This window comes from Streptomyces thermoalcalitolerans (assembly GCF_039525155.1).
Taxonomy (GTDB): domain Bacteria; phylum Actinomycetota; class Actinomycetes; order Streptomycetales; family Streptomycetaceae; genus Streptomyces; species Streptomyces thermovulgaris.
In genome coordinates this window covers 1-54,294 of record NZ_BAAAHG010000044.1, presented here as the reverse complement: position 1 = coordinate 54,294, position 54,294 = coordinate 1, and the positions used below count along the sequence as shown (strand labels likewise).

General features: G+C 71.6%; 48 protein-coding genes, 7 tRNA genes and 1 pseudogene. 14 read left to right on the top strand and 42 right to left on the bottom strand.

Features of this window, described 5'->3' with window-relative positions; translation table 11 throughout:
* Positions 1–315 precede the first annotated feature (315 nt).
* The 11 genes from ABD224_RS22295 to ABD224_RS22245 form a co-directional block, all read right to left on the bottom strand.
* Positions 316–1,155 carry a shikimate dehydrogenase gene (locus tag ABD224_RS22295; RefSeq protein ID WP_344052644.1) on the bottom strand — a complete coding sequence of 280 codons (840 nt, stop codon included), beginning with the start codon at positions 1,153–1,155 and terminating at the stop codon, positions 316–318.
* Entirely contained in the window at positions 1,136–2,875 is a 1,740-nt protein-coding gene (mltG, locus tag ABD224_RS22290) for an endolytic transglycosylase MltG (RefSeq protein WP_344052642.1), read from the bottom strand. The genes ABD224_RS22295 and mltG overlap by 20 nt, the downstream gene beginning before the upstream one ends.
* A gap of 120 nt (positions 2,876–2,995) precedes the next feature.
* Entirely contained in the window at positions 2,996–3,460 is a 465-nt protein-coding gene (ruvX, locus tag ABD224_RS22285) for a Holliday junction resolvase RuvX (RefSeq protein ID WP_344052640.1), read from the bottom strand.
* Between the two features lie 13 nt (positions 3,461–3,473).
* Positions 3,474–6,146 carry an alanine--tRNA ligase gene (gene alaS / locus ABD224_RS22280; protein ID WP_344052638.1) on the bottom strand — a complete coding sequence of 891 codons (2,673 nt, stop codon included), beginning with the start codon at positions 6,144–6,146 and terminating at the stop codon, positions 3,474–3,476.
* Positions 6,146–6,544 carry a hypothetical protein gene (locus ABD224_RS22275; protein ID WP_344052636.1) on the bottom strand — a complete coding sequence of 133 codons (399 nt, stop codon included), beginning with the start codon at positions 6,542–6,544 and terminating at the stop codon, positions 6,146–6,148. Before ABD224_RS22275 ends, alaS begins: the two co-directional genes overlap by 1 nt.
* Before the next feature lie 9 nt (positions 6,545–6,553).
* Complete coding sequence (locus ABD224_RS22270; RefSeq protein ID WP_344052633.1) at positions 6,554–7,003, bottom strand: DUF948 domain-containing protein; 450 nt, start codon at positions 7,001–7,003, stop codon at positions 6,554–6,556.
* A 357-nt stretch (positions 7,004–7,360) separates the two neighbouring features.
* Positions 7,361–7,975, bottom strand: coding sequence for a 30S ribosomal protein S4 (rpsD, locus tag ABD224_RS22265; protein WP_344052631.1), 615 nt, complete (start codon positions 7,973–7,975; stop codon positions 7,361–7,363).
* Positions 7,976–8,348: 373 nt separating this feature from the next.
* Positions 8,349–9,704 (bottom strand): replication-associated recombination protein A, encoded by a 1,356-nt coding sequence (locus tag ABD224_RS22260; protein ID WP_344052628.1) that lies wholly within the window; start codon positions 9,702–9,704, stop codon positions 8,349–8,351.
* A gap of 67 nt (positions 9,705–9,771) precedes the next feature.
* Positions 9,772–10,428, bottom strand: coding sequence for a vitamin K epoxide reductase family protein (locus ABD224_RS22255; protein WP_344052626.1), 657 nt, complete (start codon positions 10,426–10,428; stop codon positions 9,772–9,774).
* Positions 10,429–10,608: 180 nt separating this feature from the next.
* Positions 10,609–11,871, bottom strand: a complete 1,263-nt coding sequence (hisS, locus tag ABD224_RS22250) for a histidine--tRNA ligase (RefSeq protein WP_344052624.1) — start codon at positions 11,869–11,871, stop codon at positions 10,609–10,611.
* Between the two features lie 14 nt (positions 11,872–11,885).
* The gene (locus tag ABD224_RS22245) at positions 11,886–12,599 is read right to left on the bottom strand and encodes an MBL fold metallo-hydrolase (RefSeq protein WP_344052622.1); all 714 of its coding nucleotides are present in this window, start codon (positions 12,597–12,599) and stop codon (positions 11,886–11,888) included.
* A 166-nt stretch (positions 12,600–12,765) separates the two neighbouring features.
* Here ABD224_RS22245 and ABD224_RS22240 point away from each other — a divergent pair, with 166 nt between their 5' ends.
* Both ABD224_RS22240 and ABD224_RS22235 read left to right on the top strand, forming a co-directional pair.
* On the top strand, positions 12,766–13,590 hold the full coding sequence (locus tag ABD224_RS22240) for a peptidylprolyl isomerase (RefSeq protein ID WP_344052620.1): 825 nt from the start codon (positions 12,766–12,768) through the stop codon (positions 13,588–13,590).
* 137 nt (positions 13,591–13,727) lie between these two features.
* Positions 13,728–14,957 carry a DUF349 domain-containing protein gene (locus tag ABD224_RS22235; RefSeq protein WP_344052618.1) on the top strand — a complete coding sequence of 410 codons (1,230 nt, stop codon included), beginning with the start codon at positions 13,728–13,730 and terminating at the stop codon, positions 14,955–14,957.
* Between the two features lie 129 nt (positions 14,958–15,086).
* Here ABD224_RS22235 and ABD224_RS22230 read toward each other — a convergent pair whose 3' ends face one another.
* The 13 genes and pseudogenes from ABD224_RS22230 to pgsA all read right to left on the bottom strand — a co-directional run bounded on the left by ABD224_RS22230 (position 15,087) and on the right by pgsA (position 27,919).
* The gene (locus tag ABD224_RS22230) at positions 15,087–17,618 is read right to left on the bottom strand and encodes a RelA/SpoT family protein (RefSeq protein WP_344052616.1); all 2,532 of its coding nucleotides are present in this window, start codon (positions 17,616–17,618) and stop codon (positions 15,087–15,089) included.
* 261 nt (positions 17,619–17,879) lie between these two features.
* Positions 17,880–18,419, bottom strand: coding sequence for an adenine phosphoribosyltransferase (locus ABD224_RS22225; protein ID WP_344052614.1), 540 nt, complete (start codon positions 18,417–18,419; stop codon positions 17,880–17,882).
* Between the two features lie 394 nt (positions 18,420–18,813).
* On the bottom strand, positions 18,814–19,320 hold the full coding sequence (yajC, locus tag ABD224_RS22220; protein ID WP_344052612.1) for a preprotein translocase subunit YajC: 507 nt from the start codon (positions 19,318–19,320) through the stop codon (positions 18,814–18,816).
* Positions 19,321–19,482: 162 nt separating this feature from the next.
* On the bottom strand, positions 19,483–20,553 hold the full coding sequence (gene ruvB / locus ABD224_RS22215) for a Holliday junction branch migration DNA helicase RuvB (protein ID WP_344052610.1): 1,071 nt from the start codon (positions 20,551–20,553) through the stop codon (positions 19,483–19,485).
* 25 nt (positions 20,554–20,578) lie between these two features.
* The gene (gene ruvA, locus ABD224_RS22210) at positions 20,579–21,184 is read right to left on the bottom strand and encodes a Holliday junction branch migration protein RuvA (RefSeq protein WP_344052608.1); all 606 of its coding nucleotides are present in this window, start codon (positions 21,182–21,184) and stop codon (positions 20,579–20,581) included.
* A complete protein-coding gene (gene ruvC / locus ABD224_RS22205; RefSeq protein WP_344052606.1) occupies positions 21,181–21,729 on the bottom strand; it encodes a crossover junction endodeoxyribonuclease RuvC in 549 nt (182 codons plus the stop codon). The genes ruvA and ruvC overlap by 4 nt, the downstream gene beginning before the upstream one ends.
* A 127-nt stretch (positions 21,730–21,856) precedes the next feature.
* A complete protein-coding gene (locus ABD224_RS22200; protein ID WP_344052604.1) occupies positions 21,857–22,609 on the bottom strand; it encodes a YebC/PmpR family DNA-binding transcriptional regulator in 753 nt (250 codons plus the stop codon).
* A gap of 47 nt (positions 22,610–22,656) precedes the next feature.
* Positions 22,657–23,268 (bottom strand): pyridoxal 5'-phosphate synthase glutaminase subunit PdxT, encoded by a 612-nt coding sequence (gene pdxT / locus ABD224_RS22195; RefSeq protein ID WP_344052602.1) that lies wholly within the window; start codon positions 23,266–23,268, stop codon positions 22,657–22,659.
* 5 nt (positions 23,269–23,273) lie between these two features.
* Complete coding sequence (gene pdxS, locus ABD224_RS22190) at positions 23,274–24,122, bottom strand: pyridoxal 5'-phosphate synthase lyase subunit PdxS (RefSeq protein ID WP_425581033.1); 849 nt, start codon at positions 24,120–24,122, stop codon at positions 23,274–23,276.
* A 405-nt stretch (positions 24,123–24,527) separates the two neighbouring features.
* Positions 24,528–25,070: a LemA family protein gene (locus tag ABD224_RS22185; protein ID WP_344052598.1), complete on the bottom strand. Its 543-nt coding sequence runs from the start codon at positions 25,068–25,070 to the stop codon at positions 24,528–24,530.
* Positions 25,071–25,115: 45 nt separating this feature from the next.
* Positions 25,116–26,279 (bottom strand): glycosyltransferase family 4 protein, encoded by a 1,164-nt coding sequence (locus ABD224_RS22180; RefSeq protein WP_067399092.1) that lies wholly within the window; start codon positions 26,277–26,279, stop codon positions 25,116–25,118.
* The gene (locus ABD224_RS22175) at positions 26,276–27,193 is read right to left on the bottom strand and encodes a phosphatidylinositol mannoside acyltransferase (protein WP_344052595.1); all 918 of its coding nucleotides are present in this window, start codon (positions 27,191–27,193) and stop codon (positions 26,276–26,278) included. Before ABD224_RS22175 ends, ABD224_RS22180 begins: the two co-directional genes overlap by 4 nt.
* Positions 27,190–27,919, bottom strand: a pseudogene (gene pgsA / locus ABD224_RS22170) (phosphatidylinositol phosphate synthase). The gene ABD224_RS22175 and the pseudogene pgsA overlap by 4 nt, the downstream one beginning before the upstream one ends.
* Before the next feature lie 373 nt (positions 27,920–28,292).
* On the opposite strand from pgsA, the gene ABD224_RS22165 reads away from it, so the two are divergent.
* Both ABD224_RS22165 and ABD224_RS22160 read left to right on the top strand, forming a co-directional pair.
* Positions 28,293–30,491 carry an elongation factor G-like protein EF-G2 gene (locus ABD224_RS22165; protein WP_344052593.1) on the top strand — a complete coding sequence of 733 codons (2,199 nt, stop codon included), beginning with the start codon at positions 28,293–28,295 and terminating at the stop codon, positions 30,489–30,491.
* 192 nt (positions 30,492–30,683) lie between these two features.
* Positions 30,684–32,339 (top strand): hypothetical protein, encoded by a 1,656-nt coding sequence (locus ABD224_RS22160; RefSeq protein WP_344052590.1) that lies wholly within the window; start codon positions 30,684–30,686, stop codon positions 32,337–32,339.
* A gap of 70 nt (positions 32,340–32,409) precedes the next feature.
* Here the strand turns inward: ABD224_RS22160 and ABD224_RS22155 are convergent, their stop codons facing one another.
* The 4 genes from ABD224_RS22155 to ABD224_RS22140 form a co-directional block, all read right to left on the bottom strand.
* Complete coding sequence (locus ABD224_RS22155; RefSeq protein WP_344052588.1) at positions 32,410–32,955, bottom strand: HIT family protein; 546 nt, start codon at positions 32,953–32,955, stop codon at positions 32,410–32,412.
* 89 nt (positions 32,956–33,044) lie between these two features.
* Positions 33,045–35,021, bottom strand: coding sequence for a threonine--tRNA ligase (gene thrS / locus ABD224_RS22150; RefSeq protein WP_344052586.1), 1,977 nt, complete (start codon positions 35,019–35,021; stop codon positions 33,045–33,047).
* Positions 35,022–35,134: 113 nt separating this feature from the next.
* Positions 35,135–36,424: a hypothetical protein gene (locus ABD224_RS22145; RefSeq protein WP_344052583.1), complete on the bottom strand. Its 1,290-nt coding sequence runs from the start codon at positions 36,422–36,424 to the stop codon at positions 35,135–35,137.
* A complete protein-coding gene (locus tag ABD224_RS22140; protein WP_344052581.1) occupies positions 36,421–36,987 on the bottom strand; it encodes a DUF4365 domain-containing protein in 567 nt (188 codons plus the stop codon). Before ABD224_RS22140 ends, ABD224_RS22145 begins: the two co-directional genes overlap by 4 nt.
* Before the next feature lie 165 nt (positions 36,988–37,152).
* On the opposite strand from ABD224_RS22140, the gene ABD224_RS22135 reads away from it, so the two are divergent.
* The gene (locus tag ABD224_RS22135; RefSeq protein WP_344052578.1) at positions 37,153–37,881 is read left to right on the top strand and encodes a 3'-5' exonuclease; all 729 of its coding nucleotides are present in this window, start codon (positions 37,153–37,155) and stop codon (positions 37,879–37,881) included.
* Between the two features lie 61 nt (positions 37,882–37,942).
* Here the strand turns inward: ABD224_RS22135 and ABD224_RS22130 are convergent.
* The 3 genes from ABD224_RS22130 to ABD224_RS22120 form a co-directional block, all read right to left on the bottom strand.
* Positions 37,943–38,014 (bottom strand) — tRNA-Val (locus tag ABD224_RS22130).
* 1,157 nt (positions 38,015–39,171) lie between these two features.
* Positions 39,172–39,243, bottom strand: a tRNA-Val gene (locus ABD224_RS22125).
* A gap of 93 nt (positions 39,244–39,336) precedes the next feature.
* Complete coding sequence (locus ABD224_RS22120) at positions 39,337–39,801, bottom strand: TIGR02611 family protein (RefSeq protein WP_344052576.1); 465 nt, start codon at positions 39,799–39,801, stop codon at positions 39,337–39,339.
* A gap of 191 nt (positions 39,802–39,992) precedes the next feature.
* On the opposite strand from ABD224_RS22120, the gene ABD224_RS22115 reads away from it, so the two are divergent.
* Together ABD224_RS22115 and ABD224_RS22110 are read left to right on the top strand one after the other, a co-directional pair.
* Entirely contained in the window at positions 39,993–40,406 is a 414-nt protein-coding gene (locus ABD224_RS22115; RefSeq protein ID WP_344052574.1) for an SsgA family sporulation/cell division regulator, read from the top strand.
* 232 nt (positions 40,407–40,638) lie between these two features.
* On the top strand, positions 40,639–41,202 hold the full coding sequence (locus ABD224_RS22110) for a CGNR zinc finger domain-containing protein (protein ID WP_344052572.1): 564 nt from the start codon (positions 40,639–40,641) through the stop codon (positions 41,200–41,202).
* A gap of 101 nt (positions 41,203–41,303) precedes the next feature.
* On the opposite strand, the gene ABD224_RS22105 is transcribed toward ABD224_RS22110, so the two are convergent.
* Positions 41,304–41,507, bottom strand: coding sequence for a hypothetical protein (locus tag ABD224_RS22105; protein WP_344052646.1), 204 nt, complete (start codon positions 41,505–41,507; stop codon positions 41,304–41,306).
* A 100-nt stretch (positions 41,508–41,607) separates the two neighbouring features.
* Positions 41,608–42,042: a hypothetical protein gene (locus ABD224_RS22100; protein WP_344052570.1), complete on the bottom strand. Its 435-nt coding sequence runs from the start codon at positions 42,040–42,042 to the stop codon at positions 41,608–41,610.
* A gap of 164 nt (positions 42,043–42,206) precedes the next feature.
* Here ABD224_RS22100 and ABD224_RS22095 point away from each other — a divergent pair, with 164 nt between their 5' ends.
* Positions 42,207–42,731 (top strand): DsbA family protein, encoded by a 525-nt coding sequence (locus ABD224_RS22095; protein ID WP_344052568.1) that lies wholly within the window; start codon positions 42,207–42,209, stop codon positions 42,729–42,731.
* A 7-nt stretch (positions 42,732–42,738) separates the two neighbouring features.
* Here the strand turns inward: ABD224_RS22095 and ABD224_RS22090 are convergent, their stop codons facing one another.
* The 3 genes from ABD224_RS22090 to ABD224_RS22080 are packed head-to-tail and all read right to left on the bottom strand — an operon-like array spanning position 42,739 to position 45,580.
* Positions 42,739–43,563, bottom strand: coding sequence for a GNAT family N-acetyltransferase (locus ABD224_RS22090; RefSeq protein WP_344052566.1), 825 nt, complete (start codon positions 43,561–43,563; stop codon positions 42,739–42,741).
* A gap of 54 nt (positions 43,564–43,617) precedes the next feature.
* The gene (locus ABD224_RS22085) at positions 43,618–44,439 is read right to left on the bottom strand and encodes an aminotransferase class IV (protein WP_344052564.1); all 822 of its coding nucleotides are present in this window, start codon (positions 44,437–44,439) and stop codon (positions 43,618–43,620) included.
* Between the two features lie 22 nt (positions 44,440–44,461).
* Positions 44,462–45,580, bottom strand: a complete 1,119-nt coding sequence (locus ABD224_RS22080; RefSeq protein ID WP_344052562.1) for a chorismate-binding protein — start codon at positions 45,578–45,580, stop codon at positions 44,462–44,464.
* Positions 45,581–45,827: 247 nt separating this feature from the next.
* Here ABD224_RS22080 and ABD224_RS22075 point away from each other — a divergent pair.
* From ABD224_RS22075 to ABD224_RS22055, 5 genes are all read left to right on the top strand, one after another.
* Positions 45,828–45,900 (top strand) — tRNA-Gly (locus tag ABD224_RS22075).
* A gap of 37 nt (positions 45,901–45,937) precedes the next feature.
* Positions 45,938–46,011: transfer RNA gene (locus tag ABD224_RS22070), tRNA-Cys, on the top strand.
* Between the two features lies 1 nt (position 46,012).
* Positions 46,013–46,084, top strand: a tRNA-Val gene (locus ABD224_RS22065).
* A gap of 23 nt (positions 46,085–46,107) precedes the next feature.
* Positions 46,108–46,179: transfer RNA gene (locus ABD224_RS22060), tRNA-Val, on the top strand.
* Positions 46,180–46,222: 43 nt separating this feature from the next.
* Positions 46,223–46,294 (top strand) — tRNA-Val (locus ABD224_RS22055).
* 52 nt (positions 46,295–46,346) lie between these two features.
* Here the strand turns inward: ABD224_RS22055 and ABD224_RS22050 are convergent.
* The 3 genes from ABD224_RS22050 to ABD224_RS22040 form a co-directional block, all read right to left on the bottom strand.
* On the bottom strand, positions 46,347–46,628 hold the full coding sequence (locus ABD224_RS22050; protein WP_344052560.1) for a TFIIB-type zinc ribbon-containing protein: 282 nt from the start codon (positions 46,626–46,628) through the stop codon (positions 46,347–46,349).
* A 79-nt stretch (positions 46,629–46,707) separates the two neighbouring features.
* Complete coding sequence (locus tag ABD224_RS22045) at positions 46,708–47,661, bottom strand: phosphotransferase family protein (protein WP_344052558.1); 954 nt, start codon at positions 47,659–47,661, stop codon at positions 46,708–46,710.
* Between the two features lie 288 nt (positions 47,662–47,949).
* Entirely contained in the window at positions 47,950–48,144 is a 195-nt protein-coding gene (locus tag ABD224_RS22040; protein WP_344052556.1) for a hypothetical protein, read from the bottom strand.
* Between the two features lie 538 nt (positions 48,145–48,682).
* Here ABD224_RS22040 and ABD224_RS22035 point away from each other — a divergent pair.
* Complete coding sequence (locus tag ABD224_RS22035; protein WP_344052553.1) at positions 48,683–50,020, top strand: serine/threonine-protein kinase; 1,338 nt, start codon at positions 48,683–48,685, stop codon at positions 50,018–50,020.
* On the opposite strand, the gene ABD224_RS22030 is transcribed toward ABD224_RS22035, so the two are convergent.
* From ABD224_RS22030 to cobT, 3 genes are all read right to left on the bottom strand, one after another.
* Positions 50,011–50,829, bottom strand: coding sequence for a TrmH family RNA methyltransferase (locus tag ABD224_RS22030; RefSeq protein WP_344052550.1), 819 nt, complete (start codon positions 50,827–50,829; stop codon positions 50,011–50,013). The genes ABD224_RS22035 and ABD224_RS22030 overlap by 10 nt on opposite strands.
* Positions 50,830–50,855: 26 nt before the next feature.
* On the bottom strand, positions 50,856–52,082 hold the full coding sequence (cobA, locus tag ABD224_RS22025; protein ID WP_344052548.1) for a uroporphyrinogen-III C-methyltransferase: 1,227 nt from the start codon (positions 52,080–52,082) through the stop codon (positions 50,856–50,858).
* 157 nt (positions 52,083–52,239) lie between these two features.
* A partial coding sequence (gene cobT, locus ABD224_RS22020) for a nicotinate-nucleotide--dimethylbenzimidazole phosphoribosyltransferase (RefSeq protein WP_344052546.1) occupies positions 52,240–54,294 on the bottom strand: 2,055 nt, incomplete at its 5' end.

The window sequence follows — 54,294 nt, the reverse complement described above, 5'->3', positions numbered from 1 at the left end:
ACCCCGGCCGGAAGCCCCTCCAGCGTGGCCACGAGTGCCGGTCCGTGGGACTCCCCCGCGGTCAACCAACGCAACCTGCTCACCCAAACTCCTCAGTGCTCGCGCGCGCCCTGTGCACTGCCCTGTGTACGCGCGCCCTCGTGCGTGATCACGGTCCGGCCGGGTGCGCGATCCCGGCCCGCCATCTCCGATCCTCCCATGTCCGGGCCCGGAGCCCGGCGGCCGGTCCATCAGGCGGACGGGAACCGGCCCGCCCGCACGACGCCGTCCCGGGGGTGCCCGGCGGTCCGGCGGAGTCGGGGCGGCATGTACCCCCTAACGGGCCGCGAGGGCGCGCTCCCCCGCCTTGCGCATGGCGTCGAGCGGGGCCGGTGAGCGGCCCGTCATCTGCTCCACCTGGAGGACCGCCTGGTGCACCAGCAGGTCGAGGCCGCCGACGACGGCGCCGCCGGCCATGGACCAGCGGGCCGCGAGGGCGGTGGGCCAGGGGTCGTAGAGGACGTCGAACAGGGCGGCGGGCCGCTCGGGTACGGCGTCGGCCAGCGCGTCCGTGGTGCCGGCCGGGGTGGTGGCGATCACCAGCGGGGCCCGCAGGGCCTCGGCCGCGTCGGCCCAGTCGGCCGTACGGACCTCGATGTCCAGCCGCTCGCCCCACTGCCGCATCTCGGCGGCGCGGGTCTCGCTGCGGACGCAGGCGACGACCTCGCCGGTGCAGATGCGGGCGAGGGCGGCCAGCGCGGAGGAGGCGGTGGCGCCGGCGCCGAGGACGGCTGCCGAGTCGACCTGCTCGATGCCGTGCTCGCGCAGGGCGGCGACCATGCCGGGTACATCGGTGTTGTCCCCGATCCGGCGGCCGTCCTCGGTGAACACCACCGTGTTGACCGCCTCGACGGAGGCGGCCGTGTCGCTGATCGAGTCGAGCAGCGGGATGACCGCCCGCTTCAGCGGCATGGTCAGGGACAGCCCCGCCCACTCCGGTCCCAGGCCCTCGATGAACCCGGGCAGGCCCGCCTCGTCGACCTCGAACCGCTCGTACGACCAGTGGGTGAGCCCCAGTTCCTCGTACGCCGCCCGGTGCAGCACCGGGGAGAGCGAGTGGGCGATCGGCGAGCCGAGCACGGCGGCCCGGCGGACGTCAGTTGCCCGCGTTGGCATTGAACTTGTCCTTGAGCTTCTGGAATTCCTCGTAGGTCTTGGCGAACTCGGTCTTGTTCATGCCGTCGGTCGCCACGAAGTAGATCCAGCCGTCGTCGGTCGGATTCAGCGCCGCCTTCAGGGCGTCGTCGCCGGGGTTTCCGATCGGCCCGGGCGGCAGACCCTTGTTGGTGTAGGTGTTGTACGGGTCCCTGTTGCTGTTGATCTCTCTTTCGCTGATGTGGATGTTGCTCTCGCCCCTCAGGTAGTTGAAGGTCGAGTCGAACTGGAGCAACTGGTTGGTCTCGGTGTTGGTCGGCTTGAGACGGTTGTAGATGACTTCCGACATCTTGCGGAAGTCGTCGTGCGTCTTGCCCTCGGCCTGGACCAGGCTCGCGACCGTGACGAGCTCGAGCGGGTCCTTCAGGTTCAGCTCCCTCGCCTTCGCGGCGAGGTTGTACTTGCTGTAGTTCTCGTTGGCCCGCTTGACCATTTCCTTCAGGACCGCCTCGGGCTTCATGCCCTTGGCCGCGGGATAGGTGCCCGGGCGGAGGAAGCCCTCCAGCGGATCCTTGATCTGGCTGTGGCTGTTGGCCCAGCTCGGCAGGCCCAGGTTCTTGTACTGCTCCGCGGCGACCTTCCGCGTGGTGCCGGGGGACAGCTCCAGCCGCTTGTCGATGTCGGCGTAGACCTGGACGTTGCGCTGGCCCGGCTTCACCAGGACGTTGCTCTGGCTCTTGGGGTCGAGCATCATCGCGACCGCGCTGGCCGCGGACATCTTCTTCCTCAGCAGATAGGCGCCCGCCTGGATCTGCTTCCCCTTGGGGTTGCGGGTCTGCGCGGCGACGAAGGCGTCGACGCTCTTGACGACGCCCGCCGCCTTCAGCGCACGGCCGATGTCGTAGCCGCCCGCGCCCTTGGGAATCTCCACGGTCACCATCTCGTCGATGCCGTTGCCCGCGTAGTCCGGCGCCGGACCGAAACGATTCTGGTAGATCGTGTAGCCGTAGTACGTGGTGCCGACCGCGCCGCCGCCGAGCACCATGACGACAACCAGGCAGGCGCAGCCGTTGCGGCGCTTCTTCCCTTTTTCCTTGCTCTTTCCGTTCCTGCCGTTCTTGCCGTTCCTGCCGTTCCTGCCCCTGCCGCGTCCCTTGCGGTCGCCGCGCCCCCGGTCCTCGTTCCCCGGGTCGTCGGCGTCGGCCTCGTCCCCGCCGCCCGAGAAGAAGGGGTGGTCGTCCTGGTCGGGCCCGGGGCCGGGGTCCCAGTCGGGCCGCGGTTCCGGTTCGGTGCGCCGGTGGTCCGGCGCCTGGGGCTGCGGGCCCGCGTCGGGGATGCCGTGGAAGCCGGGCCGCTCGGCACCGTGGGCCGCGGCCTGCCCGCCGTACGGGTCGGCCGGGTACACCGGCTGCTGCCCGCCGGCGGTGCCGTCCCAGCCGCCCTGCTGGTACTGCTGCTGGTCCTGGAGGTGACCCGCGTACTGCTGGTGCCCCTGCTGGCCGTAGTGCGGAGCCTGAAGGGGGTTCTGCTCGCCGTACTGCTGGGGCTGCCCGCCGTAGCCGGCCTGCTGTCCGTGCCCCCACTCGCCGTACTGCGGCTGCTGCAGATGATTCTGAGGCCGGTCTCCGTAAGCGGGCTGCGGGCCCGTCTGGGCCTGCTGTCCTCCCCATCCGCCGTCTCCGTACAGCGGATCGTCCGGATGCCACGGTTCGGAGCCTGGGCCCCGGCCATACTCAGTCATCGATCCCCTAAAGCCGCGAGGCGACGTCACGCGGCGTGGTGACCGGTTGCCGTTCCGCCTCTTGCTGTGCGCCTGCTGTTCGAACTCCGGCGCATCGCGCGGAACGTTACCGTACCGCGATCAGATGACCACTTCGACGCCCTCACCGGGTGCTTTACCTGACACTCGTTCGGATTCCAGGGCCTGCTGCAAAATAATGACGGCGGCGGCCTGGTCGATCACGGAGCGTCCTTTCCTGGACCGCACCCCGGAAGCCCGCAGGCTCTGACTGGCCGTCACCGTGGTCATCCGCTCGTCCACCAGCCGGACCGGCACCGGGGCGATGCCCTTGGCCAGCTCCTCGGCGAAGGCACGTGTCTTGGCCGCCGCCGGGCCCTCGCCCCCCTTGAGGGAACGCGGAAGGCCGACGACGACCTCGATCGGCTCGTACTCCTCGACAAGCTGCCGGAGACGACGGTGCGCGGCCGGGACGTCCCGGCCGGGCACCGTCTCCACGGGGGTGGCGAGGATCCCGTCGGGGTCGCAGGAGGCGACCCCGATACGGGCGTCCCCGACGTCGATGGCGAGTCGACGTCCCTTCCTCATCGCTCGGCCCCCGTCACTTGGCCGTTTCCGCCACCAGGCGTTCCACGGCGTCCACGGCCTCGCCGACGGCGGCCGGGTTCTGGCCGCCGCCCTGGGCGACGTCCGGCTTGCCGCCACCGCCGCCGCCGAGGGTCTTGGCGGCGGTGCGGACGATGTCACCGGCCTTCAGACCGCGCTCACGGGCGGCCTCGTTGGTGGCGACGACCGTCAGCGGCTTGCCGTTGTTCACCGTGAACAGGGCGACCACGACGGCTCGGTCGCCCCGGATGCGGCCGCGTACGTCGAGGACCAGCTTGCGCAGGTCGTCCGGGGTGGTGCCGTCCGGGACCCGGCCGGTGACCACCGCCACTCCCCTGATGTCCTTGGCGGACTCGGCGAGCCCGGCGGCGGCCTGCAGCACCTTCTCGGCGCGGAACTTCTCGATCTCCTTCTCGGCCTCCTTCAGCTTGCCGAGCATCGCGGAGACCCTCTCCGGCAGCTCCTCGGGACGGCCCTTGAGCAGCTCCTGGAGCTGGGAGACGACCGTGTGCTCACGGGCGAGGAAGCGGTAGGCGTCCACGCCGACCAGGGCCTCGACACGGCGTACGCCGGAGCCGATCGACGACTCGCCGAGCAGCTTCACCAGGCCCAGCTGGGCGGTGTTGTGCACATGGGTGCCGCCGCACAGCTCCTTGGAGAAGTCGCCGATGGTCACCACGCGCACGCGCTCGCCGTACTTCTCGCCGAACTCGGCGAGGGCGCCCTGCTTCTTGGCCTCCTCGAGGCTCATGATGTCGGCGCGCACGTCGAGGTCGCGGGCGAGCACCTCGTTGATCTTCTGCTCGACATCGGTCATCACCGACTGCGGCACGGCGGACGGGGAGCCGAAGTCGAAGCGGAAGCGGCCCGGCTGGTTCTCGGAGCCGGCCTGGGCGGCCGTCGGGCCGAGGGCGTCGCGCAGCGCCTGGTGGGTCAGGTGCGTGGCCGAGTGGGCGCGGGCGATGGCCTTGCGGCGCTCGACGTCGATCGTGGCGTGGGCCTTGGCACCGACGGTGACCTCACCGACCTGGACGACCCCCTTGTGGACGAAGACGCCCGGAACCGGCTTCTGGCAGTCGCGGACCTCGATGACGGCACCGGAGTCGGCCTTGATCCGGCCGGTGTCGCCGATCTGGCCGCCGCCCTCGGCGTAGAACGGGGTGCGGTCCAGGACGATCTCGACCTCGTCGCCCTCGGTGGCGGCCGGGGAGGGGACGCCGTCGACGAGGATGCCGACGACCGTGGACTCGCCCTCGGTGTCGGTGTAGCCGATGAAGTCGGTCTCGCCGGCGGTGTCGGCGATCTCGCGGTAGGCGCCGAGGTCGGCGTGGCCGGTCTTCTTGGCCTGGGCGTCGGCCTTGGCACGCTCCCGCTGCTCCTTCATCAGGCGGCGGAAGCCCTCCTCGTCCACGGTGAGGCCCTGCTCGGCGGCCATCTCCAGGGTGAGGTCGATGGGGAAGCCCCAGGTGTCGTGGAGCAGGAAGGCCTTCTCGCCGGGCAGCACCGTCGAGCCGGCGGCCTTGGCCTCGGCGACGGCGCTGTCCAGCACGTTCGTGCCGGCGTTGAGGGTCTTGAGGAAGCGGGCCTCCTCGGCGAGGGCGACCTTCTCGATGCGCTCGCGGTCGGTGATCAGCTCCGGGTACTGCCGGCCCATCACCTCGATGACGACGTCGATCAGGTCCTTGACGACCGGACCGGTGGCACCGAGCAGACGCATGTTGCGGATGGCGCGGCGCATGATGCGGCGCAGCACATAGCCGCGGCCCTCGTTGCCGGGGACGACGCCGTCGCCGATGAGCATGGTGGCGGTGCGCATGTGGTCGGTGACCACGCGCAGGGACACGTCCGACTCCTCGGCGTCCCCGTAGGCGACACCGGTCAGCTCGGTGGCCTTCTCGATGACGGCCATGGAGGTGTCGATCTCGTACATGTTCCGCACGCCCTGCAGAATCATGGCGAGCCGTTCCAGGCCGAGACCGGTGTCGATGTTCTTGCTCGGCAGTTCGCCGATGATCTCGAAGTCTTCCTTGCCGGTGCCCTCGCCGCGCTCGTACTGCATGAAGACGAGGTTCCAGATCTCCACGTACCGCTCGTCGTTGACGGCGGGGCCGCCCTCGGGGCCGAACTCGGGGCCGCGGTCGTAGTTGATCTCCGAGCAGGGACCGCACGGGCCGGGCACGCCCATGGACCAGAAGTTGTCCTTCATGCCCATGCGCTGGATGCGCTCCTTGGGCACGCCGATGACCTCGTGCCAGATCCGCTCGGCCTCGTCGTCGTCCTTGTAGACGGTGATCCAGAGCTTCTCCGGCTCCAGGCCGTAACCGCCCTTGTCCTGGGGGGTGGTGAGCAGCTCCCAGGCGAGCTTGATGGCGCCTTCCTTGAAGTAGTCGCCGAAGGAGAAGTTGCCGCACATCTGGAAGAACGTGCCGTGCCGCGTGGTCTTGCCGACCTCTTCGATGTCGGGCGTGCGCACGCACTTCTGCACGCTGGTGGCACGGGGGAAGGGCGGCTTGACCTCACCCAGGAAGTAGGGCTTGAAGGGCACCATGCCGGCCGGGACGAGGAGCAGAGTCGGGTCGTCCGCGATGAGCGACGCCGAAGGGACGACGGTGTGCCCGCGCTCCTCGAAGAAGCTCAGCCAGCGACGGCGGATCTCAGCCGACTCCATCAGTGGTCCTCATTCCGGTTGTACGTGTACGTCGGGTACGTCGAGTCCTCGGCGTACTTCGGGCTGGTGTGGTTCTCGATGGCGGCGTACCGCCGGGACGGGGGCACCCCCTGCCCGAGCGCGGCCGGGCGCCCGAGAGCGGGGAGCTCGCGGTCGACGGGGGCGGCGATGCCGAGCGCCTCGCCGAGCTCGGCCTCCCGCTGGGCCATGTGGTCGCGGACGTCGAGCGCGAAGCAGACCGCGCGGTCCTTGAGCCGGTGGCCGGCCTCGAACGCCTTGTTCGCCGCGATCACGGCGAGGTTCTCGGGGGTCAGCTGCCTCAGCTTGCGGTTGACCTTGGTGGTGGCCCACACGCCGGCGGCGACCCCTGTGGTGAACCAGAACGTACGGCGGAACATCGTCAGTCCTTACTTCTCCCGGTTGTTCCGCTTTCCCCGTCGTGCGGCCGGGACGGTGCGGCCCACGATCACGGTACGCCTCGACGTCTTGACGGGCACGTCCTCCCTGCGGCCGCTCAGGGCCCGGCGCACGCCGTAGCCGAAGGCGGCGACCTTGACCAGCGGGCCGCCGAAAGTGGAGGCGACGGTGGTGGACAGCGCGGAGGCGTTGGCGGTGACCTCCTGGACGTCGGAGGCGATCGCGTCCACGCGGTCGAGCTGGGTCTGCGCGGAGCGCACCGCCCGGGAGGCGTCGGCCAGCAGCGGAACGGCCTGGTCGGTCACATCCGCCACGAGCTTGGTGGTCGCCTTGAGCGTCTGGGCCAGTCTCGCCAGCGCGACGGCGAGGAAGGAGACCAGGATCGCCCAGAAGACGGCCACCAGGATCCCGGCCACCTCGCCACCGGACACTGTGCGCACCTGCTCCCTGATACGTGCCTGAACTCGAGGGCCTGAAGGACGCCGTGGACACCGAAGGTGCCGAGGGCGTCGAAGGCATCGAGAAACGCCGAGAAAGTAGTGCACCGAGCCTACCGCGCCCGAGGTGGCGCTCCGTACCCGTTTCCGTCCGCGCGCTGCGGGACCGGGCTCCGCCCTTCTCCGCGGGACCCCCGCACCGGGGCGGTTCGCAGAACCGCCCGGCCCGCCCCGGCGGCCGGGGCGGGCGACTGGGGACGGCGGCGCCGTCGTGGGCCGCCGAAGGCATGGGTGAGCCCGCCGCCCCGCCCGCCGGGAAGGCGGGGGGGACGACGGGCTGGGGTGGCGCGACCGGCTGCGTCAGCGGGCGTAGTACTCGACGACGAGCTGCTCGTCGCAGACCACCGGGATCTCCTTGCGGGTCGGCTCGCGGTCCAGGCGGAACGCCAGGGCCTTGAGGTTCACCTGCAGGTAGCGCGGGGTCTCGCCCTCGGGGGCGAAACCACCCTCACGGGCGATCTGGAAGAGCGTCTTGTTCCTGCTGCGCTCACGGACCTGGACGACGTCGTCCGGACGCACACGGTAGGACGGCTTGTCGACCTTCTTGCCGTTGACCTCGAAGTGGCCGTGGGTGACCATCTGACGGGCCTGGTAGATCGTGCGGGCGATGCCCGAACGCAGGACCAGCGCGTCAAGACGGCGCTCGAGCTCGATGAGGAGCGCGTCACCGGTCTTCATCGTGGTCTTGGCGGCACGCTCGTAGGCGCGCACCAGCTGACGCTCGGAGATGTCGTACTGAGCGCGCAGACGCTGCTTCTCCAGCAGACGGACCTTGTAGTCCGAGTTCTGCTTGCGGCCGCGGCCGTGCTCACCCGGCGGGTAGGGGCGGGCCTCGAAGTACTTGACGGCCTTCGGGGTCAGCGCGATACCGAGGGCACGCGACTTCTTGACCTTCGGGCGGGACTGGTTCGCCATGGAACCGAACACCTCGTGTTTCTGTGTGAGTACGGCTTCACCAGGGTTGAGGGAGGTCGCATCCGCAGCCGGGGAATCCCGCCGGGTCCTGTCGGACCTGGTGGGCAGCCGCTCCCCTGGTCTGGGCACATACGTGCAGCACGCGAACGGCCCACCGACCGCTCCCGGGCTGTACCGGGTGGTGGTGGGCTGCCCGCGACACCGTTCGCCGGTGCGCGACGCTCCTGGATCCCCGCTGCTTCGAAGCGGTGGGGTTCCGGCTGGATGTCCCGCTCTGGTGGCGCCGTCCCCTCTTGCGAGGTTCCGGACACGGGACTCAGCGCTTCGGCACAGTTTACAGGGTGCCGGACCCCGCCCGGCACCGCGGGCCGGGTCAGGGCCGCCGCCGGCCCAGGTGCCTGCGGGTCCACTCCACCGCGTCCGCGTACCGCGCCTCGGCGCCGTGCCGGCTCGGGGTGTAGTACTCGCGGTCCTTCAGCGCGTCCGGCGCGTACTGCTGGGCGACGATGCCCTCGGGCAGGTCGTGCGGATAGACGTACCCCTGGGCGTGCCCGAGCCTGGCCGCGCCCTTGTAGTGCCCGTCCCGCAGGTGGGGCGGGACGGGACCGGCCAGTCCCTTGCGGACGTCGTCCAGGGCGGCGCCGATCGCGGTGGTCGCGGAGTTGGACTTGGGGGCGAGGGCGAGGGCGATGGTGGCGTGGCTGAGGGTGAGGGCCGCCTCGGGCATGCCGATCATGGCCACGGCCTGGGCCGCGGCGACGGCTGTGGGCAGGGCGTGCGGATCGGCGAGGCCGATGTCCTCGCTGGCGGCGATCATCAGACGGCGGGCGATGAACCGGGGGTCCTCGCCGGCCTCGATCATTCTGGCCAGGTAGTGCAGGGCGGCGTCGACGTCGGAGCCGCGGATGGACTTGATCAGGGCGCTGGCGACGTCGTAGTGCTGGTCGCCGGCGCGGTCGTACTTCACCGCGGCCCGGTCGACGGTCTCCTCCAGCGTCGTCAGGCCGATCTCGCTCTCGCCCTTGGCGAGGGCGGCCCCGGCGGCGGCCTCCAGGGCGGTCAGGGCGCGGCGGGCGTCGCCGCCGGCGATGCGCAGCAGGTGGTTCTCGGTGTCCTCGGGGAGGGTGACGGTGCCCTTCAGACCGCGCTCGTCGGTGAGGGCACGGCGGAGCAGGCCGCGGATGTCGTCGTCGGTGAGCGGCTCGAGGGTGAGCAGCAGGGAGCGGGACAGCAGCGGGGAGATCACGGAGAAGTACGGGTTCTCCGTGGTGGCCGCGATCAGCGTCACCCAGCGGTTCTCCACGGCCGGGAGCAGGGAGTCCTGCTGGGCCTTGCTGAAGCGGTGGATCTCGTCGAGGAAGAGCACGGTCTCCTGGCCGTAGCCGCCGGAGGCCCGGCGGGCGCCGTCGATGACCGCGCGGACCTCCTTGACGCCCGCGGTGATCGCCGACAGCTCCACGAAGCGCTTGTTGGTGGCCTTGGAGACGACGTACGCCAGGGTGGTCTTGCCGGTGCCGGGCGGGCCCCACAGGATCACCGACGAGGGTCCCGCCGGGCCGCCCGCACCCTCGCCGACCAGGCGTCGCAGGGGTGAGCCGGGCTTGAGCAGATGCTGCTGGCCCACCACTTCGTCGAGGGTGCGCGGACGCATCCGGACCGCCAGAGGAGTCGCGGCCGGATCCTTCTCCTGGCGTTCTTCTGCTGCGGCGGTGAACAGATCGGGCTCCACGCTGAAACCCTATGGCACACCGCCGCCGGCACCGCTCCGGCCGTGCGCTGAGGCCCTTGCGGACGGATCAGGCCCAGAGGCTGCTGCCCCAGCGGGTCAGGATCAGCATGACGATCACACCGCAGTGCGTGGCCGGCAGCACCCAGGTGAACTCGTCGAGGAAGTTCTTGACCGGGCGCGGCGCGGGCAGGAAGCCGTTGCGGATGTTGAAGGAGGTCAGGTACCAGAACATGACGATCGTGGCGGCCCAGGCCAGCGAGCACCACAGGCACAGGGCGTTGATCCGGTACAGCGACTGGAACATCAGCCAGGTGACGAAGCAGACGCCGAAGAGCGTGCCGGCGTTGAAGGTCAGCCAGTACCAGCGCGGGAAGACGGCGCCGGCCAGCAGGCTCACGCCGACGCAGACGACGATGCCGTAGGTGACCAGACCGAGCAGCGGATTCGGGAAGCCGAAGACGGTGGCCTGCGAGCTCTCCATGACGCTGCCGCAGGACACGACCGGGTTGAGGCTGCAGCTCGGGGTGTAGATCTTGCCGCTGAGCCTGCCCTCGAGGATCTTCTGCTTGTCGATCGTGATGATCCAGGCGGCGAGCAGCCCGGCCGCGCCCGTGATCATCAGCAGCAGACTGAAGGCACGGCTGCCGCCCACTGTGCGTGGCGCGGACACCGCGCGTTCCGGTTCGGGTTCCGCGGACACGTCCTTGACTGTCGTCTTGCTCATCACGCCGATTCCGTCGCTCGTGGGTCGGACCTTCTTCGGGCACGGCCATTGTGCCGCACCTGTGCGTGTGCTCACGGTGAGGAGAGCACAAGAAGGCACACGGGCCGTTTCCGAACGCATGGTTCCGGACACCGGACGGCGGGCGTACCGGGCGGCGGGGAGCCGCCCGGTACGCCGTGCTCAGCCGAGCCGCGACTCCAGTTCCGCCACGATCTCGTTGATGCCGATCGCCGTCTGCTCGCCGGACTCCATGTCCTTGAGCTGGACGACGCCCTCGGCGAGATCCCGCTCGCCCAGCACGAGGGCGTACCGGGCGCCCGAGCGGTTGGCCGCCTTCATCGCCGCCTTCAGCCCCTTGTCGCCGTAGGAGAAGTCGGCCGCGATGCCCACCTTGCGCAGTTCGGTGACCTTCGCGAAGAGGATGCGGCGGGCCTCCTCCCCGAGGGGGACCGCGAAGACGCTGGTCGTGGGGGGAAGCTGGAGCTCGATGCCCTCCGCCTGCAGGGCCAGGACGGTGCGGTCCACGCCCAGGGCCCAGCCGACCGAGGGCAGGGCGGGGCCGCCGATCATCTCGGAGAGGCCGTCGTAGCGGCCGCCGCCGCCCACCGCGGACTGGGAGCCCAGGCCGTCGTGGACGAACTCGAAGGTGGTGCGCGTGTAGTAGTCCAGGCCGCGGACCAGCTTGGGGTCGTCCTCGAAGGAGACGCCCTGGGCCGTCAGCAGGGCCCGCACCTCCTCGTGGTACGTCTTGCAGGCGTCGCACAGGTAGTCGCGCAGCAGCGGGGCGCCCGCCAGCTGCTTCTGGACCGTCTCCCGCTTGTCGTCGAGAACGCGCAGGGGGTTGATCTCGACACGGCGGCGGGTGTCGTCGTCCAGGTCCAGGCCGCGCAGGAAGTCCTGCAGGGCGGCGCGGTAGACCGGGCGGCACTCCTTGTCGCCGAGGCTGTTGAGCAGGATGCGGAAGTTGCTCAGGCCCAGCGAGCGGTACGCCTGGTCGGCCAGGATGATCAGCTCGGCGTCCAGCGCCGGGTCCTCGGCGCCGATGGCCTCCGCGCCGACCTGGGAGAAGTGGCGGTAACGGCCCTTCTGGGGACGCTCGTAGCGGTAGTAGGAGCCGGAGTACCAGAGCTTGACCGGCAGGTTGCCCGCCTTGTGGAGGTTGGCCTCCAGGGCGGCGCGCAGCACGGAGGCGGTGCCCTCGGGACGCAGGGCCAGCCGGTCGCCGCCCTTGGTCTCGAAGACGTACATCTCCTTGGTCACGATGTCGGTGGACTCACCGACCCCGCGCGCGAAGAGCTCGACGTTCTCGAAGCCGGGCGTCTCGATGTAGCCGTAGCCGGAGTTGCGCAGCGGGGCGGCGATCGCCTCCCGGACCGCCAGGTACGTGGCGGAGGCCGGCGGGATCAGGTCGTACGTGCCCTTGGGGGCCTTGAAGGTGCTCACGGAAAGGTCTTTCGTCACATTCCTCGTCGGGGAGCGGCGTCCGTGTCCGCTCCCAGGCCGGCGGCCACCTGCCGCAGATAGGGGTTGGTGGCACGCTCCTGGCCGATGGTCGTCTGGGGGCCGTGGCCGGCCAGCACCACGGTCGAGTCGTCGAGCGGCAGGCACACGCGGGCCAGCGAGTCGAGCATCTCGGCCATGTCACCGCCGGGCAGGTCGGTGCGTCCGATGGAGCCGGCGAAGAGCAGATCCCCGGAGAAGAACACCTGCGGAACGTCCGCGGTCCCGGGCATCCGGAAGGTCACCGACCCCTTGGTATGGCCGGGCGCGTGCGCGACGAAGAACTCGAGGCCGGCCAGCTTCAGCACGGTGCCGTCGGCCAGCTCCCTGACGTCGTCCGGCTCCCCCACGGTCAGCTCGCCCATCAGCGGCATCCCGATGGAACGGCCGAGCGCCTTCTCGGGGTCGCTCATCATGTACCGGTCGGCCGGGTGGATCCACGCCGGCACGTCGTGCGCGCCGCAGACCGGGACGACCGAGGCCACATGGTCGATGTGGCCATGGGTGAGGACGACGGCGACGGGCTTGAGCCGGTGCTTCCGGACCGCCTCCTCGACGCCCTGGGCAGCCTGGTGGCCGGGGTCGATGATCACGCACTCCTCACCGGCGGCGGGGGCGACGAGATAGCAGTTCGTCCCCCAGGCCCCGGCGGGAAACCCGGCAATGAGCACGATCGTCCTTCGTTGTGTCGATACGGGTGACTACAGCTGCGATCAGAGCCTACCGGCGCTGCTGGATGCTCAGCGAACCCGGATACGGTACAGGTCGCACGCGGACGCCGGTTCGGCGGACGCGTGCACATCGGTCGGCACACGAGACGTTTGAGGAGAGAACCCGGTGGTCAGCCAGGAGCAGCGGCGGCGTCAGCTCGCCCGGGAGAAGTTCTTGCGGCAGCAGCAGCGGCGCGCCGCCGCGCGGCGCAGGGCGCGCGTGCGCAACTCCGTGATCGCGTCGGTGCTCGGCGTGGTCGTGATCGGCAGTGTCGCCCTGTACACGACCGGGGTCCTGAGGAACGACAAGGACGACCGGGCCAACGCGAGCGCGGACGCCTCTCCCAGCGCCCCGCCCACCAGCAAGGCACCGGACCCGTGCGAGAAGCCCGCGCCCGGCTCGGTGAAGAAGCTGAGCTGGAAGAAGGAGCCGGCGATGACGATCGACACGTCGGCGAAGTACACGATGAAGCTCGACACCACGTGCGGCGGGATAGACATCGCGCTGAAGGCGTCCGCGGCGCCGCACACCGTGAACTCCTTCAACTTTTTGGCCGAAAAGGGCTTCTTCGACCACACCAAGTGCCACCGGCTCACCACCGGCGGCATCTACGTCCTGCAGTGCGGCGACCCGACAGGTACGGGCAGCGGCGGTCCCGGGTACACGATTCCCGACGAGAACCTCAAGGACACAAGCCTGAAGGACAACATCTATCCGGCGGGCACGGTGGCGATGGCGAACAGGTCGCAGCCGCACACCGGGGGGAGCCAGTTCTTCCTGGTGTACCAGGACAGTCCGCTGCCGCCCAGCTACACACCGTTCGGCACCGTCTCCGCGGAGGGGATGAAGGTGCTGAAGAAGATCGCGGATGCCGGCGAGAGCACGGGGGCCGGCGACGGCGCCCCGAACGCCACGGTGGTGATCAACAAGGCCACCGTCACCAAATCCTGACCGTCAACTGCGAAATTTCGGTCGCGCTGGATGCGGACAGGCCGCCCGCCGGTCGCCTATGTTGGCGGTGACGAAACTGTGGACGATGCCCGGGGGAGCTTCGAGGCCCTCCGCAGGCATCATGTGGAGGAGGCGCTGTGAGCAGCGACCCGTGGGGCCGCGTCGACGAGACGGGGACCGTGTACGTGCGTACGGCCGACGGCGAGAAGGTCGTCGGTTCCTGGCAGGCCGGCTCCCCCGAGGAGGCGCTGGCCTATTTCAAGCGCAAGTACGAGGGCCTGGTTGTCGAGATCGGCCTCCTCGAGAAGCGTGTACAAACCACTGACCTGTCGGCGAAGGACGCCCTGGCCTCCATCGACCATCTGCGCGAGCAGGTCGACGCGCACCATGCGGTCGGCGATCTGGACGCGCTCCGCGTCCGCCTGGACAACCTGGTCGGGATGGTCGAGGCCCGCCGTGAGGAACGCCGGGCCCAGCGCGCCCGGCAGGCGGAGGAGGCCCGGCGGGCCAAGGAGGCACTGGTCGCCGAGGCCGAGGAGCTGGCCCGGTCCGACCAGTGGCGGGCGGCCGGCGAACGGCTGCGTGCGCTGGTGGAGACCTGGAAAGGGCTGCCGCGTCTGGACCGCAAGTCCGACGACGAGCTGTGGCACCGCTTCTCGCATGCACGGTCGGCGTTCTCCAAGCGGCGCAAGGCGCACTTCGCGCAGTTGGACGCGCAGCGTGAGGAGGCGCGCAGGATCAAGGAGCGGCTGGTCGCCGAGGCCGAGGCCCTGTCGGACTCGACCGACTGGGGGCCGACCGCGGCCCGCTACCGCGAGCTGATGGCGGAGTGGAAGGCCGCGGGCCGCGCCCAGCGCGAGCACGAGGAAGTCCTGTGGAACCGTTTCCGCGGCGCCCAGGACATCTTCTTCGCCGCCCGCAGCGCGGTGTTCGCCGAGCGGGACGCCGAGCAGGCGGAGAACCTGAAGCTGAAGGAGGAGCTGGCCGAGGAGGCCGAGAAGCTGCTGCCGGTCACGGATCTGAAGGCCGCCCGGGCCGCCTTCCGCTCGATCAACGAGCGCTGGGAGGCCATCGGCCATGTGCCGCGGGACGCGCGTGCGCGGATCGAGGGCCGGCTGCACGCCGTGGAGCGGGCCATCCAGGAGGCCGAGGAGGCCGAGTGGCGCCGGACGAACCCGGAGGCCCGCGCGCGTGCCGCGGATCTGACCGATCAGCTGCAGGCCGCCGTGAACAAGCTGAAGGGCCAGATCGAGCAGGCGCGCGCCCAGGGCAACACGGCCAAGGCCGAGAAGCTCGAGAAGGAGCTGGAGGGCCGTCAGGCGCTCCTGGACCAGGCGCTGAAGGGCCTGCGGGAGTTCGGCGGCTGACGCCCGCCCCTTTCCCGTCATGAGCCGGGGGCTCCCGTACGGCGCGTACGGGAGCCCCCGGTCGTTCGAACACAAGCCCTACGACGCGAACGAGCCCCACGAGACCGGTCGCGGGCCGGGGAACGAGCCCTACGACCGGTTGCGGGCCGAGGTGACCCGGTAGACGTCGTAGACGCCCTCCACGCTCCGTACGGCCTTCAGGACGTGGCCCAGGTGCTTGGGGTCGCCCATCTCGAAGGTGAAGCGGGAGGTGGCGACACGGTCGCGGGAGGTCTGGACGGCCGCGGAGAGGATGTTGACGTGCTGGTCGGACAGCACACGGGTGACGTCCGACAGCAGCCGGGAGCGGTCCAGGGCCTCCACCTGGATGGCGACCAGGAAGACCGAGGACTGGGTGGGCGCCCACTCGACCTCGAGGATGCGCTCCGGCTCGCGGGACAGTGACTCCACGTTGACGCAGTCGGTGCGGTGAACCGATACGCCACTGCCCCGGGTGACGAAGCCGATGATCGAGTCGCCTGGCACGGGCGTGCAGCAGCGGGCCAGCTTGACCCACACGTCCTCGGCGCCCTTGACGACGACGCCCGGGTCGGCGCTGGAGCGCCGCTTGCGGCCGCGTCCGCGCGAGGGCGGCACGCTCTCGCCGATCTCCTCGGTGGCCGCCTCCTCGCCGCCGAGCGCCTGGACGAGCTTCTGCACGATGTTCTGCGCGGAGACATGGCCCTCGCCGATCGCCGCGTACAGCGCGGAGATGTCCGAGTAGCGCATCTCGTGCGCGATGGTGACGAGCGAGTCGCCGGTCAGGATGCGCTGGATCGGCAGGTTCTGCTTGCGCATCGCACGGACGATGGCGTCCTTGCCCTGCTCGATCGCCTCGTCGCGGCGCTCCTTGGAGAACCAGGCGCGGATCTTGTTGCGGGCGCGCGGCGACTTGACGAAGCCGAGCCAGTCCCGGGAGGGACCCGCGCCGGGCGCCTTGGAGGTGAAGATCTCCACCAGGTCGCCGTTGTCCAGGGTCGACTCCAGCGGCACCAGCCGGCCGTTGACCCGCGCTCCTATGGTGCGATGGCCGACCTCGGTGTGGACGGCGTACGCGAAGTCCACCGGGGTGGCACCGGCCGGAAGCGCGATGACATCGCCCTTGGGGGTGAAGACGAAGACCTCGTTGCGGGAGAGGTCGAAGCGCAGCGACTCCAGGAACTCGCCGGGGTCCTCCGTCTCCTTCTGCCAGTCCAGCAGCTGCCGCAGCCACGCCATGTCGTTGACGGCGGCCAGGTCCTTGCCGGCCTTGCCCGACCTGCCGGACTTGCCGATGGGTTTCGGCGCGTCGGTGCGGACCTTGGAGGCGCCGGCGACCGCGTCCTGCTTGTACTTCCAGTGCGCGGCGATGCCGTACTCGGCGCGGCGGTGCATGTCGAACGTGCGGATCTGCAGTTCGACCGGCTTGCCGTTGGGGCCGATGACCGTCGTGTGCAGCGACTGGTACATGTTGAACTTGGGCATCGCGATGTAGTCCTTGAACCGGCCGGGGACCGGGTTCCATCGCGCGTGCACGGTGCCGAGGGCGGCATAGCAGTCACGGACCGTGTCGACCAGGACACGGATGCCCACGAGGTCGTAGATCTCCGCGAAGTCACGTCCGCGGACGATCATCTTCTGGTAGACGCTGTAGTAGTGCTTCGGGCGGCCGGTGACGGTCGCCTTGATGCGGGCGGCGCGCAGGTCGGCCTGGACCTCGTCGATGACGCGCGCGAGGTACTCGTCGCGCTTGGGGGCGCGTTCGGCCACCAGGCGGACGATCTCGTCGTACATCTTGGGGTAGAGGATCGCGAAGGCGAGGTCCTCCAGCTCCCACTTGATGGTGTTCATGCCCAGGCGGTGGGCGAGCGGCGCGTAGATCTCGAGGGTCTCGCGCGCCTTCCTCTCCTGCTTCTCCCGCTTGAGGTAGCGCATGGTGCGCATGTTGTGCAGGCGGTCGGCGAGCTTGATGACCAGGACGCGGGGGTCCTTGGCCATGGCGACGACCATCTTGCGCACGGTCTCGGCCTGCGCGGCCTCACCGAACTTGACCTTGTCCAGCTTGGTGACGCCGTCGACGAGCAGGGCGACGGTGTCGCCGAAGTCGCGGCGCAGCTGCTCCAGGCCGTACTCGGTGTCCTCGACGGTGTCGTGCAGCAGGCCGGCCATCAGGGTGGCCGGGTCCATGCCCAGCTCGGCCAGGATGGTGGTGACGGCGAGCGGGTGCGTGATGTACGGGTCGCCGCTCTTGCGCTTCTGTCCGCGGTGCCAGCGCTCGGCCACCTGGTAGGCACGCTCGATCTGGCGCAGTGTCGAGTTCTCGATCTTCGGATCGTTGCTGCGCACTATCCGCAGCAGCGGCTCCAGGACCGGGTTGTAGGGGTTGGCCCGCTGCACACCGAGGCGGGCGAGGCGGGCGCGGACACGGTTGGAGGAGCCGGAGCGGCCCGTCTGGCCGGCGGAGGGCCGTACGGCCGGGGGCGGGGCGGGGCGTTCGGGCGGGGCCGGCTTGCCGGCGGACGCGGACTGGGCGCGCTCGGCCGGCCCGCGGGTGTCGTTCGTCGCGTGCGGCGCGGGCTTCGCCGCGGGCGCCGAGGCGGACTCGGGCTTGGCGGCGGTCAGTGGCTGGGCCTCGTCTGGCAAGAGGGCTCCTCGTACGCGATCCGGGTCCCCCGGTCAGGCTCCGGAAGACCCCATGGTAGCGATCCCGGCCCCGGGATCGCCTCCAGCCCGAAGCAAGGGCCGTATACCCAGAAAACACCCAAGACGGACACAGGATTCCCCTGTGTCCGTCTTTATGGGTCCCCGCGGAGTTGTCCGCTCTTGCGGGGTTTCTGCGGGATGACGGCGCCCCTCCCTCCCGGGACCTGAGGCAAAAGCCCGGCGGGGCGGGGTGCGGGATGCTCAGATGCGGAGCATGGCCTCCAGCGGTGCCCCGGCAAGGACACGTTCCAGTCGCTCGCGTCCGCCGAGGAAGCTCAGTTCCATCAGGACCGCCACCCCGGCGACCTCCGCGCCGGCCCGGCGGATGAGCTGGACGGAGGCTTCGGCGGTGCCTCCCGTGGCGAGGACGTCGTCGACGACCAGGACCCGGTCGTCGGCGCTCAGGTCCTGCGCGTGCACCTCGATCCTCGCCGAGCCGTACTCCAGGTCGTACGCCTGGCTGAGCGTCGCTCCGGGGAGCTTGCCCGCCTTGCGCACGGGGATGAAGCCGAGGCCCGCCCGGAGGGCGACCGGGGCGCCGAGGATGAAGCCGCGGGCCTCCAGACCGACGACCTTCGTCGCCCCCTGGCGGGTGCCCACCTCCGCCAGCGCATCGGTGAGCGCGGTGAACGCCGCCGGGTCCGCCAGAAGCGGGGTGATGTCCTTGAACATCACTCCCGGCTGCGGATAGTCGGCCACGTCACGGATGCGGCTGAGCAGCAGTTCCTGGATGTCGGTCATCGACGTCTTTCTGAGAGTCGGCCGCGGCCCCGGCCGCGGGAGACGGGCTGGTGGCCCGGATCCGCCGCGGCGGGTCCGGGCAGGTGCTTCTGCCATGGGCCCCGCGCGTTCCGGCCGCGGGCGACGGCCGCCTCCGTGGGCGGCACGCGCTTCCTGCCGGCGGGGGCGCGCACGGCCCGCTTGCCGCGGTCCGGCATGGCGTACCGCTTCCGGGGCCTGCTGCCGGCGTCGCCGAAACCGCTGCCCGGGAGAAAGACGGGAGGGCGTCCGTCCTCCGGACGCCGGTGACCGCACGGCCCTGCCGGGCCCCGGCGGCCGTGCGTGAGGCCGGAACCCCTCGCGAAGCGGACACGTCCCGGGGCGCGCGGACCCTGCCGCGCGCCCCGGGTGGTGACTACTTCGCGTCGGAGTCGCCGTCGGTCTTCTTCGGCGCTTCCTCCGCCGTCTTCTCGGCGGCGCTGTCGGCCGGTCCGCCGTCCGCGTCCTTCGTGCCGTCCTTCTTGCCGAGGTCGACGGACTTGCCGTCGGAGGCGCCGGAGGCGTCGGCGGGCTCGTCGGTCCCGGTGAGGGAGGAGGCGTCGTCGGGAACGACGTCGACCTCGGACTGCAGGTCGTGCTCGATGCCGTGGACGATGCGGTTGTACTCGTCGTCGGAGAGGACGGCCCCGATCGCGTTCTTGGCGAAGAGCAGCTCGACACCGGGGCCGGCGTCAAGGAGGACCGTGTCGTCGTTGACCTCCTTGACCGTTGCGTACATGCCCCCGATGGTGCGGACACCATTGCCGGGCTGCATCCGGTTCCGCATTTCCTCGGCCTGCTGCTGCTTCTTCTTGGCCGACCGGGTCATCAGGAACATGGCCCCGATGAGCACGATGAACGGGAGGAGGGTCACGAGACTCACGGGTCGGAACTTCCTTCACACGACCGCGTGGAGAGCGGCCTGATGGATGGGGGATCTGGAACTGCCGACAAGGCGGCACCGGCGGAGTCTAGGCGAGTCCGCGCGCAAGGAACAACGCTCAGCATGACACCTGGGTTCCTCCTTGGGCCAATGCCGCCGCTCTCACGTCCCGAACAGGTCCTGTTGTCCGGTTCCCGCGGCCGGTGAGCCGGGCGGAGTCAGGCCGAGGTGGGCCCAGGCGGCGGGAGTGGCGACACGGCCGCGCGGGGTGCGGGCGAGCAGGCCCTCACGGACGAGGAAGGGCTCGGCGACCTCCTCCACGGTCTCGCGCTCCTCACCCACGGCGACCGCGAGCGTCGACAGACCCACCGGGCCGCCGCCGAACAGCTTCAGCAGGGCCTCGAGGACGGCCCGGTCGAGCCGGTCCAGACCGCGGGCGTCGACCTCGTAGACGGCGAGGGCCGCCGCGGCGATCTCGCGCGTGATGACTCCGTCGGCCTTGACCTGCGCATAGTCACGGACGCGGCGCAGCAGGCGGTTGGCGATGCGCGGGGTGCCCCGGGAGCGGCCGGCGATCTCGGCGGCGCCGTCGGCCTCGATCTCGACGTCGAGCAGGCGTGCCGAGCGGTGCACGACGCGCTCCAGCTCGGCGGGCTCGTAGAACTCCATGTGCGCGGTGAAGCCGAAGCGGTCGCGCAGCGGGGGCGGCAGCAGGCCCGCGCGGGTGGTGGCGCCGACCAGGGTGAACGGGGGCAGTTCGAGCGGGATGGCGGTGGCACCGGGGCCCTTGCCGACGACGACGTCGACGCGGAAGTCCTCCATGGCCATGTAGAGCATCTCCTCGGCGGGCCGCGACATGCGGTGGATCTCGTCGAGGAAGAGGACCTCTCCCTCCTGGAGGGAGGAGAGGATCGCCGCGAGGTCGCCGGCGTGCTGGATGGCGGGGCCGGAGGTGATGCGGATGGGGGCGCCCATCTCGGCCGCGATGATCATGGACAGGGTGGTCTTGCCGAGGCCGGGGGCGCCGGAGAGCAGGACGTGGTCGGCGGTGGCCCCGCGTGCGCGTGCGGCGCGCAGGACGAGGTCGAGCTGTTCGCGGACCCTTTCCTGGCCGATGAACTCGCTCAGGGTCCTGGGGCGCAGGGCGGCCTCGACGGCCTGGTCCTCATGGTCGGCGGACGCGCCGACGATCCGCTCGGCGGCGGGGGTGCCGGTCGTGTCGTCCCAGTTCATGTGATGTGCCTCGGGAAGTGGTGGGTCAGCGGGCTCGGTTCAGGGTCTGCAGGGCCGCCTTCAGCAACCGGCCCACATGGGGGGTGCCCCCGGCGGCCTCGGCCTGCGGTGCCACGGCGGCGACCGCCTCGTCGGCCTCCCGGGTGGTGTACCCGAGGCCGACCAGGGCGGCGTGCAGCTGGTCGCGCCAGCCCTGGGCGGCCGGTGCGCCGGCCGCGGGGGCGCCGACCGGTTCGCCGAGCCGGTCCTTGAGTTCCAGCAGGAGCTTCTGGGCGCCCTTCTTGCCGATGCCGGGGACGGCGGTGAGCGCCTTCTCGTCGCCATGGGCGACAGCCCGGCGCAGGGCGTCGGGGGTGTGGACGGCCAGCATCGCCTGGGCCAGGCGCGGTCCGACCCCGCTGGCGGTCTGCAGCAGCTCGAAGACCTGGCGCTCGTCGTCGTCCGCGAAGCCGTACAGGGTCAGCGAGTCCTCCCGTACGACGAGGGAGGTGGCGAGCTTGACCGGCTGGCCGAGGCGGAGCGTGGACAGTGTGTTCGGGGTGCACTGCACGGCCATGCCGACGCCGCCGACCTCGACCACCGCGGCGTCGGGGGCGAGCGCGGCGACGGTGCCGCTGACGAAGGCGATCATGACGTACGGCCTTTCGTGGTCGTCGGTGCGGTGGCCGCGTGCAGGGCGACGGCCTGCTGGAGCCGGTTCTGCGCGGGGGCGCGCCAGATGTGGCAGATGGCGAGGGCGAGGGCGTCGGCGGCGTCGGCCGGCTTCGGCGGTGCGCCGAGCCGCAGCAGCCGGGTGACCATGGCGCCGACCTGTGCCTTGCCGGCGCTGCCGCTGCCGGTGACGGCGGCCTTGACCTCGCTGGGGGTGTGCAGGGCGACGGGGATGCCGCGGCGGGCCGCGCAGAGCATGGCCACGGCACTGGCCTGGGCGGTGCCCATGACGGTGCGCACGTTGTGCTGGCTGAAGACGCGCTCCACGGCGACGCAGTCGGGGCGGTGCTCGTCCAGCCACTGTTCGATGCCCTGCTCGACGGCGAGGAGGCGGTGGCTCAGATCGGCGTCCACGGGGGTGCGGACGACACCGACGCCGAGCATGGTCAGCGGCCGGCCCGCGACGCCCTCGACGACGCCGACACCGCACCGGGTCAGCCCGGGGTCCACCCCCAGTACGCGCACGCGCATCCCCTCCCGACAATCGCCTGTTCGTGCAGGCTATCGGGTGCCACCGACAACGGCCGCACAGGGACGGGCCGGCGGGAGTGTCCCGCCGGCCCGTCGAAATCCCGCGACGCCCGCGGTGGCGTCACGCGCCGACCTTCTCCATGATCTCGTCGCTGACGTCGAAGTTGGCGAAGACGTTCTGCACGTCGTCGCTGTCCTCGAGCGCGTCGATCAGCTTGAAGATCTTCCGGGCGCCCTCCTCGTCCAGCTGGACCTGCATGGTCGGGACGAAGTTGGCCTCGGCGGAGTCGTAGTCGATGCCGGCGTCCTGCAGGGCGGTGCGGACCGCGACCAGGTCGCCGGCCTCGCTGATCACCTCGAAGCTCTCCCCGAGGTCGTTGACCTCCTCGGCGCCCGCGTCCAGGACGGCGGCCAGGATGTCGTCCTCGGTCAGCCCGTTCTTGGGGACGATCACGACGCCCTTGCGGTTGAACAGGTACGACACCGAGCCCGGGTCGGCCATGGAGCCCCCGTTGCGGGTCATGGCGACACGCACGTCGGAGGCGGCGCGGTTGCGGTTGTCGGTGAGGCACTCGATGAGCATCGCGACGCCGTTCGGGCCGTAGCCCTCGTACATGATCGTCTCGTAGTCGGCACCGCCGGCCTCCAGGCCCGCGCCGCGCTTGACCGCGGACTCGATGTTCTTGTTCGGGACCGACTGTTTCCTGGCCTTCTGAATGGCGTCGTACAGCGTCGGATTGCCGTCAGGATCGGCACCGCCCAGCCTGGCCGCGACTTCGATGTTCTTGATCAGCTTCGCGAAGAGTTTGCCGCGCTTGGCATCGAGGACGGCCTTCTTGTGCTTCGTCGTGGCCCATTTGGAGTGGCCGGCCATCTGCCTGTCTCCTTCGCGTAACCCGTCTTCGTACGAACGCAGGAATCCTACAAGGACTCCGGTGCCCGGCTTGTGCGCACCATGTCGGTGAACAGGGCGTGCACACGGTGGTCGCCGGTCAGTTCCGGGTGGAAGGACGTGGCCAGTGCGTTGCCCTGACGGACCGCGACGATGTGGCCGTCGTACTCGGCGAGCACCTCGACTCCCGCGCCGACGGACTCGACCCAGGGAGCGCGGATGAAGACGCCCTCCACCGGGCCGCCCGCAAGGCCCTTGACCTCGACGGCCGCCTCGAAGGACTCGTTCTGCCGCCCGAAGGCGTTACGGCGCACGATCATGTCGATTCCGCCGACGGTCTCCTGGCCCGCGCGCGGGTCGAGGATCTTCTCGGCGAGCATGATCAGGCCGGCGCAGGTGCCGTAGACGGGCATGCCGGCGCGCACCCGTGCGCGGAGCGGCTCCATCACGCCGAAGAGAACGGCCAGCTTGGAGATGGTGGTGGACTCTCCGCCGGGAAGGACCAGGCCGTCGACCCCGGCAAGCTCTTCGGGGCGCCGCACCGGCCTGGCCACGGCGCCGGCCGCGGCCAGGGCGGCAAGGTGCTCCCGTACGTCGCCCTGGAGGGCCAGGACACCGATGACAGGGGCTTCGTCGGTCATGGGGCTTACCAGCCGCGGTTGGCGTAGCGCTCGGACTCGGGGAGGGTGTCGCAGTTGATGCCGACCATGGCCTCGCCGAGGTTGCGGGAGACCTCCGCGACGACCTTGGGGTCGTCGTAGAAGGTGGTGGCCTTCACGATGGCGGCGGCGCGCTTGGCCGGGTCGCCGGACTTGAAGATGCCGGAGCCGACGAAGACGCCCTCGGCGCCGAGCTGACGCATCAGCGCGGCGTCGGCCGGGGTGGCCACACCACCGGCGGAGAACAGCACCACCGGCAGCTTGCCCAGCTCGGCGACCTCCTTGACCAGCTCGTAGGGAGCGCGCAGCTCCTTGGCGGCGGCGTACAGCTCGTGGTGGTCCAGGCCGCGCAGACGGGCGATGTCGTTCTTGATCTGACGCAGGTGGCGGACGGCCTCGACGACGTTGCCGGTGCCGGCCTCGCCCTTGGAGCGGATCATGGCCGCGCCCTCGGCGATACGGCGCAGGGCCTCGCCCAGGTTGGTGGCGCCGCAGACGAAGGGCGTGGTGAAGGCCCACTTGTCGCAGTGGTTGACCTCGTCGGCCGGGGTGAGGACCTCGGACTCGTCGATGTAGTCGACGCCGATGGCCTGCAGGACCTGGGCCTCGACGAAGTGACCGATGCGGGCCTTGGCCATGACCGGGATGGAGACGGCGTCCATGATGCTCTCGATCATGTCCGGGTCGGACATGCGGGCCACTCCGCCGTCCTTGCGGATGTCGGCCGGGACCCGCTCCAGGGCCATGACGGCGACGGCGCCCGCGTCCTCGGCGATCTTCGCCTGCTCCGGTGTGACGACGTCCATGATCACGCCGCCCTTGAGCTGCTCGGCCATGCCGCGCTTCACCCGCGCGGTGCCGGTCTCAGGGGTCTGGGCGGAGTCGGAAATCGTGGTGGACACGGGTGACCTCACTCAGTGGAAAAGAGGGTTTGGTGCACCGCCGAGGAAACGTGAGTGAACCAGTCCACGGCAAGGGCCAATGGAAACCCGGTGGATCCTTTTTCCTTCCGATCCACCGCTGATCCCTCGGTTCCCCCTCCGATCCTTCCGGCCCCTCCGGTTCCTCCGCCTCCCTTCTGAAGCCCCTCTCTGAGGCCCTCTCTGAGGCCCTCTCTGAGGCCCTTTCCCTTCTGAGGCCCCTCCCGAGGGCCACCGCTCCCCGTGTGCCGCACCACGGGCGGCGGGCCCCGGGGCCGGGGATCGCGAGATCGCGGGGATCGCGGAGATCACAGGGGGCTCTCAGGCCGACCGGTCCAACAGCACCGCCGGGGGTTCGTCGTCCATTTCGAAGGCCATGGGGAAGGGGGCGTGGCCGGCCAGGCGGAACCAGCGGACCTTGCGGTGCTCGCGGAGCCTGCGGGCCGCGCCGACGGCGTCGTTGTGGAACCGGCGGGCCATCGGCACCCTGCGCACGGCCTCGGCCAGCTCGCGGACCGCCTCCTCCCCTCCGGGCGCCTCGCGGACCGCCTCCAGCTGCTGCACCTCGGCGAACACGGCCCGCAGGGCCTGGCTCAGCTCGCTCTCGGCGACCTCCCGCTGGTCCTCCTCGGCCTGCCGGGCGGCATGGGCGGCCTCGTAGAGCACGATCGAGGCGGCCGGGTCGAGCACCCCGGAGGTGGCCAGCTCCTGGGCCACGGAGGCACGGCGCAGCAGCTGGGCGTCGAGCGCGGCACGGGCGGCGTCGATACGGGCGTGCAGCCGGTCCAGCCGCCCCGCCGTCCAGCTCAGGTACAGGCCGATGGCGACCAGCGCGACAAGGATCCAGACAAGGGTTGCGGTCACAGGCGGCAAGGCTATCGGCCCGTGCGGCCTCGTATGCCCCGGGCGTCAGTCCCGTGCCAGCCCCAGCCGCGCCCGCAGCCCCGTCGTCCGCTCGTCCGCCGCCACCGCCGCCGCGCCCGCCGTCACCGTCTCGTAGACGGACAGGATGTCGGCGCCGACCGTCGACCAGTCGTAGCGGCGGACGTGGGAGCTGCCGCGCTCCCGGAGCTCGGCACGGCGGGCGGGGTCGGACAGCAGGCGTACAGCCGCCTCGGCCAGGGCGTCCGCGTCCTCGTTGGCGAAGAGCTCGCCGGCCTTTCCCTGGTCGAGGACCTGGGCGAAGGCGTCGAGGTCGGAGGCGAGGACCGGGGCGCCGGCGGACATGGCCTCGACGAGGATGATGCCGAATGACTCGCCGCCGGTGTTGGGGGCGATGTACAGGTCGATGCTGCGCAGGAAACGGGCCTTGTCCTCGTCGCTGATCATGCCCAGGAACTCGACGCGCGAGCGCAGTTCCCCGGGCAGGCCCTCCACCGCCTCCTTCTCGTCGCCGCGGCCCGCGACCAGCAGGCGGGTGTCCGGGCGGGCGGCGAGGATCGCCGGCAGGGCCTTCATCAGCACGGGCAGGCCCTTGCGGGGCTCGTCGATGCGGCCGATGAAGCCGATCGTGTTCCCCTGCCACTCGGGCCGGGGCTCGGCCCGGGCGAAGAAGTCGACGTCGACGCCGTTGGGGATGACCACCGCGTCCCCGCCGAGGTGTTCGACGAGGGTGCGCCGGGCGTACTCGCTGACCGCGATCCGGGCGCTGATCTTCTCCAGGGCGGCCTGGAGGATCGAGTACGCGGCGATCATCGCCCTCGATCTGGGGTTCGAGGTGTGGAAGGTGGCGACGATCGGGCCCTGGGCCGCCCAGCAGGCCAGCAGCCCCAGGGACGGCGAGGTCGGCTCATGGATGTGGATCACGTCGAAGCGGCCCTCGTGGAGCCAGCGCCGTACCCGGGCCGCCGACAGGAAGCCGAAGTTGAGCCGGGCCACCGAACCGTTGTACGGCACCGGGACCGCGCGGCCGGCCGAGACGACGTAGGGCGGCAGCGGGGTGTCGTCGTCGGCGGGGGCGAGCACGGACACCTCGTGGCCCAGGCCGATGAAGTACTCGGCCAGGTCGCGGATGTGGAACTGGACGCCGCCCGGGACGTCCCAGGAGTAGGGGCAGACGAGGCCGATCCTCACGTGCGCTCCCCGCGTGCCGGGCCGGGTCGCAGGTCCGTGAGCCACAACCGTTGCAGCATGTGCCAGTCCTCCGGATGCTCGGCGATCCCCGTGGCGAAGGCATCGGCCAGTGCCTGTGTCATGACAGACGCCTTCTCGGCCCGTGTACCTGTCGCGGGCACCTCGATCGGGGGATGGACGCAGCCCCGCATGACGGGCGAGTCGTCGTACCAGAGCGTGGCGGGCAGCAGCCGGGCGCCCGTCTGCAGGGCGAGCAGGGCGGGCCCGGCGGGCATCCGGGCCGTCTCGCCGAAGAACTCCACCTCCAGCCCGGAGGCGGACAGGTCGCGGTCGGCGACCAGGCAGACCAGCCCGCCGTCGCGCAGCCGCCGGGCCAGCGTGCCGAACGCGGAACCACCGCTGTGCGGCAGGACCTCCATGCCCAGGCCCTCGCGGTAGGCGACGAACCGGTCGTAGAGCGTCTCCGGCCTCAGGCGCTCGGCGACGGTCGTGAACGGAATGCCCAGCTCGGTGGTGACCCAGGCGCCGGCCAGGTCCCAGTTGGCCAGGTGGGGCAGGGCGAGGACGACGCCCTTGCCGGCCGCGAGGCCGTCGGTCAGGTGGTGCAGGCCCTTGGGCTCGAAACCGGCCCTGATCCGCTCGGCGCTCCAGGCCGGCAGCCGGAACGACTCCATCCAGTAGCGCAGGTACGAGCGCATGCCCGCGCGCGTGAGCTCGGCCAGGCGCTCGGGGGTCGCGTCGGGCACCACGCGCGCGTAGTTGCGCGCCAGCTGCCTCACTCCCCTGCCGCCCTGCCGGAAGGTGAGGTCGGCGAGGGTACGGCCCAGCTGGACGGCGACCGGTTCGGGCAGCTTCTTGACGGTGCTCCAGCCCAGGCCGTACAGCCCGTCGGTGAGCCGGTCCCGGAGGTTCACTTCGCCGCCTCGCTTCCCTGCCCCGGCCGGCCCTCGGCGGCCTCCGCCTCGGCCGACTCGCGACGGACGGTGACGACCCGCTGGATCAGCGTGATCAGGCTGCCGACGGCGACGATCCACAGGCCGACCGGCAGCAGGTGCTGGATGCCCGGCACACCGAACGTGTGCAGGCCCGCGAACCCGGCCGCGACCAGCGAGACCACCAGCCGTTCGGCCCGCTCGACCAGCCCGTTGACGGCGACGGGCAGGCCGATCGACTCGCCCCGGGCCTTGGTGTACGACACGACCTGGCCGCTGGCCAGGCAGAAGATCGACACCGCGCACAGCACGGTGTCGTCGCCCTGCCCCGCGTACCACAGGGCGAACCCGCCGAAGATCGCACCGTCGGCGACCCGGTCGAGCGTGGAGTCCAGGAAGGCGCCCCAGCGGCTGGAGCGGCCCAGCTGGCGGGCCATGTTGCCGTCGACGAGGTCGGAGAACACGAACAGCGTGATCACGACCGTGCCCCAGAAGAACTCGCCCCTGGGGTAGAAGACCAGCGCGCCCGCGACCACCCCGGCCGTCCCGATCAGTGTGACCGTGTCCGGGCTCACGCCCCGGCGGATGAGGAACGCGGCGAACGGCGTGAGGACACGCGTGAAGAATGCACGCGCGTACTTGTTCAGCATGGCCTTCCCGAGGGTCGGTGTTCGCCGGGCGGCCCCTGCTGGCCACCGGCTGGCCCATCGTAGTCACGCACGCGCGTACGCAAAGGCCGGGCACCCGTCCCGGGGGACTTCTCCCCCCGGTCTCCCCCGGTCTCCCCCGGTCTCCCCCCGGCCTCTCCCCGGTCTCCCCCGGTCGTGCCGGGCCCGCGGGCCCCGGGCACCGCCCCTGACCGGTCCGGACGGAGGAATCCGGTCCGGGCCGGACAAAGGCCCCTGCCCGCGGCGGCGGACACGGCGCGTGCCGGCGGACGGCGGGATCGGGTCCCTCGTATGGACGCCGCGTGACGGGAGTGGAAAGCTCGAAGAACCGCGGGCGTCGCAGGAGCCGCCGGTGACGCGGTGCCGCGTGTCCGCGCCCCCAGCGACCTCACCGTGCACGGGAGGGCAGGATCATGGGCGACAAGGCGCAAGCACACCCCGGAGCCGCCGGCAGGGCAGTGGCGGCCGACCATCCCGCATCCATACGGAATGTGGTGCTGGTCGGCCCCTCCGGGTCGGGCAAGACGACTCTGGTGGAAGCTCTCGCGCTGACGGCGGGAGCGGTGAACCGGGCGGGCCGCGTGGAGGACGGCGGCAGCCTCTCGGACTACGACGAGATCGAGCACCGGCAGCAGCGCTCGGTGCAGCTCTCCCTGGTGCCCGTCGAGTGGAACGGCATCAAGATCAACCTTCTGGACACCCCCGGCTACGCCGACTTCGTCGGGGAGCTCAGGGCCGGTCTGCGCGCCGCGGACGCGGCCCTTTTCGTCGTCTCCGCCTCCGACGGCGTGAACGGCTCGACCCGCATGGTGTGGGAGGAGTGCGCGGCCGTCGGCATGCCGCGCGCCATCGTGGTCACCCACCTGGAGGCCGCCCGCGCCGACTTCGAGGAGATGACGCGGGTGTGCGCGGAGGCGTTCGGCGCGGACGACCCCGACGCGGTCCTGCCGCTGTATCTGCCGCTGTACGGGCCGCGAAGCTCCGACGGGCACGCGCCCGTGACCGGGCTGGCCGGGCTGCTGACGCAGAAACTGTTCGACTACTCCACCGGGGAGCGCAAGGAGTCCGAGCCCGGCAAGGAGCAGCTGCCGTGGCTGGAGGAGGCCCGCAACCGGCTCATCGAGGGGATCATCTCCGAGAGCGAGGACGAGCTCCTCATGGACCGCTATCTCGGCGGTGAGCAGATCGACGTCAAGACACTCGTCGGGGACCTGGAACGGGCCGTCGCGCGCGGGACGTTCTTCCCCGTCCTGGCCGCCGCCCCCGCGGTCGACGGCGCCCGGCAGGGCATCGGCACGGTGGAGCTCCTGGAGCTGATCACCGGCGGCTTCCCCACTCCGCTGGAGCGCGAGATGCCCGCCGTCACCACCATCGACGGCAAGCCGCGCGCGCTGAAGCCGTGCGACCCCGGCGGGCCGCTGGTCGCCGAGGTCGTCAAGACCTCCTCCGACCCGTACGTCGGCCGGATCTCCCTGGTCCGTGTCTTCTCCGGCACCCTGCGCCCCGACCAGACGGTGCACGTCTCCGGGCACGGGCTGACCGACCGCGGGCACGAGGACCACGACGTCGACGAACGGGTCGGCGCCCTGACCATGCCGTTCGGCAAGCAGCAGCGCCCGGTGCCGCACGCCGTCGCGGGCGACCTCGCGTGCGTGGCGAAGCTGAACCGTGCGGAGACCGGCGACACGCTCTCCGCCAAGGACGACCCGCTGCTGATGGAGCCCTGGCAGATGCCCGAGCCGCTGCTGCCGCTGGCCATCCGGGCGCACAGCAAACCGGACGAGGACAAGCTCTCCCAGGGCCTGGCCCGGCTGGTCGCGGAGGACCCGACGATGCGCCTGGAGCAGAACCAGGACACCCACCAGGTCGTGCTGTGGTGCCTGGGCGAGGCGCACGCCGACGTCGCCCTGGAGCGGCTGCGCAGCCGTTACGGCGTCCAGGTCGACGTCGTACCGCACCGGGTCGCCCTGCGGGAGACGTTCGCCCAGCGGTCCACCGGACGCGGCCGGCACGTCAAGCAGTCCGGCGGGCACGGGCAGTACGCCATCTGCGAGATCGAGGTGGAACCGCTGCCGGGCGGCTCGGGCATCGAGTTCGTCGACAAGGTGGTCGGCGGGGCGGTGCCCCGGCAGTACATCCCGTCGGTGGAGAAGGGCATACGGGCCCAGGCCGCCAAGGGAGTCGCCGCCGGCCATCCGCTGACCGACGTCCGGGTCACGCTCCTCGACGGCAAGGCCCACTCGGTGGACTCCTCCGACGCCGCGTTCCAGACGGCCGGTGCGCTGGCGCTGCGGGAGGCCGCGGCTGACGTCAGGATCCATCTGCTGGAGCCGGTCGCCGAGGTGACCGTGCTGGTCGGCGACGACTACGTGGGCCCCGTCATGAGCGACCTGTCCGGCCGGCGCGGCCGGCTGCTGGGCACCGAACAGGTGGGCAACGGCCGGACCCTCGTCCGGGCCGAGGTGCCCGAGATCGAGATCGACCGGTATGCGATCGACCTGCGCTCCCTGTCGCACGGCACGGCCCGCTTCGACCGCCGCTACGTACGGCACGAGCCGATGCCGCCGCAGGTGGCCGAACGGGTCCGGCAACAGGAGCGTGAGGCCTCGTAGTTGACGCCCCATGACCGCGCCGGGCGCACAACCCGGGCTCCGGAACGCCTCGTTCCGAACAGGCGGACGGCTTCGGCCGTCCGCCTGCCCGTGCCCGCGGCGGCCGCTACCCTGATGACCTGATCAACAGGTGTGCGGGGCCGGGAAGTCGGGAATGCCGCAAGGCAGGTACGGCGGCAGAGGGGGGCGGCAGTGACGGAGGCATCCGATTTCGGTCCAGGGGCACAGGTGCCCCTGACGGGAGCGGCGGGGCAGACGGCGGCGACCTGCGCCCTGGCCTCGGCGGCCTACCGGGACGACGAGGTCACCAAGATCCTCGAGGCCAACAACGACCGGTACAAGACGACGGTCAAACCGCCGCGCCCCTGGGCGAAGATCTTCCGGCCCCGGCTCGGCGAGGCCTTCTCCCGTGCGGTGATCGACCGCATGCTGGGCGCCGGACGCGCACCGGTCATCCAGTCCTTCGGCGTCGAACCCCAGGTCGTGGTCGAGCACTGCCTGGCGGCCCAGCACCTCCGCCGGGAGCGCGACCTGAGGCTCACGGCGGTGACGGTGCTGTGCGGGGTGCTCGTCCTGCCCGGCTTCCTCGTGTGGCTGCTGGTGTTCACCCTGCGCTCCCGCATCGGCAAGCGGGAGGACAAGCGGGCCGGCGCCCGCGCCACCGCCCTGCTGGTCGCCGCGGGCGTCCTCGCCGTGGTCCTCCTGCTCAGAATGCCCTTCACCGGCTTCTGGGCGTGGTACGCGCGCGCGGCGATCGTCCTGCCGGTCGTCGGCTGGTTCTGGGCCAAACGGATCTGCGAACGCTCGGCACGCGAACTGCGGGAGCGCTGGGAGGGCCTGCTCTCCGGCGGCGGTGTGGGGGCGAAGATCCCCGAGGCCGTACCGGGCAGCCCCGGTGACGCGGCCGAGCAGATACGCAAGGAGCTCGCCCGCCTCAGCGCCGAGCAGCAGTCCAACTCCGTCTTCTACGCCGGCCCCAAGGGCATCCTCGGCATGGGCACGCGCTGGGGCAGCTGGCAGCTGGCCGAGGAACTGGTCTCCGCCGAGCCGGGCAAGGAGTTCCACCCCTTCCGCAGCTGGGACGTCATCACCGCGATCCAGGGCGGCCTGGCGATGCTGGAACGCACGCCCATCAACACCGGCGGCTTCCCCAAGCCGTCCATCAAGCACTGGATCGTCACCCCGATCGGGGAGAACGCGACGTCGGTCTCCCGGCCGAGCGGCACGGATGTCGACGCGTACACCGTCAAGACGCACGCCGTGCAGGAGATCTGCAACAAGCAGCAGTTCGGCAGCGGTGACCGGCACTATCTCGGCGTGCAGTGGACGCTCTGGGACGGCCACTTGGTGATCACCATGCTGGTCACCGTGACGGTGCTGCACGAGACCCTGCGCATCGAGGTCACCGGCCATGCCCTGGGACCGGTCCACCCCTTGTTCAACGAGAAACCGGCGGCCAAGGAGAAGGAGGTCCAAAAGGCGCTCCGGTTCTGGGAGACCCGCAAGGTGAAGCTGCCCCTGGTCGACACCGACGAGGTGGTGCGGCTCGCCGCCCGCGCTCCCCTGACCTGGTACCCGCCCCTGCTGAACTGGCTCGGCGGCGGTCTCACCCTGCCCGAGCCCTTCGGTCTGCGGCACGTCTGGGCCGACCAGCCCTGGCGGCACCGCTTCATGGCCGACGACGCGCTGCGTGCCGCCACTCCGGTGCTGCGAGTGGTGCACGCGGCCGCGCTCAAGGTCCTCAAGGAGAACGGCGTGGACGTCGAGAAGTTCGGCTCCCGGGCGGCGGCCCTCAGCGGAGGGGTGCAGGAGGTCTCGCCGAAGAAGGCCGACGTCTACGACGCGTGAGGCGTGCCCGCCCACGGCCGGTGCGGACCACGGGCGCGGGCACGCCCATCCGCAGTCTGTGCGGCTGTGCCTAGGCGGGCCACGCCTCCGCGAGCATCTTGCGGGTGTCGGCCAGAAGCTGCGGCAGAACCTTCGTGTGGCCGATCACGGGCAGGAAGTTGGTGTCGCCGCCCCAGCGGGGGACGACGTGCTGGTGCAGATGGGCGGCGATGCCGGCACCCGCGACCGCGCCCTGGTTCATGCCCAGGTTGAAGCCATGGGCCCCGGAGGCGCTGCGCAGTGCCCTCATGGCCTGCTTGGTGAGCTCCGCGAGTTCCACGGTCTCCTTGTCCGTCAGGTCGGTGTAGTCGGCGACATGACGGTAGGGCACGACCATGAGGTGACCGCCGTTGTACGGGTAGAGGTTGAGCACCGCGTACACGTGCTCGCCGCGCTGGACGATCAGTCCGTCCTCGTCGGACTTGGCCGGGATCGAGCAGAAGGGACAGCCGTCGTCGGCCCCGGGGCCGCTCGGTTTGTTCTCGCCCTGGATGTAGGCCATGCGGTGCGGCGTCCACAGACGCTGGAACGCATCGGGCGTTCCCACTCCCAGCTGCTGCTCCGGCTCACTCGTCATGCATGCAGCATAGGGCGACAGCCTGGGGGAAGGGGAAAGGCCCCCGGGATCTTTCCCCGGGGGCCCGCTTCCCGCGTCAGCGGGGGCACCTACACCTGCACGCGGCGCTCCACCACGTCAACGATCTCGGCGAGCGCTTCGTCACGGGAGATGCCGTTCTTCTGCGATCCGTCCCGGTAGCGGAACGACACCGTGCCCGCGTTCATGTCGTCGTCGCCGACGATCACCATGTACGGCACCTTCTGCTTCTGCGCGTTGCGGATCTTCTTCTGCATCCGGTCCGAGGAGGAGTCGACCTCCATCCGCAGGCCCTTCTTCCGCGCCTCGGCCGCGAACTTCTCCAGGTACTCCACATGCGCCTCCCCCACCGGGATGCCGACCGCCTGCACGGGGGCCAGCCACGCCGGGAACGCGCCCGCGTAGTGCTCCAGCAGCACGGCGAAGAACCGCTCGATGGAGCCGAACAGAGCGCGGTGGATCATGACCGGGCGCTGCTTGGAGCCGTCCGCGGCCGTGTACTCCAGGTCGAAGCGCTCCGGCAGGTTGAAGTCCAGCTGGACCGTCGACATCTGCCAGGTGCGGCCGATCGCGTCGCGCGCCTGGACCGAGATCTTCGGGCCGTAGAAGGCCGCGCCGCCCGGGTCCGGGACCAGCGGCAGGTTCTGCTTCTCGGCGACCTGGCGCAGGGTCTCGGTGGCCTCCTCCCAGGCCTCGTCGGTCCCGACGTACTTCTCCGGGTCCTTGGTGGACAGCTCCAGGTAGAAGTCGGTCAGGCCGTAGTCCCTCAGCAGGTCCAGCACGAAGGTGAGCGTCTTGTCGAGCTCGTCGGCCATCTGCTCGCGCGTGCAGTAGATGTGCGCGTCGTCCTGGGTGAAGCCGCGGGCACGGGTCAGGCCGTGCACGACGCCCGACTTCTCGTAGCGATACACAGTCCCGAACTCGAAGAGCCGCAGCGGCAGTTCACGGTACGAACGGCCGCGCGCGCCGAAGATCAGGTTGTGCATCGGGCAGTTCATGGGCTTGAGGTAGTAGTCCACGCCCTCGTCGAGCTGCATGGGCGGGTACATGCCGTCGGCGTACCAGTCCAGATGGCCCGAGACCTCGAAGAGCTTCCCCTTGGTCGCGTGCGGGGTGTAGACGAACTCGTAGCCCTCCTCCTCGTGACGGCGGCGCGAGTAGTCCTCCATCACGCGGCGGACGATGCCGCCCTTGGGGTGGAAGACGGCGAGGCCGGAGCCGATCTGCTCGGGGATGGAGAACAGGTCGAGCTCGTTGCCCAGCTTGCGGTGGTCGCGCTTCTCGGCCTCGGCGAGGAAGTCCAGGTACGCCTTCAGCTCGTCCTTGGACGGCCAGGCGGTGCCGTAGATGCGCTGGAGCTGCTTGTTCTTCTCGTTCCCGCGCCAGTACGCCGAGGCGTTGCGCATCAGCTTGAACGCCGGGATCAGCCGGGTCGAGGGCAGGTGGGGACCGCGGCAGAGGTCCTTCCAGCGCAGCTCGCCGGTCTTGGCGTCCAGGTTGTCGTAGATGGTCAGCTCGCCGGCACCGACCTCGACGTCCGCACCGTCCTCGCTGGAGGCCGAGCCCTTGAGGCCGATCAGCTCCAGCTTGTACGGCTCGTCGGCCAGTTCCTCGCGGGCGGCCTCCTCGGTGACCACACGGCGGGAGAAGCGCTGGCCCTGCTTCTGGATCGCCTGCATGCGCTTCTCGATGGCCTTGAGGTCCTCGGGCGTGAACGGCCTGTCCACGTCGAAGTCGTAGTAGAAGCCGTCCTTGATGGGCGGGCCGATGCCCAGCTTGGCCTCGGGGAAGAGCTCCTGCACGGCCTGGGCCATGACGTGCGCGGTGGAGTGGCGCAGGATGTTGAGGCCGTCCTCGGAGGAGATCTCGACGCCCTCGACGGTCTCGCCGTCCTTGACCTCGTAGCTGAGGTCCTTCAGTTCGCCGTTCACACGCGCGGCGACGACCGAGCGCTCGCCGGCGAAGAGGTCGGCCGCCGTCGTGCCCGTCGTCACCGTGCGCTCTTCCCGCTCGGAATCGCGTTGGATGATCACACGGACGTCTGACACCGGTCTCTCCTGCCTGAAGGTGGGAAGCGCGCCTCACTGCTCATGGCGCATGCCATAGAGGATCGTACCGACCCGGGGCCGCCGACCGCGAAACGGTGACTCTGCGTCCGCGGTCAGTCGCAGCCGTCCCCACCGCACGCCTCCTCGCAGAAGTCCGCGTCCCCCTGGTCCCCCTGGTCCTCCTGGTCCTCCTGGTCCTCCTGCGGCGGCTTCACCGGCCGGTCCCGCTCCTCGCCCTCCGCCCGCGCGGGGACGACGCCGAAGGCGCCCGTGAGCCGGCACGAGCCGCCCCGGTGCTCCAGCCGTCCGAGCACCCGCACGGGCAGTCCGGCCAGATGGGCGTGGCCGGCGACGCGGTAGTCCTCCTCCCCCAGGGTCAGGTGGACGTACCGCGCCTCGGCGCCCGCGAGCACCCGCAGCCGTACCGTGCCCTCGCCGTGCGGCCGGGACCGGCGCATCCGCACCACCGTGCCGGTGATCCGCACGGGCACCGGCGGTCCGGCGTGCAGACAGCGGGCACCGGCCTCGCGCAGCACCGGCAGGTCGCCGGGCGAGAACTCGACGGCCCCGGCGCGGGCCGCGCAGTCCCCGGGAACGCCCGCGGCGGGCGCCCACTCGACGGCCACCCGGACGCCCTCGGTGCCGCGGACGAGAGCGGCGACGGCCTCGGTGAGTTCACGGCCGACGGCCTGCCCGTGCCGTGCGAGGACGGCGCTGTCGAAGGCGTCCATGCTGCCGGTGGCCCGCCGGTGGTCGACGGCTTCGCGGACGGCGTGCAGGGCCTGGTGAAGACGTACGGCGAGGGGGCGTCCGGGGTCGACGGGGACGAAGGCGGTGAGCCGGCGGCCGTCGGCCGCGGAGTCCACGAGGACGTGCTCGAGGAACGCGGCCGGGCGCCGGGGGCGGGCGCCGTGGCGGCCGGTCCGCGCACGGGTGGTGCGCGCGACGGCGAGCAGCATCTGCCGTGCGGCGCCGCGCAGCCGCTCGTCGGCGCTCCAGGGGACGGCGCCGGCCGGGCCGTCCGGTATGTCCCGCCACCAGCGGATCTCGTCACTGGGCAGGGTGAGGGCGACCAGGACCGCGCGCGCGGAGGGCGCTCCGCTGCGGGCGAGGGCGTCGAGTGCCTCGCCGAGCAGGTCGTCGCTGTCGGGGAAGGAGCGGCTCTCCGGCACCAGCAGGCTCGTGCCGGCGCCGGCCGGGCCGGGCGGGGTCCAGCGGCCGTAGCGTCCGCCGGCGCCGCCGTGCCGCCGCCAGCCGTGCCGGTGCAGCAGGGCGCCGAGCACGGCCGGGTCGACCTCGGTGGGTTCGGGAGGGGCGGGAGGACCGGGGCGCCGGTTCCAGGGGACGTCGACGGGGTGCGGGCGCGCGGCCCGCGAAGGCTCGTCGAGGGGGCGGTGCTTCATGGCCGGCCTCCCCTCCCGACCCGCGCCATGATCTCGCGCAGGGCCCGGTCGTCGAAGATGCGCGAGGTCGGGATCCGCACGGTGGTGCGGTACCGGCCGGTGACGGGGTGGCCGGCCAGGTTGACCCAGTAGCAGCAGTGCCTGAGGGCGAGCCGGTCGTGGCCGGCCTGCAGCCACTGGTCCGGCGACCGGGGCACGATCATGACGACGAGGATCTTGTGCACCGAGACCGGGGTGCGGGCGAGCTTGACCAGATGGGCGTTGTCGAGCGTGAAGGAGAAGTACCGGCCCGGGGGGTGGGGCGGCAGCTGGTAGGTGCACTTCAGCTGCACCTTGATGGTCACCTCGTCGTCGACGGTGTGCCCGGGGGCGCTGTGGCTGACGTGCCAGTCGATGCCGTTGTCGGGAAAGGGCTGGGACAGCGAGCAGCCGGCCGCGGCGGCGACCGCGTGCAGATAGCCCACCTGCAGTGTCTCCATGCAGGCGGTGGTGGCGAGTGTGCCCCGCGGGGCGCTGGTGCACCCGGGCAGCAGCCCGCCCCGTTCGGGCTGCGCCGTCACCATGACCAACAGCCTTCCACGTGTGGCGAATCCCCGTTGCGAGCCTGTGAACTGCAAGGACCCGTATTCCTGTTGTGTCCTTCCGGCGTACGGCGCAAACGGCCCGGGTATCACCGAACAGGCAGAAGACGGTACATCTGCCCTGGGCGAGCGAGGAGTTGTGGGCGTATGGCGCGCTGGTACGAGGGGCCTCTGGCCGCGTTCGACACGGAGACCACGGGGGTCGACGTCGAGACCGACCGCATCGTGTCGGCCGCCGTCGTCGTCCAGGACGCCCCGGGTCTCCGGCCGCGGGTGACCCGTTGGCTGGTGAACCCGGGTGTGCCGGTGCCGGAGGCGGCAACGGCGGTGCACGGGCTGACGGAGGAGCTTTTGCAGCACCGCGGGCGCTGGCCGGCGCCGGTGATGTACGAGATAGCCGAGCAGCTGGCGGAGCACGCCGCGCGGGGCCGTCCGCTGGTGGTGATGAACGCGCCGTTCGATCTGACGCTGCTCGACCGGGAGTTGCGCCGTCACCGGGCCTCGTCGCTGCAACGCTGGTTCGAGTCCTCGCCGCTGTGCGTGCTCGATCCGCGGGTCCTGGACAAGCACCTGGACCGCTACCGCAAGGGCCGGCGGACGCTCGCCGACCTGTGCGCGCACTACGGGGTCGAGCTGACCGAGGCGCACGACCCGGCGGCGGACGCGCTGGCCGCGCTGAAGGTCGTACGGGCCCTGGGCCGCCGCTTCCCGGCCCACCTGGAGCGCCTGACCCCCGCCGAGCTGCACACCCTGCAGATCGGGTGGCATGCCGCGCAGGCCCGGGGGCTGCAGACGTGGCTCGCGCGCAGCGGGGTGGAGGAGACGGTGGATCCGTCGTGGCCGCTGCGTCCGGAGCTCCCGGCGGCGGCCGCGTAGACATCCTCTGCGCACATATGCGAGAAGGCCGGTCCGCCGCGGCGGACCGGCCTTCTCCGGGTGGGCGATACTGGGTTCGAACCAGTGACCTCTTCGGTGTGAACGAAGCGCTCTCCCACTGAGCTAATCGCCCGGGAACGCACTGAACAATACAGGTCCCGGCGGGCTTCCTCCAAACCGCTTCGAGGAAGCGGCCGGTTTCCACCGTCCGGAGCGCGTCACCGGCCGGGAGCTGACGCGCAGCACGGTCCGCCAGGCGCGATCAACCGTCTGAGCAGGGGTTTGCCCCCAGCGACGCGCCGATCTCGAGCTGATCTTGACATGTTCCCCGGGCCGGGGCCCGGGAACGCCGCCTTCCGCTCCGGCGCCGTGCCGCTGCACGGCGCGGGCCCGGTGCGGATTCCGCGGCCTCTGCCTCGCCGCGCGCCGTCGTCCGGGGCGGGTCCGGCCCCACCGCCGCCCAGGGCGCCCCAGGGCGGCCCCCGGGCGCGCGCCGGGTCCATGACCGCCAGGGCCTCCCCCGCGTCCGCTCGGTCCTCGCGGATCAGCCGGAGGCGGAGCCGGACAGGGCCGCCGGACGGGGGCCCTGCTCGGGGAGAGGTCGAGGGCTCGGGGAAGAAGAGCTCGGGAAGGGAGCGTGCGGTGCGCATCGGCCACGCGCCCCCGCGCGGGCGGAGGGCCGCTCCGTCCGCCGTCGGTCTCGCCGGCCTCGGCGGTGCCGGCGCGGAAGCCGTCCGGCTGCGGACCGCCCGTGCCGGTCCACGGCTTCGGGTCGAGCGGAACTCCCCTCCTGCCGCCCTTGCCCCCTCTTCTGCCGCTCTCGCGCGGCAATGTGATGGATTTTCAGAAAACGCCCGGGGATTTCCGCCCGGTGCCGGCGTCCGGACTTCTCCCGGAAAGACCGGCGGGTCCGAAAGTCCGCCCCGACCCCGCTCCCTCGGGCACTCCTTCCCCTTCTTCCCGTTCTTCGCGCTCTTCGCGTTCTTCGCGAAGAACGCGGCGGTCCGGCCGGTCTTCTCGTCCCGGAACCGTTCGCCTTTCCGCACTCCTGGCGGCACCCGCGGCGGATCCCCCCGGCCGTGCCGCCCGTCGCCATGATCCGATGTCGCCATGATCCGATGCGGGCGCGCCCGCGGACACCGGGCGGGAAGGGGCCGAAGGCGCTCCGGCGGCCCGGGCGGGGTTCCTCGCCGGGTGTGCGGCGGCGCACCCGGCTCGTGACCGGCGGGGCGGGCGCCGTGAACGACGGCGGCCCGCCTGCATGAGCGCAGGCGGGCCGCCGTTTCGGGGTGGGTGATACTGGGTTCGAACCAGTGACCTCTTCGGTGTGAACGAAGCGCTCTCCCGCTGAGCTAATCACCCGGGCACACGGAGAACATTACCGCATGTCAGGAAGTGCTCGGGACGGGGACGGCGACCGGCTCCCGGCGGCCGGCCTCCAAAAGCCGGTCCCGGTCACCGGTGGTCGATGTTCCAGGGCACCACGAGGCCGAACTTCCACAGGTACACCCCGCACAGCACCCCGGTGATCACCAGGCCGATCACGGTCAGGGTGATGTTGCGGCGACGCACCCTGGGGTCGAGGGCCCGCTGGGCCATCGCGGTGACCTTGCGCTTGGTCCAGCGCAGCACGATCTGGGCCCACACGAACTCGGTCGCCCAGATCGCCATGCCGGCGAAGATCACGGCCCAGCCCGGTCCGGGGAACGCGAGCATGACGACCCCGGCGGCCACGACCGCGAGACCGACGACGAAGATCCCGACCTGCCAGCTCAGGTGCAGCACAGGGCGTGACCGGATGAATGCGGGGGCCCGTGACCCAAGTCCACGCCGGTCCCGCGCCCGGTCGGTCTCGGTCTCCGTCCTCGTCGGCTCCGATGCCACAGCCGTCTCACCCGGTCCGTCACTGCCCGTATTCATACGGTTGAACACTACCGGAGAGAAACCAGTCACCGGAATGGACGTACCGCACCAAGTGGTTCTCGGCCGGAAGAGTTACGTAAAGCCAGGCAAAACTCTCAGAGGGGTTTACAACGGCACCGTAGGTGGCATGTCGATTTCGCCGACGTGCGAATCCCCGAGCGCACACTGAGCGAAAGGCCCTGGCGCTTATGAACACCACGGTCAGCTGCGAGCTGCACCTGCGCCTCGTTGTATCGAGCGAGTCCTCCCTGCCTGTCCCCGCAGGCCTGCGGTACGACACGGCCGACCCCTATGCCGTGCACGCCACCTTCCACACCGGAGCCGAGGAGACCGTCGAGTGGGTGTTCGCCCGCGACCTCCTCGCCGAGGGGCTCCACCGTCCCACCGGCACCGGAGACGTCCGAGTCTGGCCATCACGCAGCCACGGTCAGGGCGTCGTGTGCATCGCTCTGAGCTCCCCGGAAGGCGAGGCTCTGCTCGAGGCCCCGGCGCGGGCCCTGGAGTCCTTCCTGAAGCGGACGGACGCGGCCGTGCCGCCCGGCACGGAACACCAGCACTTCGACCTGGATCAGGAGCTCTCGCACATCCTCGCGGAAAGTTAGCGACAGGCCTCTCGAGGCCCTGAAGACTGCCCGCTGCCGTCCACTCGGGGAGACGGCTCGGGCCAGGACAACCCCATACGGGACACATCGGCACCGGTCCCCCGGCAGGGGGCTGGTGCCGGTGTGCCCGCACGGCGCGGCGACGCAACCGGCTGCTCGGGTGCGGCCGAGCCACTACCATCGGCCTGCATCGGCGGGCGTGCGCCCGACCCCCCAGGCCAGGGAGCGAAACGTGCTGATCACCCACGACACCCGGTGCGCGCTGGACACCGTGGTGGATCTGGTGAACACCGCACCGGAGGACGACGCGGCGCCGGACGGGCTGGCGGACGTCGCGGCACTCGAGGAATTCGTACGAAGCCACAAAATAAGCGATGTCGGGGTGCTGTCGGAGTCCGACCTCTCGGCGGTGCGCGGAATCCGGGGCCGGTTCGCCGAGATCTTCGCGGCGCCGGACTGCCGGACCGCCGCAGGCATGATCAACGAGCTGGTCGCCGCAGCCGGCACCACGCCCCGGCTGACGGATCACGACGGATACGACTGGCACATCCACTACTTCGCGCCCGGTGCCTCCGTGGCCGACCACCTGGCCGCCGACGGCGGCATGGCGCTCGCGTTCTTCGTGGTGGCCGGGGAGCGGGAGCGACTGCGGCGCTGCCAGGCGCCCGACTGCCGGCGTGCCTTCGTCGATCTCTCCCGCAACCGCTCGCGGCGGTACTGCGACAGCCGCACCTGCGGCAACCGCCTGCATGTGGCCGCCTACCGGGCGCGCCGCAGGGAGGCGACGGCGAGCTGAACACCCGGCCGGCGGCGGCCCCGGTCACGGACGGGCCGCGGAACGCGCCGAGGATGCCGGCGTGGTCCTCGACGGGTGACGCCGAGGACCACGAGTACGGCTCACAGCAGCAGCAGGTCGTGCAACGAAGCCATGAGCAGCAGACACCCGATCACCGCAAGAAAGATCATCAGCGGTGGCTGGGATAAGGCGAAGAGGCAACCGCGCCGCTCGTCCTGCGGCGACGCGGATTCGCTCTGTGTCGTGTCCACCATCTCGGTGGCGATGATGGCCCAGCCGGCGCCCGCGACGCGATCAGCACACACGTAATGTGCGGGAGTTCCCGGATTTCGTGATCTTCGTTTCACTTCGGCGCGGACCTTGATCGCTTACGGCCGGAGAACGAGCGCCGGCGCGGAACGAACGTCATATGCCGTGCTTCCGGAGAATGGCCTCGATGTCGCTGAAGTCGTCCTCGTCCCCGGCTCCTGCCACCGGACGGGAGGTGGAAGAGCCGCTCCGGCGGGTGGCCGGGGCCAGGGACGGGGCCGATGCCGCCGAGGCCACCGCGCCCCGGTCCGCCTTGCGCTCCTGCCGCGTACCGCCGCGGCGGCGCTCGATCGCCCGGGTCGTCATGAAGAGCACCCAGGCGCCGCCGAGCAGGCCGAAGCCCGCCCAGGCGGTCGGGCTGAAGGCGGTGTCGGCCAGCCAGCCGACGATCCCGGTCATCACCAGGGCGACGGGGACGAGGGAACAGGCGGCGATACGGGCCGCGGCGAGGAAGCGCTTGCGGTAGGCCGTGATCGCGGCGATGCCCAGGCCTGCCGCGGAAACGGCGGAGCAGACGGTCTCGGCAATCATCCGGTCCTCCAGTCGGGCTCGCCGCATCAGGGCTCACCGGTCGGGGCGGTTCGTCCCTTCCATCCTGCACCGCCGGGCCTGCGGGAAGCCACGCCCGAGGCGGAGATCAGGGAGATCTCCGGGTCGCCTCCTTCGCAGGTGTCCGGGCCTGGGAGACTGGAGGCATGAGCGACTCCTCCCCCGCGTCCGACACCCCCGTTCTCGACGTCTGGTGCGAGCTGCAGTGTCCCGACTGCCGTACCGCGCTGGAGGACCTGCGCGCCCTGCGCACCCGGTACGGCGACCGGCTGGAGGTGCGGCTGAGGCACTTCCCGCTGGAGAAGCACAAGCACTCCTTCGCCGCCGCGCAGGCCGCCGAGGAGGCCGCCGCCCAGGGCCGGCTGTGGCCCTATGTGGAGGCGGTGCTCGCCCGGCTCGAGGAGCTGGACCGCAGGGGCGAGCCGGTCCTGGTCGAGGTGGCCCGTGAACTGGGCCTGGACGCCGAGGAATTCGACACGGCGCTGGTCGACGGCCGGCACATCCTGATCGTCGACGCCGACCAGGCCGAGGGCAAGGCGATCGGTGTCACCGGCACGCCCACGTACGTGATCGGCGGCGAGCGCCTGGACGGCGGCAAGAGCCAGGAGGGGCTGCGCGAGCGCATCGAGGAGATCGCGGACCGGCTGCTGGGCCGGAGCAGCGCTTTGTAGCCCTGGGTCAGAACAGCTCCTTGTAGAAGGCGTGGATCACCGGCCGATAGCCCAGCGACTCGTACAAGCGTTCGGCAGGGGTGTTGCCCGCGAAGACGTTCAGGCCCAGGACGTGTCTGCCCGCGGACACCGCCTGGGCCTCGGCCAGCAGCATCAGGGAGCGGCCGTGGCCCCGGCCGCGGAAGCGCTCGTCGACCTCGAAGTCGTAGACATAGGCCCGGTCCGCGGTGATCGCCACCCACAGCGTGCCGACCGGGGTGCCCTCGTGCTCCAGGACGCTGAGCAGCACGTCCGGGGTCGCGAGCCCCTGGGGCAGCAGCCGGGCGTAGTCCTCCTCCGCCTTGGCCCGTGCCCGGTCGGCGGGGACGCCGCGGTCGGCCCGGCTGCGGACGTAGGCGGCCTTGCCGCGGACGATCCACGGCCCGTACTCGGCCTCGGTCATGGGTCTGCCCCGGCTGCCGGCGGGCAGTCCGGGTGCGGTGGTGCCGAGCTGTTTCTCCATGCCGCGGCTGCGCTCGGCGTAGCCGAGTGCCGTGATGAGCCGGACCGCGGCCCCGGCGTCGGCGGGCACGAGGGCCTCGATCTGCCTGCAGCCCCAGCCGCGCGCCACCTCCTCGGCGGCGAGCGCGGCCACCGTGCCGCGGCCCCGTCTGCGGTCCGGCTCGTCGATGCGCAGGTCGAGGATGCGGGCGACGGCCGGCCCGAGGGCGGGGTGTGTGGACAGGTGGATCCCGCCGACGGGCCGGCCGTTCACGCACACCTGGTAGCGGCGTGAACGGGTTCCGTCGGCGTGCTGCTGAAGCGGCTCGGCCGGCCGCAGGGTCGTGGTCATCAGGGGTGTTCTACCCCCTGCGGCGCCGTGGGTCAGCCCCCTGGGCGCCGCCTCCTACGGATCCAGGTCGTCCCCGGACCGCTCGTCGAAGACGCGCATGGCCTTGGCCGTCACCGGTCCCGGTGCTTCCGGCAGTTCGCGGTCGTCGACGCGGTGGACGGCCTGGACGTCGCGCAGGGTGGAGGTGAGGAAGATCTCGTCGGCCTGCCGCAGGACGTCCAGCGGCAGATCGGTCTCCTTGGCGCCCGTCCACTCGATCACGAGCGCGCGCGTGATGCCGGCGAGGCAGCCGGAGGCGAGCGGCGGGGTGTGGATCTCGCCGTCGAGGACGACGAAGACATTGGAGCCGGTGCCCTCGCAGAGCCGGCCGGCGGTGTTGCCGAACAGGGCCTCGGTGGCGCCGTGCTGGTGGGCGCGCGCGAGGGCGACGACGTTCTCGGCGTACGAGGTGGTCTTCAGGCCGGCGAGCGCGCCGCGCTCGTTGCGGGTCCAGGGGACCGTGATGACGGCGGTGGAGTCGGGGCGGCGGGTGGTCTCGCCGAGGGCGACCACCAGGGTCGGCCCCTGGTCGCCGCGGTCGGAGCCGAGGGGGCCGTGCCCACCGGTGTAGGTGATGCGCAGCCGGCCCAGCGGCATCGGGTTGGCCTCGAGGACGGCGGCGCAGGCGCGGCGGATCTCGTCGTGGTCGGGGTCGGGCAGGCCGAGGCCGCGGGCGGACCGGGTGAGCCGGTCCAGATGGCGGGTGAGCGCGAAGGGCTTTCCGTCGGTCGCCTTCACCGTCTCGAAGATGCCGTCGCCCACGGTCAGCCCGTGGTCGAGCACGGAGACACGCGCGGACTCGATGTCCCGCAGCCCGCCGTCGAGCCAGATCTTCACTCGTCCCTACCTCACAAGTCCGTCACGGGTGCGTCACGTCGGCCGGGGTCCGTGCCTCTCCGCCGTCCCCGGACGTGTCCGTCTCCTCGTACCTGCCCGACGCTACCGCGAGCAGCCGGGCCGCCTTCAGTTCGGTCTCCCGCCATTCCCCCTCGGGGTCGGAGTCCCAGGTGATGCCGGCGCCGGCGCCGAAGCGCAGGACGGCCGCGCCCTCCCCGGGCCCTCCGGGCAGGAGGGACCCCCCGGCGCGGTCGATCCAGAAGGTGCGGATGCCGACGGCCAGCTCGCCCGCTTTGCGGTCGGCGTCGACCCAGCCGATGCCGCCGCAGTAGGGGCCGCGGGGCGCGGTCTCCAGCTCGGAGATGATCCGCAGGGCGCTGGACTTGGGGGCGCCGGTGATCGAGCCGGCCGGGAAGGTGGCGTCGAGCAGTTCCGGCCAGCCGGCGCCGTCGCGCAGTTCGCCGCGGACCGTGGAGACGAGATGGACGAGGCCGGGGTGCTTCTCGACGGCGCACAGGTCGGGGACGGTGACGCTGCCGGTGGTGCAGACACGCCCGATGTCGTTGCGGACCAGGTCCACGATCATCACGTTCTCGGCGTAGTCCTTCTCCAGCATCTCCGCCTCGGTGGGGGCGGTGCCCTTGATCGGGCCGGACTCGACGATCCGGCCGTCGCGGCGCAGGAAGAGCTCGGGGGACGCGGTGGCGATCTCCACCCCGTGCTCGGGCAGGCGAATCGTTCCGGCATACGGTGCCGGGTTGCCGCGGGCCAGTACGGCGGTCAGGGCGTCCACATCGGCGTCGGGCGCGACGGGCGCGGAGAGCACACGGCAGAGATTCACCTGGTAGACCTCGCCGGTCGCGATGTGCTCACGGATGCGCCGCACCCCCGCCGTGTACGCGGCGCGGTCGAGGGAGGACGTCCAGTCGCCGACGGCCGGGCCCCGCCAGGCCCCGGGCACGGGGGCCGGCACGGGCTCCCGCCGTACGTCACGGAAGCGGGCACAGGTCAGACGGCCCTCGTAGTCGGCGGCGACGGCCCAGAAACCGGTGGAGTCCAGGGCCGCGGGATCGCTGGTGACATCGGCCAGATCGGTGGCGACACGGTCACCGAACCGGGCGAGAGGAGCGAGATCGAGCACGTCGAGCAGTCTAGGGCGGGCCTTCCCCGCCGGACCCGGGCGTGTCCTGTCCGGCCCCCTGACCGGACCGCTTCCGGCCCCCTGACCGGACCGCTTCCGGCCCCCTGACCGGACCGCTTCCGGCCCCCTGACCGGACCGGCGCGCGGGCGCAGCGCAGCATGCTGCGCAAACGTGTTTTTGTACTGGCCCCGGAATCCGCTAAAGTTCAACACGTCGCCGGGTCGCGTGAGCGAGCCGAAACGACAGGCGGACGTAGCTCAGTTGGTAGAGCGCAACCTTGCCAAGGTTGAGGTCGCGAGTTCGAGCCTCGTCGTCCGCTCGAGGGAAGAGGGGATCTCCCGGTCCCCTCCACTCCTGGTGGAGTGGCCGAGAGGCGAGGCAACGGCCTGCAAAGCCGTCTACACGGGTTCAAATCCCGTCTCCACCTCCAAGGACGATTAGCTCAGCGGGAGAGCGCTTCCCTGACACGGAAGAGGTCACTGGTTCAATCCCAGTATCGTCCACTGGATCTTCTGAAGATCCGCTCGCGCGATTAGCTCAGCGGGAGAGCGCTTCCCTGACACGGAAGAGGTCACTGGTTCAATCCCAGTATCGCGCACGCAGTGCCCATGATCCGCTCCGGAGCACGATCGTGGTCCCGAGGACGATTAGCTCAGCGGGAGAGCGCTTCCCTGACACGGAAGAGGTCACTGGTTCAATCCCAGTATCGTCCACACACCGGAAAGCCCCCGGCCGCCCCGTACGGCCGGGGGCTTTCCGCCGTGCTCAGCTGGAGAACAGCATGCGGCCGAAGCTCTTGTGCCGGTGATGGCCGTGGTACCCGTGGCCTGTGTGCGGGGCGCCCCAGGCGGGGGCCTGCGGGGCGGCCGGGTAGGCATGCGGAGCGGGCGGGGGCGGCGCGGGCTGGGCCCACTGGGCCTCCAGACGGGTCAGCGCCTCCAGTTCGCCGTAGTCGAGGAAGATGCCGCGGCAGCCGCTGCACTGCTCGATCTGAACGCCGTTGCGGTTGTGGGTGTACATGGGCGCATGACATTTCGGACACTGCATCGTCGGTCAACTCCTCGCCGGTCGTCACTGCTTCGGGTGTCGCAGGAACAGACTCCGTCCCGTCACGATCGGTTGCACCCTACGCCGCCGGTTCCCCCGGCATCCCGGCGGCCGGCTCCGGCGGGATGCCGCTCATGCGGTCGCAGGCGTCGACCACGGCCTGTTCGGTCTCGTCCAGCGGACGGTCCGCCGCGGTCGCCTTGGCGACGGCCAGCGCGGCGGTCTGCACGGTGAGGGCACGGGCCGGGACGTCCAGGGCGGGCCAGGGGTCGCCCTCCGCGGGGACAGCCGGGCCGCCGGCCGTGCGGTACGCGGTCAGGAAGCGGCTCCACTCCTCGGGCGCGAGCAGTCCGCAGGCGTACCAGGCCGCGGGGCGGCCCAGGTCCCAGGCGGGAACGCCGGTGCCGAGGTCGTCGACGTCGATCAGCTGCCAGGGGCCGTCCGGGGCCGGGTGGCGGACGAGCTGGCCGAGGTGGAGGTCGCCGTGGCAGACGGTCCGGCTGTCCGGCATGGGGGCCTCGTCGCGGGCCCAGGCCGGCAGGCCCGCCCAGGCGCGCAGGACGGCGCGGGCGGCGGGATGGCCGGGGGCCGTGGCGCGCAGGCGGGCGACGGCCCGGGCGGCCTTGGCGGGGCCCCGCATGGGGGGCAGGGCCGGTGGGGCGGGACTGCGGTGGAGGCGGGCCAGCAAGGTGGCGGCGGCCTCCCAGGGAGCGGCGTCGGGGGCGTTCGGGTCCACCGGGGTGCCGTACGGCCAGAAGGTCACGAGGCGGTCGTGGAGGACGGCCGGGGCACGGGTGAGCGGAGGCAGCAGGACGCCGGAAAGACGCGCGGCCGTGGTGAGGCGGAGGGCGAGGCCGGTGGCGTCGGTGCGCGGGGCGTGGGCCTTCGCGACGGTGTGCGCATGGCGGACCACGGTGGCGTCGGGGCGGTGGGCGAGGGTGACGGGTGCTCCGCAGGGACAGGGCTCCGGGCGGGCGTGCGCCGCTGCCTCGGCTCGGGTGATCAGCGTGGGCAGCAGCGGGTCGGCGGTCACGGGGGCTCCCTGGGGTGCGGCGCTGACCGTGAGGGTACGGGGCCGCATGCGGGACGACCGGGCCGGGGGCCGAACGGGTCCGTGCCGGACGGTGCGCCCGTGGCCGCGGACACGGCCGCCCGCGGCTGTGCCGCCCGCGCGGAACGCCGCACGGAACGCCGCACGGAACAATGCCGGCGCAGCTCCCCAGCCGCGCCGGCATTCTGCCGTCCGTCGCACCCCCGTCCCCACGGGGCTTCATGGGTGGACGTCCCCTCCCGGACCGCTCTTCCGGGCCTGGGGCTCCGCTCAACGCCCCAGCATCACACCCACGGACGACGCCTGTGTGGCCACTGTGTCCCAGCCGTCGAAGACAAGCAGGAGCAGGGCCGCCAGGGGAAGGGCCATCAGCGTCGCCACCAGGGGGTGGCGGCGGTCCGTACGACGGGGGCGCGCGGCGCGTCCACGGGTGCGCAGCAGTGCCCGCGCTGCCGTCGGGGCCATGGTCCTTCTCCTGAACCGTCTCGGGTGTCGTCGCGCAGCGGCGGATGTCCGGCCTCGGGGGGACGAGCGCTGCACCCGCCGCTCGCCCTCAAATCTAGGCGTGCGGCGGGCACGGGTCGTCATGCCCTCGTACCGGTCGGAGGGCCTCCCGGAGGATGAGAGCCGGCCCGCGGACTACTCCTCTGGTTGGAGAGACGGGTCCGGTTCTCGGGGTCTTCCCGGAGGGGTCGCCCCTCACGGCCGCCGTGCGTGACGTCCCTCACGTGTGCGGCAACCCGGCGCACCTCGGGCTCACCCCTTCGGGGTGTCCCCTTCGCCACCATTTCCGACGGCGGTTGTTCGAATGGTCAACCTCCTTTCAGGAAAAGGTGATTGAGCCTGTCATCCGCACAAAGGCGGCCTGTTCCCATGTGTCTTGACCACCCCTCATCTCCCCCTTTCCGCACCGACAATCGACCGGTCGAGAGGGCGCGGCCTCTCCGCACGAGCCGCCCCGGATACGTAAGCTGTGGCTCGTCACAGGGACCGGGCAGCGGGGATGAACATGGCGATGATGCGCCTGAGGCGCGAGGACCCGCGCGTCGTCGGCTCGTTCAGGCTTCACCGACGGCTCGGCGCGGGCGGGATGGGTGTGGTCTACCTGGGCTCCGACCGGAAGGGCCAGCGGGTCGCCCTCAAGGTCATCCGGCCGGACCTGGCGGAGGACCAGGAGTTCCGTTCCCGGTTCGCGCGCGAGGTCTCGGCGGCGCGGCGGATCCGGGGCGGCTGTACGGCACGGCTGGTGGCGGCGGACCTGGAGGCGGAGCGGCCGTGGTTCGCGACCCAGTACGTGCCCGGCCCCTCCCTGCACGACAAGGTGGCCGAGGAGGGACCGCTCTCCGCCGCGGAGGTGGCGGCGATCGGGGCCGCGCTGTCCGAGGGACTGGTCGCCGTGCACGAGGCCGGGGTGGTGCACCGGGACCTCAAGCCGTCCAACATCCTGCTGTCCCCGAAGGGGCCGCGGATCATCGACTTCGGCATCGCCTGGGCGACCGGTTCCTCGACGCTCACGCATGTCGGCACGGCGGTCGGCTCACCCGGGTTCCTCGCCCCCGAGCAGGTGCGCGGCGCGGCCGTCACCCCGGCGACCGACGTGTTCTCGCTGGGGGCGACGCTGGCGTACGCGTCGACGGGCGACTCGCCCTTCGGGCACGGCAGTTCGGAGGTGATGCTGTACCGCGTGGTGCACGAGGAGCCCCAGCTGGACGGCGTGCCGGACGCGTTGGCTCCGCTGCTGCGGGCGTGTCTGGCGAAGAACCCCGAGGAGCGGCCCACCACCCTGGAGCTGTCGCTGCGGCTGAAGGAGATCGCGGCGCGTGAGGCGCAGGACCTGAGCGACGTACGGCCGCCCACGCCGCGTATCGCCGAACCGGACCGGCCGGCCGGCTCCCTGCCCGGCCGCCACCCGGCCCAGCAGCGCACCGGCTACTCCGAGCTTCCGCGGGGCCGACGGCCCCCGGCGGGCTCCTCGCCCGGCACCCCGGTGCCCCGCGGCAAGGTTCCTCCGTCGCGGAGCGGTCCGTCCCGGGGCACGGCGAGCGGGGCCCCCTCCCGTGCGGGTGCCGCGCGAAGCGGCGGCCGTCCCGTTTCCCGGAGCGGCACCGGGCGGACGGGGCCGCGGTCCACGGCGCCCGGCCGGCGCCCCGCCAACCCGCGTCTGCTGCGGCAGCGTCTCGTCGTGTTCGTGGTGGTGACGCTGCTGGTCGCCCTCGGCATCGCGGCGGCCCAGGGCTGCCAGGGCCCGGCCCGCGGGCTGGACGGCGACGGCCGGAGCGCACCGGTGCGGCAGGACCACGCGCGCGTGCACGCGCCCGGGCCGTCCTGGCCCTACGGCTGAGGGCGGCCCGCCGTCACCGCGTAGAAGGCGACCGCGGCTGCCGCGCCCACGTTGAGGGAGTCGACGCCGTGGGACATGGGGATGCGGACCCATGCGTCGGCGGCCCTCAGGGCCCGGGCGGACAGGCCGTCGCCCTCCGCGCCGAGCATCAGGGCGACCCGGTCCAGACGGTGCGGGGCGGCCTCGTCCAGGGGCTTGGCCCTCTCGTCCGGGGTGAGGGCGAGCAGGGTGAAGCCGGCCGCGCGGACCGTCTCCAGGTCCGCCGGCCAGGTCTCGAGCCGGGCGTACGGCAGGGAGAAGACCGCGCCCATGGAGACCTTGACGCTGCGGCGGTAGAGCGGATCGGCGCAGTCCGGGGAGAGCAGGACCGCGTCCATGCCGAGGGCGGCGGCGGAGCGGAAGATCGCACCGATGTTGGTGTGGTCGTTGACGGACTCCATGACCGCGATCCGGCGGGCCGTGCGCAGCAGGCCGTCCGCCGGGGGCAGCGGCTTGCGCCGCATGGAGGCGAGCGCGCCGCGGTGCACGTGGTAGCCGGTGACCCGTTCGGCGACGTCGGGGCTGACGACGTAGACGGGGGCGGGGACGTCGTCGATGACGTCCCGCATGGCGTCGAGCCACTTCGCGGACAGCAGCATCGAGCGCATCTCGTACCCGGCGGCCCTGGCCCGGCGGATGACCTTCTCGCCCTCGGCGATGAACAGGCCCTCGGCGGGTTCGCGCCTGCGGCGCAGCTCCACGTCGGTCAGGCGCGTGTAGTCGGACAGACGCGGGTCGCCGGGGTCCTCGACGATGATGGGATCGGCCACGGGTGGGTGCTCCTTCGGTCTCCGGCTCAGGCTCCGGGGCCGATCGTGACGACCTCTCCGATGACGATGACGGCCGGTGGTCTCACGTCCTCGGCACGGACGGTCTCCTCGACCGTCCCCAGGGTGGCGTCCACCCGGCGCTGGGCCGCGGTCGTGCCCTCCTGGACGAGGGCGACCGGGGTGTCGGGGGACTTGCCGTGGGCGATGAGCGTCTCGGCGATCTTCCCAATCTTGTCGACGCCCATGAGGACCACGAGGGTGCCGGTGAGGCGGGCCAGGCTGGGCCAGTCGACCAGGGAACGCTCGTCGTCGGGGGCGACATGCCCGCTGACCACGGTGAACTCATGGGCGACCCCGCGGTGGGTGACGGGGATGCCGGCCGCACCCGGGACGGAGATGGAGCTGGAGATGCCGGGGACGACCGTGCACGGAATCCCGGCCTCCGCGAGCGCCTGGACCTCCTCCATGCCCCGGCCGAAGACGTATGGGTCGCCGCCCTTGAGCCGGACGACCGCCTTGCCCTGCTTGGCGTACTCGATGAGGGCGTTGTTGATGGCCTCCTGGGCCATGGAGCGGCCGTAGGGGATCTTCGCCGCGTCGATCACCTCGACGTGCGGCGGGAGTTCGGCGAGCAGATCGCGGGGGCCGAGGCGGTCGGCGATGACGACGTCGGCCTCCGCGAGCAGCCGGCGGCCGCGGACCGTGATCAGGTCCGGGTCGCCGGGGCCGCCGCCGACGAGGGCCACGCCCGGTGTGCGGGTGCGGTGGTGCGGGGCGACGAGCGTGCCGTCGCGCAGGCCCTCGATCACCGCGTCGCGGATGGCGGCGGTGTGCCGGGGGTCGCGTTCGCGCGCGCTGCTGGTGAGCACGGCGACCGTGACGCCCTCGCTGTGGCCGGTGGCCGGGGTCCAGGCGGTCGCCGCGTCGGCGTCGTCGGAGCGTACGCACCACACACGGTGGCGTTCCGCCTCCGCGGAGGCGCGGGTGTTGGCGTCGTGGTCGTCGGTGGCGATCAGCGCGTACCAGGCGTCCGCGAGGTCGCCCTCCTGGTACCGGCGCCGCTTCCAGGTGATCTCGCCCGCGTCCGCCATGGCCTCGACGGAGGCGGTCGCCTCGGGCGAGACGAGGACGACGTCCGCGCCGGCCGCGATGAGCGCCGGGAGGCGTCGCTGGGCGACCTGGCCGCCACCGAGGACGACCACGCGGCGGCCGGTCAGGCGAAGGCCCACGGGGTAGGCGGGGTGTTCGGCCATATGAGGTACGGCTCCTCGTCCGAGTGGTCCAGGCGGCACAAACGGGCGCCACGACTCTGGAGCGGCCCTGATGTGCGAATTCCAGCGAATTCCAGAAGTGGGTTCAGGGTACGGCGGGGCCGGGGGCGCGCCGGAACGCGCCCCCGGCCCCGCGGTGCTACTTCTCGGTGACACCCGCCGAGTCGAACGTCGCCACCTCGTGCATCGCCCGCGCCGTGCTCTGCACCAGCGGCAGGGCGAGCAGCGCACCCGTTCCCTCGCCGAGGCGCAGGTCGAGGTCGATCAGGGGGCGCAGGCCGAGCTTCTTGAGCGCGGCGACATGTCCGGGCTCGGCGCTGCGGTGCCCCGCGATGCACGCCGCCAGGACCTCGGGCGCGATCGCACGGGCGGCCAGTGCGGCGGCACCCGCGCTGACGCCGTCCAGGATCACCGGTGTGCGCAGGGAGGCGCCGCCCAGGAGCAGGCCGACCATGGCCGCGTGCTCGAAGCCGCCGACCGCGGCCAGGACACCGACGGGGTCGGCGGGGTCCGGCTGGTGCAGTTCCAGGGCGCGGCGGACCACGTCGGTCTTGTGGGCGAGCATCTCGTCGCTGATGCCCGTGCCCCGGCCGGTCACCTCGGCCGGGTCGGCGCCGGTGAACACCGAGATGAGCGCGGCGGACGCCGTGGTGTTGGCGATGCCCATCTCACCGGTGAGCAGGGCCTTGTTGCCCGCCGCGACCAGGTCGCGGGCGGTCTCGATGCCGATCTCGATGGCCTTCTTGGCCTCCTCGCGGGTCATCGCGGGGCCGGCGGTCATGTCGGACGTGCCCGGGCGGATCTTGCGGGGCAGCAGGCCGGTGGTGGTCGGCAGGTCGGCGGCGACGCCCACGTCGACCACGCAGACCTCGGCGCCCACCTGGTTCGCGAAGGCGTTGCAGACCGCTCCCCCGCCGAGGAAGTTGGCCACCATCTGGGCGGTGACCTCCTGCGGCCAGGGGGTGACGCCCTGGGCGTGCACACCGTGGTCGCCGGCGAAGACCACGACGGCCGCGGGCTCCGGGATCGGCGGCGGGCACTGGCGGGACAGGCCGCACAGCTGCGCGGAGATGATCTCCAGTACGCCGAGCGCGCCGGACGGCTTGGTCATGCGCTTCTGCCGCTCCCAGGCCTCGCCGAGCGCCTTGGCGTCCAGCGGGCGGATCTGGGCGACGGTCTCGGCGAGCAGGTCGTGCGGCTCCTCGCCGGGCAGCACGCGGCGGCCGTACGTCTCCTCGTGCACGACCCACGACAGCGGGCGGCGCTTGGACCAGCCGGTCTGCACCAGTTCGGGTTCCTCCGGGAACTCGTCGACGTACCCCACGCACAGGTAGGCGACGGCCTCCAGGTGCTCGGGCAGGCCGAGGGCGCGGACCATCTCGCGCTCGTCGAAGAAGCTCACCCAGCCGACGCCCAGGCCCTCGGCGCGGGCGGCGAGCCAGAGGTTCTCGACCGCGAGCGCGGAGGAGTACGGCGCCATCTGCGGCTGGGTGTGCCGCCCCAGGACGTGCCGGCCGCCGCGGGTGGGGTCGGCGGTGACGACGATGTTCACCGGGGCGTCGAGGATGGCCTCGATCTTCATGTCCTTGAACTGCTTCGCCCGGCCCTTGGGCAGCGACTTGGCGTACGCCTCGCGCTGACGCATCACCAGCTCGTGCATCGCACGCCGGGTCTCCAGGGAGCGGATGACCACGAAGTCCCAGGGCTGGGAGTGCCCCACGGAGGGCGCCGTGTGGGCCGCCTCCAGGACGCGGCGCAGCACCTCGTCCGGGATGGGGTCGCTGCGGAAGCCGTTGCGGATGTCGCGGCGTTCGCGGATCACCTTGAGGACGGCCTCGCGCTCGGCGTCGCTGAAGGCGGGCGCGGGCGGGCCGGCGGGCTTCCGCCTCCGGCCGGCGTCCTGGGCCTCGCCGCCGGGCTCCTCGCCGGACACGGCGGCGGTGTCGCCGTCGCGGGGCGCGGGGACCGTGGCGGCCGGCTCCTGCGGGGTCGGGGCCAGGTGCGCGGTGGTGGGCACCGAGCCCTCGACCGGCACGAACTCCCCGACGGGCCGGTCGGGCTGGGGCTGCTGAGGAATGCCGGGGGTGGCCGCTTCGGGTTCGGCCGCCCGGGGCCGGGAGGCGGACGGTTCGGCAGCCGCGGCGGCGGGCTCGGGCGTGTCCGGGCCCTGGCCGGCGGGGTCCGCGGGGTGAGC

What these genes read in the sequence shown, in the direction of transcription:
- ABD224_RS22225 (WP_344052614.1), bottom strand. Translation starts at nt 18,419, where the DNA reads ATGACCGACATCCAGGAACTGCTGCTCAGCCGCATCCGTGACGTGGCC.
- ruvB (WP_344052610.1), bottom strand. Translation starts at nt 20,553, where the DNA reads ATGAACTGGGACGACACGACCGGCACCCCCGCCGCCGAGCGGATCGTC.
- ABD224_RS22145 (WP_344052583.1), bottom strand. Translation starts at nt 36,424, where the DNA reads ATGAAGCACCGCCCCCTCGACGAGCCTTCGCGGGCCGCGCGCCCGCAC.
- ruvA (WP_344052608.1), bottom strand. Translation starts at nt 21,184, where the DNA reads ATGATCGCCTTCGTCAGCGGCACCGTCGCCGCGCTCGCCCCCGACGCC.
- ABD224_RS22165 (WP_344052593.1), top strand. Translation starts at nt 28,293, where the DNA reads ATGGGCGACAAGGCGCAAGCACACCCCGGAGCCGCCGGCAGGGCAGTG.
- ABD224_RS22255 (WP_344052626.1), bottom strand. Translation starts at nt 10,428, where the DNA reads ATGAGCAAGACGACAGTCAAGGACGTGTCCGCGGAACCCGAACCGGAA.
- ABD224_RS22200 (WP_344052604.1), bottom strand. Translation starts at nt 22,609, where the DNA reads ATGGCCGGCCACTCCAAATGGGCCACGACGAAGCACAAGAAGGCCGTC.
- rpsD (WP_344052631.1), bottom strand. Translation starts at nt 7,975, where the DNA reads ATGGCGAACCAGTCCCGCCCGAAGGTCAAGAAGTCGCGTGCCCTCGGT.
- pdxS (WP_425581033.1), bottom strand. Translation starts at nt 24,122, where the DNA reads ATGGCCGAGCAGCTCAAGGGCGGCGTGATCATGGACGTCGTCACACCG.
- alaS (WP_344052638.1), bottom strand. Translation starts at nt 6,146, where the DNA reads ATGGAGTCGGCTGAGATCCGCCGTCGCTGGCTGAGCTTCTTCGAGGAG.
- ABD224_RS22050 (WP_344052560.1), bottom strand. Translation starts at nt 46,628, where the DNA reads ATGCAGTGTCCGAAATGTCATGCGCCCATGTACACCCACAACCGCAAC.
- ABD224_RS22140 (WP_344052581.1), bottom strand. Translation starts at nt 36,987, where the DNA reads ATGGTGACGGCGCAGCCCGAACGGGGCGGGCTGCTGCCCGGGTGCACC.
- ABD224_RS22115 (WP_344052574.1), top strand. Translation starts at nt 39,993, where the DNA reads ATGAACACCACGGTCAGCTGCGAGCTGCACCTGCGCCTCGTTGTATCG.
- cobA (WP_344052548.1), bottom strand. Translation starts at nt 52,082, where the DNA reads ATGGCCGAACACCCCGCCTACCCCGTGGGCCTTCGCCTGACCGGCCGC.
- mltG (WP_344052642.1), bottom strand. Translation starts at nt 2,875, where the DNA reads ATGACTGAGTATGGCCGGGGCCCAGGCTCCGAACCGTGGCATCCGGAC.
- ABD224_RS22040 (WP_344052556.1), bottom strand. Translation starts at nt 48,144, where the DNA reads ATGGCCCCGACGGCAGCGCGGGCACTGCTGCGCACCCGTGGACGCGCC.
- ABD224_RS22100 (WP_344052570.1), bottom strand. Translation starts at nt 42,042, where the DNA reads ATGATTGCCGAGACCGTCTGCTCCGCCGTTTCCGCGGCAGGCCTGGGC.
- ABD224_RS22095 (WP_344052568.1), top strand. Translation starts at nt 42,207, where the DNA reads ATGAGCGACTCCTCCCCCGCGTCCGACACCCCCGTTCTCGACGTCTGG.
- ABD224_RS22275 (WP_344052636.1), bottom strand. Translation starts at nt 6,544, where the DNA reads ATGTTCCGCCGTACGTTCTGGTTCACCACAGGGGTCGCCGCCGGCGTG.
- ABD224_RS22090 (WP_344052566.1), bottom strand. Translation starts at nt 43,563, where the DNA reads ATGACCACGACCCTGCGGCCGGCCGAGCCGCTTCAGCAGCACGCCGAC.
- ABD224_RS22295 (WP_344052644.1), bottom strand. Translation starts at nt 1,155, where the DNA reads ATGCCAACGCGGGCAACTGACGTCCGCCGGGCCGCCGTGCTCGGCTCG.
- pdxT (WP_344052602.1), bottom strand. Translation starts at nt 23,268, where the DNA reads ATGACCGACGAAGCCCCTGTCATCGGTGTCCTGGCCCTCCAGGGCGAC.
- ABD224_RS22155 (WP_344052588.1), bottom strand. Translation starts at nt 32,955, where the DNA reads ATGACGAGTGAGCCGGAGCAGCAGCTGGGAGTGGGAACGCCCGATGCG.
- ABD224_RS22135 (WP_344052578.1), top strand. Translation starts at nt 37,153, where the DNA reads ATGGCGCGCTGGTACGAGGGGCCTCTGGCCGCGTTCGACACGGAGACC.
- ABD224_RS22035 (WP_344052553.1), top strand. Translation starts at nt 48,683, where the DNA reads ATGAACATGGCGATGATGCGCCTGAGGCGCGAGGACCCGCGCGTCGTC.
- ABD224_RS22120 (WP_344052576.1), bottom strand. Translation starts at nt 39,801, where the DNA reads ATGAATACGGGCAGTGACGGACCGGGTGAGACGGCTGTGGCATCGGAG.
- ruvX (WP_344052640.1), bottom strand. Translation starts at nt 3,460, where the DNA reads ATGAGGAAGGGACGTCGACTCGCCATCGACGTCGGGGACGCCCGTATC.